Consider the following 56,257-nt stretch of genomic DNA (forward strand, 5'->3'; position numbering starts at 1 on the left):
CGCCCCACCGATGGCCGCTACGGCGAGAACCCCAACCGCCTGCAGCACTATTACCAGTACCAGGTGCTGATCAAACCCAGCCCGCCGGACCTGCAGGACCTTTACCTGGGCAGCCTTCAGGCCATCGGCATCGACATGGAGCTGCACGACATCCGTTTCGTCGAGGACGACTGGGAAAGCCCGACACTCGGCGCCTGGGGCCTGGGCTGGGAGGTCTGGTGCGACGGCATGGAAGTCAGCCAGTTCACCTATTTCCAGCAGGTCGGCGGCCACGACTGCCACCCCGTCTCGGGCGAGCTGACCTACGGGCTGGAGCGTCTGGCGATGTACGTCCTGGGCATCGATCACGTGATGGACATGCCCTACAACGATCCTCAGGCCCCGATCGCGCTGAAGTACGGCGATGTCTTCCGTCAGACGGAAGAGGAATACAGCCGCTGGAACTTCGACGTGGCCAACACCGAGGTGCTGCTGAAGCATTTCGAGGAGGCCGAGGCGGAATGCGAGGCGATCCTGTCGCAGGCGCATGACGACCCCAAGACCGGCAAGCGCATCGTCATGGCCCATCCCGCCTATGACCAGTGCATCAAGGCGTCCCATCTGTTCAACCTGCTGGACGCGCGCGGCGTGATCTCGGTCACGGAACGTCAGGCCTACATCGGCCGCGTGCGGGCGCTGGCGAAGAAATGCGCCGATGCCTTCGTGCAGACCGAAGCGGGCGGCTGGACCCCCGAGACCGCGGCCTGATCGCGTCATGATGGGCCGCATCCTCATTGTCGCGCTGCTGATCACCGCCGTGGTGGCCGGTGGCGCGATCTACTACCTGCAGGAATACGCCTATTACGAGGAGGTGCCAGCCACCGGTGCCGAGGACGTGCGGCTGACCACCCGCGAGGGTGAGGTCGTCGCACTGTCCCACACCGGGTTCCAGGCGATCGACGCCGACAGCTCTCCGATCCGCTACCGTGCCTGTTTCACGGTCGACGCGGATACGGACCTGTCAGGCTATGCGCCCTATGAGGCGGCCGAACCGCTGGTCGGCCCGCGCTGGTTCGACTGCTACGACGCCGACGGCATCGGCGCGGCCCTGGAAGAGGGCAGTGCCCGGGCGCTGCTGTCTGTGGAGAATATCTCCTACGGGATCGACCGCGTGGTGGCGGTCGCGGACGACGGGCGCGGCTGGGTCTGGCACCAGATCAATCGCTGCGGCGCCGAGGTCTTCGACGGCCATCCCGCTCCCGACGGCTGCCCGCCGGTTCCCGAGGGCGTCGCGCGCCAGTAGGCGCCGCTCAATCGGCTTCCCCCCCTCCGAATACATGACGACAGGCCGCGCTCCGCGCGGCCTTTTGCATTCCGGTCGCACGCGGCTCTGGCGGCGCCGTTTGCCCTGATCCGGGGGGCGGAAGGAACCTCGGCCGCTCGCTTCGCATTGGCCTAGTGACACAACACCGTGAGGAGCCGACCCATGTCCCAATCCCGTGCCCCCGCCTGGGTCGTCCCCCTGATGCGCATTGGATACGGCGCCCGCGGCATCACCTACATCCTGCTCGGAGGTCTTGTCCTCTCCGCTGCCCTGACCGGCGGGCAGGCCGGCAGCACCTCCACCGCGCTGGCCCAGTTGAAGGGGCAGCCCTTCGGCGACCTGATGCTGGGGGCGATGGCTCTGGGGCTGCTGGCCTATGCGCTTTGGCGCCTGATCTGCGCGGGCATGGATCTGGAGCGGCGCGGCGCGGATGCCGAAGGGATCGTTGCCCGGCTGGGGCAGGCGATTTCGGGCGCCGTCGCCGCCGGTCTTGCGGTAACGGCTGCACGCCTCGCCCTCGGCTCCGCCAGCGGCAGCGGCGAGCAGGGGACCACGACACTGGCCTCCTGGCTGCTGCAACAGCCCATGGGCAAGTGGCTGGTCATCGCCGTGGGCGTCGGGACCATCGGCGCCGGTGGCTATTACGCCGTCAAGGCGCTGAAGGAGAAGTACAAGGACCACATGCGCGCCACTGCCACCAGCGAGAAGCTGGACCCGGTGGTGAAGGCCGGGTTGATCGCCCATGGCGTGGTGATCGCGCTGATCGGCGGCTTCCTGGCCTATGCCGGCTGGACCTCTGACGCGTCGGAGGCGCAGGGCATGACCCAGGCCTTCGAGGCGGTCCGCGCCCAACCCTTCGGGCAGGTCCTTCTGGGGGTGCTGGCCCTGGGCCTGCTGGGCTTTGCCGTCTACTGCTTCGTCGAAGCGCGTTATCGCATCGTGCCGGCGCGGGCGGGGGATGACGTCACCACCCTGGCGCAGCGGGCCAAGCGCGAAGGTCGGCGCGCCGCTGCCCGTCTCGGCTAGCCGGCAGGCAGGCTGCGGGGCGGGGAATTTCCCCGCCCTCTCTGGACGCTCCCGGCCCCCTTCGCTATTCCCTGCGGCAACGCGCCCTTCGCGGCGCCCCACGCTGCCTGGATGGAACCGACATGCCCGATCTGCTGATCGAACTCTTTTCCGAGGAAATTCCCGCGCGCATGCAGGCGCGGGCCGCGGAAGACCTGAAGAAACGCATGACCGATGCGCTGGTCGAGGCCGGGCTGACCTACGCCGGCGCCGCCGCCTTCCACACGCCGCGCCGCCTGTGCCTGACGGTGCACGGCCTGCTGGCCGAAAGCCCGTTGGTGCGCGAGGAACGCAGGGGCCCCCGCGTGGACGCGCCCGAAAAGGCGATCGAGGGCTTCCTGCGCGGTGCGGGCCTGACCCGCGACCAGCTGGAGGAACGGGAGGAGAAGAAGGGGAAGGTCTTCTTCGCCGTGATCGAGAAGCCGGGCCGCCCGGCGGCCGAGATCGTGGCGGAAGAGCTGGAGAAGATCATCCGCAACTTCCCCTGGCCGAAATCCATGCGCTGGGGGGAAGGGTCCCTGCGCTGGGTCCGCCCGCTGCATTCCATCCTGTGCATCCTCACCGATGAGGAAGGCGCGCGCGTCGTGCCGATGGACATCGACGGCATCGCCGCCGGCGACACCACCGAGGGCCACCGTTTCATGGCGCCGGGCCGCTTCAAGGTGCGCAGCTTCGAGGACTATGACGCCCAGCTGAAACGCCGCTTCGTCGTGCTGGACGCCGCCGAGCGCGCCGATGCCATCTGGCAGGAGGCCACCAACCAGGCCTTCGCCGCCGGGCTTGAGGTGGTCGAGGACAAGGGCCTGCTGGCCGAGGTCGCGGGCCTCGTCGAATGGCCTGTCGTCCTGATGGGCGAGATCGGCGCCGACTTCCTGCACCTGCCGCCGGAGGTCCTGCAGACCTCGATGAAGGAACATCAGAAGTTCTTCTCGGTGAAGAACCCCAAGACGGGTCGCATCGAACGCTTCGTCACCGTTGCCAATCGCGAGACGGCGGACAATGGCGCCACGATCCTGGCGGGCAACCAGAAGGTTCTGTCGGCGCGCCTGTCGGATGCGAAATTCTTCTGGGACAATGACCTGCGCATCGCCAAGGACGCCAAGATGCAGCCCTGGCGCGACCACCTGGCCCATGTGACCTTCCACGCGAAACTGGGCAGCCAGGCCGAACGGATCGAGCGGATCGCCGCGCTGGCCGGGCAGCTGGCCCCCGCGCTCTCCGCCGACGCGGGCCTGGCGGAAGAGGCCGCGCGCATCGCCAAGGCCGATCTGTCGTCCGAGATGGTCTACGAATTCCCCGAGCTGCAGGGCCTGATGGGCCGCTACTACGCGGAGGCCGCGGGCTTCGCGCCGGAAGTCGCGGCTGCCTGCGAGGAACACTACTCTCCCTTGGGCCCGACCGACGACGTGCCGACCGCGCCGGTCTCGGCCACCGTGGCGCTGGCTGACAAGCTGGACACGTTGACCGGCTTCTGGGCCATCGACGAGAAGCCCACGGGGTCCAAGGACCCCTTCGCGCTGCGCCGTGCCGCGCTTGGCGTGATCCGGATCCTGCTGCAGCACGGTACGAAGCTGTCTCTGCTTTCGGTCTTCAGCAAGTTCGACATTCTGCATGCGGAGAACGAAGACGGGCTGGCTGGACCGGCCGTCCAGGTTTGGGGGCCCGACCTCCTCTCCTTCTTCCACGACCGCCTGAAGGTCCACCTGCGCGACGAAGGCATTCGCCACGACGTGATCGACGCCTGCCTCGCGATGGAAGGCAACGACGACCTGGTGGCCCTGGTGGCCCGCGCCCGGGCGTTGCAGGCCGTGCTGTCGACCGAGGACGGGGAGAACCTCGTCCAGGGCTTCAAGCGGGCCAACAACATCCTGACCAAGGAAGAGGAAAAGGACGGCGTGGCCTATGAGTTCGGCGCCGATCCGAAGTTCGCCGAAGCCGCTGAGGAAACCGCGCTCTTCAACGCGCTGGAAGCGGCCAAGCCCAAGCTGGACGCCGCCAATGCCGCCGAGGACTACGCCGCGGCGATGGAAACCCTCGCCACGCTGCGCGCGCCCATTGACGCCTTCTTCGAGGCGGTCCAGGTCAACACCGACAACGCCGTGGTGCGCCGCAACCGCCTGAACCTTCTGTCGACCATCCGCTCCACCGTGCTGAAGGTCGCCGACCTGACCCGCATCGAGGCCTGATCGTAGGGCCCCTTTCGCCCCCGGTGCTCGGGGGCGAAGCCTCCGGCGGGAGTATTTTCGGCCTGCGTATAGGGGGGCAGGGCGCGGGTGATCTCTGGTCCGCCCGGCAGGTTTGCCGCGTGCCCCCTGTCTTCTCCTTGCCGGAAGTATCCCGAGGGGCGGGGCCCGCGCGGGGCCTTGCTGCATCCGCGAAACCGCTTGCCCCGAATCCCGCCACCGTTATGCTTCGGCCACCTTGAGGGGGGAAAGAGCGGTGAAAGACACCGATCCGCATATCACGCGCATCACCGAAACCGCGCCGGTGGCCACCAACACCCACGGCGGCCGGGCGAAATGCCTGCAGCGCCTGGTGCGGCTGTCGCTGCCCGTGCCGCTGACCGTCGCGCTGTCCTTCCGGGCCGTCAACGACATCGCCGAAGGTCGGCTGCCGTCCATGGCCGCCCTGCTGGAGCCCTTCGGCGAACACCCCCTGTTGTGCGTGCGCCCCTCGTCGGAGGATCCCGACTGGGGCGGGCCGTCGGCGGTGCTGAACATCGGCATGAACGACGCCACCCACGCCCGCCTGTCGGCCCAGATCGGGGAGGAGGCGGCAACGGCGCTCTACCAGAGTTTCGTGCGGACCTACTCGGTGCATGTCGAACGGCTTGACCCGGATATGTTCGAGGATCTGCCCCCCTCGGGCCCGGAGGCGCTGGCCATGTCCCTGCGCGCCTACCGCGAGGAAACCGAGGAGGAATTTCCCCAGGATCCGGCGGTGCAGCTGGCGGCCGTGTTGAAAAGCATGGCGCGCGCCTGGCGCGGCACCACCGCGCGGCTCTTGCGCCAGGCCAAGGGGGCGCCGGCCGATGCGGGACTGGGGCTCGTGGTGCAGGAGATGGCGCTTGGCCTCGGCAAGGACGGAGAGTGCGGCTCGGGCGTGATGCAGCTGGTCTCCTCGACCTCCGGCAAGCCGCGCATCACCGGGCGCTATCTCAGCCAGTCGCAGCACCGCGAGGCGTTGCGCGAGGGCTCCCGCGCGCTGTACTTGGCGCGGGACGAACGCGGTCCGTCCCTGCAGGAGCTGGCGCCCGAGGCCTATGACCGGCTGGTCGAATACTGCGAGCTTATGCGTTTCCGCCTGCGCGAGGAGATGCAGGCCGAGTTCACCATCGAGAACGGCAACGTCCATGTCCTCGACGCGCTGCGGGTCAGCCGCAGCCCGCGCGCGGCGCTGCGCATCGCCGTGGCGCTGGCCCAGGACGGGGTGATCCCGCGCGACGAGGCGCTGTGCCGGGTCGAAAGCCGGGCGCTGAACGAGATGCTGCACCACCAGATCGACCCCGAGGCGCCGCGCGATGTGCTGGCCACGGGGATCGCGGCCTCTCCCGGCGCGGCCACGGGCAAGCTGGTCTTTTCGGCGGCCGCCGCCCAGGCGGGAAAGGCGCGGGGGGAGGCCACCATCCTGGTGCGCCGCGAGACCGGGCCGGAGGATATCCGCGGCATGCATGCGGCCGTTGCCGTGGTGACCGAGCGGGGCGGCATGACCTCCCACGCGGCGGTCATCGGGCGGGGCCTGGGTCTGCCCAGCGTGGTGGGCTGTTCGGACCTGTCCTTCGACGTGAAGAAGGAACGGCTGCGCGCCCGCGACGGGCGGATGCTGAAGGCCGGGGATATCGTGACGGTCGATGGCTCCTCGGGGGACATCCTGGCCGGTGCCGCGCCGCTGATCGAGGCGGCCCATGACGAGGCCTTTCAGGCGATGATGTCCTGGGCCTGGGAGTATTGCGACATCGGCATCCGCGCCAATGCCGACACCCCCGCCGACGCCGAGGTGGCGCGCCGGTTTGACGCCCAGGGCATCGGGCTGTGCCGGACCGAGCATATGTTCTTCGACGCGGGCCGCCTGACGGTGATGCGCGAGATGATCTTTGCAGATGCCGCCGCCGATCGCCGCGCGGTGCTGGACCGACTGCTGCCGATGCAGCGCGCCGATTTCATCGAGCTGTTCCGCATCATGCAGGGAAAGCCGGTGTGCATCCGCCTCTTCGATCCGCCCCTGCATGAATTCCTGCCCTCGGACCGGGCCGGCCTGCGCGAACTGGCCGAGGCGCTGTCGCTGCCGCTGTCGGACGTCACCCGTCGGGTCGAGGCGCTGTCGGAATACAACCCCATGCTGGGCATGCGCGGCGTTCGTCTGGGGATCACCATGCCCGAGATCTACGAGATGCAGGCCCGTGCCATCTTCGAGGCCACCGTCGAGGCCTCGCGCGAGGGCGATCCGGTGGTGCCGGAGATCATGATCCCGCTGGTCAGCGCCAAGCGCGAGGTCGAGATGGTGAAGACCCGGGTCGACGCCGTGGCAGCGGCGGTGCGAAACGAGACGGGCCGCGATTTCACCTATCGCCTGGGGGTCATGGTCGAGACCCCGCGCGCGGCCCTGAAGGCCGGCGATATCGCGCCCCACGCGGCCTTCCTGTCGTTCGGGACCAACGACCTGACCCAGATGACCTACGGGCTGTCGCGCGACGACGCCGGGAAGTTCATGTCCGACTATGTCAAGCAGGGCGTCTTCCCGGAGGATCCTTTTCATACGCTCGACACCGACGGGGTGGGCGAATTGCTCATGATCGGGGCAGAACGGGGGCGCGCGGCGCGGCCCGACCTGATCCTGTCGATCTGCGGCGAACACGGGGGCAACGCCGAATCAATCGCCTTCTGTCGCAGCGCGGGCTTCGATTACGTGTCTTGCTCTCCCTTCCGGGTGCCGGTGGCACGGCTGGCGGCGGCGCAGGCGCGCATTCGTCCCACCCTGCCGCCGCGGGCCTTCAAAACCTCCTGAACTCAGTCGCTTACCCCCGGTGCGATGCGCCGGGAGGTGTTAACGGACCGCTCACCTTTCGGTGGGGGCCGGGCCGCGGGGTGGACGGTCCCATAAGTTTTCGTTAGGGAACCGCCCTTGGTGCGCCCCATTAGGCGTGCAGCGACGAGGTTCGACGATGCGAATTCTGACTTTCCTGAGCGTGGCAGCCACCGCCGTGGCACTGGTGTCCGGTGCGCCCGCGCGCGCGGACAACCCTCTGTCCGAAGCCATGAAGGCCGAAGCTCAGGGTCTGAATTCCGTTCCCGGCACCCGCCTGACCGCCCTGTTGAAACGCCCCCGTGTCGCCGCCGAGACCGGCGTGGAATACTCCCGCGAATGGCTGGCCCGCCAGCCCTCCGGCAAGGGCGACGCCGAGTTCCAGTGCCTGGCCGAGGCGCTTTACTTCGAGGCGCGGGGCGAGAGCGTGAAAGGTCAGTTCGCCGTGGCCGAGGTGATCCTGAACCGGGTCGACAGCGCGACCTTCCCCAACACGGTCTGCGGCGTTGTCCATCAGGGCACGGGCCGCAAGTTCGCCTGCCAGTTCACCTATACCTGTGACGGCCGCGAGGAAGTGATCCACGAACCCGCCGCCTACGCCCAGGTGTCCAAGGTGGCCTCGATCATGCTGAAGGATGAGGACGCCCGCGGCCTGACTGACGGCGCCACCTTCTACCACACACTGCATGTCTCGCCGCGCTGGTCGCGGAAGTTCGACCGCACCGCCACCATCGGCGTGCATCATTTCTACCGCATGCCGACCCGACTGTCGCAGAACTGATCCCGCGCGGGCCCGGCCGATCCGGCCGCGCCACCTGATCCTGTCAAATCTCTGACTGAAGTGCGGGTTCCGTTCGGGACCCGTCCCGTGATGTCCTGTCGAAAGTTTGCGTGACAGACTGCCGGGGCAGGGGGCGCTGTCCCCCTTGCACTGACGCGCAATTCCCTCCGGGATATTTTCTGTAGTGAGAAGACCGGAGGTGAATCGGCCTGCGCGGGGGATTGATGTGCGATTATAGACCATTTGAAATTTATTAGTCCGAAACTCCGATTAAATTCTGGACCCCGACCGGCGTTCGCGCGACACTTCGTCCCGTGCGGGGCGGTCCTGCGGCTGCCCCGACGGACCTCGAAGTGGAAAGACCGTGCCGCAAACGCCTCCCGATACCGCCCCCCGAACGCCTGCCACCTGCATCGCGCAGCCCCTGACGCCGGAGGCCTTCGCGCCCCATGGCGACGTCGCCCGTCCGGGCATGGGCGCGGTCAAGATGATCCGCGCGGGCCAGGTGCGCCTGAGCAAGACCGAAGCGACCTTCCCCCATGATCCGGCTGCGCACGCGACGGCGCTGGATTTCTACGAGGTCGAGCCCAGTGTGGCGCCCATGCGGGCCACCATGGTCGAACGACATCCCTTCTCCACCCAGATGTTCTGCCCGATGGAGGCGGGCCGCTGGCTGGTCGCGGTTTGGCCCGACGGCCCCGAGGGCGCGCCGGAGGCCTTCGTGGCCGGTCCGGGCGACGTGGTGACCTATCGCCCCGGTCTGTGGCATCACGGGATCGTCGCGTTGGATCGTCCGGCCACCTTCGCCTCGCTGATGTGGAAGACCGCGGACGGGCAGGGCGACACCGAGTTCCTGGAGCTGCCCGCTCCGGTTCTGATCGACTGGCCCGCGGCATGAACGGGACACATCTGGCCGTGGATTTCGGCGCCCGCTTTGCCGATTTCGTCACCTGGGACGCCCGGGAACTTCGGATCTGCAAGGTGCCCAACAGGGGCGATGTGACCCAGGTGACCCGCGCCGGGCTGGCTGAGCTGGGCCTGACCGGGGCGGAGCTGGACAGCCTGCGTGTCGTCACCACCGCCCCGCTGAACGCCCTGCTGGATCGCGCGCCGGCGGACGTGGCCCTGCTGACCACCCGGGGCTTTGCCGATACCCTGCGGCTGGGACGGCAGAACCGCGTCGCCCTCTACGATCCCGTTGCGGCCTCTCCTGCGCCGGCCTTCCTGGTGCCCGAGGCCCGCATCCACGAGATCGGCGGGCGTCTGGACGCCACGGGGGCGGAGATGGAGGCTTTGTCGCAGGTCGACCTGGACCGGGCCATCGACGCCCTGCGGCGTGAGGGTGTGCAGGCGGTGGCGATCTGCTTCCTCTTCTCCCACCTGAACCCCGCGCATGAGGTGCAGGCGGCCGAGGCGCTGCGCGCGGCCCTGCCCGGGGTGGCGATCAGCATGTCCCATGTCATCGACCCCGCGCCGCGTGAATACGACCGCACTGTGTCGGCGGCGCTGGATGCCTGGATCGCGGCGCGCGCGGGCGATACCCTCGCGCAGCTGCGCGCGGCCTTGCCGGAGGGGTTTGCGGGCCAGATCCTGCTGGGCGACGGCCGGGGCGTGCTGGTGCCCGAGGGGGCTTTCGATCGGCAACGCGCCGTCCTGCTGACCGGCGCCCCGGCGGCGGCGGCCCGGGCCGGCGCTCGCGCATCGGTCGGGGCGGAGGCGCCGGAGGATACCCTGGTCCTCGACATCGGCTCGCAAAGCGCCGACATCGCCCTGATCCAGGGCGGAGAGCCGGTTAGCGTCGATTTCTCCCGCTTCGCCGGGGTCGATCTGCGCGCCACGATGGTCGACATGGCCAGTGTGCCCCTGGGTGGGGCCCGCGGGGTGCGGCAAAACGGGGCAGAGCTGACCTTCGACGGCAGCGCGCCCGACGCGCCGTGCCTCGACGATGCGCTGGCGGTGTTGGGGCGTCTGCCCGACCCTGAGAGCGCGGCGCGTGAGCGGATCGCGGGCTTTGCTCCCGGGCAGGGGGTGAAGGAGACCGCGCGGCAGATCGTCCGGACCGCTGCGCAGACGGCTGCGCTCGCCCTGATCCGCTATGCCACCCGGCGCAACGTGGATCCGTCCCGCGCGGGCCTGTGCATCATGGGCGGCACCGGCCCCCTGCTGGCGGCCGAGATCGCGGCCGAGATGGATGCGACCGCTGTCATGATCCCCCGCGCCCCTGCCGTGGCTGGCGCCATGGGCCTGGCCCAGGCACCCCGCCGGTGGGAAGCCATCCGTCGCGCCGACAGCGCCCTTGCCGATCTCGGCGATGCGACACTGACGGGGCTGCTGGAGGCGCTTGAGGCCGAGGTGACGGGAGAGGGCACGCCGGTCTGGACCCTGACCCTGGCCGCGCGGGCGCCCATGCACCCGCTGCAGCTGATCACGCGGACCCGCCCGGCCTCTGTCGCGGCGATCCGCGAGGACCTGGCGCGCGCCTATGACACGCAGTTTGGTGTGGCCCCGCCGGGACCGGGGCACCTTTTTTCTATCCGGCTGTCGCGCGACACGGTCACCGCGCTGCCGGCGATGCCCGGCACCGGCGCGCCGACACCTGACGCCGCCCGCCTTGTCACCACCGAGGCCGGGGCGATCTACCTGCCCGAGGGCTGGGATATCACGCAGGACGGCGCCGCCTACCGCCTGACGAGGAGCGCGCCATGAGCGATACGCTGAAGATCCTGCAGTTGCGCCTCGACGGGCTGGCCGAAACCATGCAGCAGACCCTGCTGCGCTGTGCCGTCTCGCCGGTGGTACGCGAAGGGGCCGATGCCTCCTGCGCGCTGTTTTCGCCGCGGGGCGAGGTTCTGGCCCTGGCCGAGGCGATCCCGCTTCTGCTGGGGGCGCTGCCCGGGTCGGTGCGCGCGATCCTCGATGCCTATCCGGCGGAAACGATGCAGCCCGGCGACATCTTCGTCACCAATGATCCCTTCTCCGGCGGGACGCATCTGCCCGACATCGCCGTGGTGCAGCCGGTCTTTGCCGAGGCGCGCCTGGTCGCCCTGTCGGCCAGCCTGCTGCATCACCAGGACATCGGCAGCACCCGCGCGGGATCGGTACCGCCTGATGCCACGGAAATCTTCCACGAGGGCCTGCGCCTGCCGCCCCTGCAGGCGGGGCGCGCGGGGCGGTTCGATCCGGCGTTCGAGCGGCTGATCCGCGCCGCCTCGCGCGTGCCGGACGTGGTGGTGGGGGATCTGGAAACCCAGCTGGCCGCCGGGTTCCGCGCCGCCGAAGGCGTGCGCCGCCTGGCGGGCGAGGCGGGGGCGGAGAGTTTCCTGGCGGCCTGCGACGCGATGCTGGACCGGGCAGAGGCCGCGACCGTCGCCCGCTTGTCGGAACTGCCCGCTGGCCCCTTCGCGGGCGAGGATGAGCTGGACCCGGTCGCCGGGCTTGGCCCCTGCGCCGCGCGGGTCTCCCTGCGCTTCGAGGCGGGGCGCATGATCGCGGATTTCCACGGCTCCTCGCCGCAGGTGGCCGCGCCGGTGAACTGTGTTCGCTCGGGTCCGCTGTCGGCGACCTTCTACGGGCTGCTGACCCTGCTGGACGACGGCGCCCTGCGCAACGGTGGCGTGCTGCGTTGCCTCGACCTGCGCCTGCCCGAGGCCAGCGTGGTCAACGCCGCGCCCCCGGCCGCGGTGAACGCGCGGATGAACATGGTGCGCTGCATCACATCGGCCCTGTTGCAGGCCCTGGCGCATGCGGACGGCGCGCGGATGCCCGCGGCCAATTCCGGCATGTCCTATGTCATCGCCTTTTCCGGCACGGACGATGCCGGTCAGCGGTTCCTGTCGACCGAGATCGTCGCGGGTGGTGCCGGTGGCGGGCCGCGTGCCGACGGCTGCTCGGCGATCTCGACGGACGTGGGCAACGCCATGAACATCTCCGCCGAGGCGCTGGAGTCGCTGGTGCCGATGCGCCTGCTGTCCGCCGAGATCCGGCGCGGGTCGGGCGGCCCAGGGCAGTTCCGGGGCGGCGACGGGGCAAAACGCGTCTATGAGGCGCTGACCGATGGCATCGCGGCCTCGATCCGGGGTGAACGGTTTTCCCGTGTGGCGCAGGGCGCCCATGGGGGCGTCGCGCCGAAAGGCTCGGCTGTGACGGTGCTTCGGGTGGATGGCGGGCGCGAAGAACTGACCGCGCGGTCGGCCATCACGCTGAACCGGGGCGACCGGGTGGTGATCGAAAGCTCCGGCGGAGCTGGATATGGCCCCCCGGCCTAGGGGCTGCATGCGCGCCTGAAAGACAAAGCGGCGGTCGGGATGTCCCGGCCGCCGCTTTCGTGTCGCGCGCTGAGCGCAGGTGTCAGTCGTCGTCCTCGTTCATCTCCACCGGCGCGCGGCGCAGCAGGCGCTGGCGCAGGCTGGGCAGGAAGACCGAGGCGAGGAAGATCAGGCTGAGGCCCATGAAGACCGCGCTGATCGGGCTGGTGAAGAAGACGCTGGCATCGCCCCGCGACAGCAGCATGGCGCGGCGGAAGTTCTCCTCCAGCAAGGGGCCGAGGATGAAGCCCAGCAGAACCGGCGTGGCCGGGAAACCGAAGCGCCGCATCAGGTAGCCCAGCACGCCGAAGCCCAGCACGACGAAAATGTCGAAGACATTGTTGTCAGCGGAAAAGACGCCGACGCAGATGAAGACCAGAATTCCCGGGTAAAGCAGGTTGTAGGGCACCGACAGCAGCTTCACCCACAGCCCGATCAGCGGGATGTTCAGCACCAGCAGCATCAGGTTGCCGACCCAGAAGCTCATGATCAGGCCCCAGAACATCTGCGGTTCGGAATTGATCAGGTTCGGCCCCGGGGTGATCCCGTGCAGAATCATCGCCCCCATCAGGACGGCGACGATGGCGTCCCCCGGAATGCCCAGCGACAGCATCGGGATGAAGGCCGACTGGACGGAGGCGTTGTTGGCCGCCTCGGGGGCGGAGATGCCTTCCAGCGCGCCCTTGCCGAAACGGTCGGGTGTCTTCGAGATGCGTTTCTCGGTGGCATAGGCCATCAGGGAGGCGATGCCCGGCCCGGTGCCCGGCAGGGCCCCCACGAAGGAGCCGATGGCCGAGCCGCGCAACGTCGGTCGCACGATCTGCCGCCACTCGCCACGCTTGGGCATCATGTCCTTCAGGCGGATGCGCCCGACCTTCTGTATCACCCCCTGCGGCTGGCGGATGTTCGAGATGATCTCGGCCACGCCAAAGAGCCCCATGGCGACGGCCACGATGGAGAACCCGTCGGCCAGTTCAAACAGCCCGAAGGTAAAGCGGAACTGGCCGGTGTTCACATCCGTCCCCACCATGCCCAGGAGCAGGCCGAAGACCACCATCGACAGCGCCTTCATCGGCGAGCCGATGGTCAGGGTGGAGGCCGCGACGAGACCCAGCAACATGACGGAGAAGTAGTCCTCGGCCCCGAACTCCAGCGCGAATTCGGCGATGGCGGGGGCGAAGCCCATGACCAGCACGATGGCAATGGAAGAGCCGACGAAGCTGTTGATCGCGGTGACGAAGATCGCCAGCGGCGCCTTGCCCTGCTGCGCCAGCGGATAGCCGTCAAGGCAGGTGATCGCCGCCGTGGCCGTGCCCGGCAGGTTCAGCAGGATCGAGGCGGTGGAGCCGCCGTATTGCGCGCCGTAGAAGATGCCCGCCAGCATGATCAGCGCGTCAGTGGGATCGAGGTAATAGGTCAGCGGCAGCGCAAGTGAGATCGCCGCCAGCGCCCCGATGCCCGGCAGCACGCCCACGAAGGTGCCGATGGTGACCCCGATGAAGCAATACATCAGCGCGTGCCAGGTCAGCGCCGTGGCCAGGCCGGTTTCAAATCCCTGCAGGATATCCATCACGCGCCTCCGAAGGCCGAAAGGGGCAGGCCCAGGCCCCAGAGGAAGACCGCCGTGCCCAGCCCGGCAATGAAGAGCGCGGCCAGCGCCAGCCGGCGCCAGTCCCGTCCGCCCTCGAAGGCGGCACAGATCGCGAAGAGCAGCAGCGTGGCGGGGATGAACCCGATGCGTTCGACGCTCAGGCCGAAGGCCAGGATACTGACCACGGTGCCGATCAGCGCGCCCCAGTGGAACGGCTCCTCGGGGGTGTCGGTGGGGGCGGCGCGGGCCGTGGCGCGCGCCTCGATCAGCACGCCCAGGCCCATCAGCATCAGCAGCACCGAAAGGCCCAGCGGGAAGAACCCGGGGCCGGGCCGCAGGACCGACCCCAGTGGATAGTTGAGGGCCCCTGCGGCGACGGCGGCGCCGGTCAGGATCACCACGACCCCCGGGAGGTAGGGGCCGGGACGGAAGGAGAATGCGGGGGAACTGGCCACGAGATGGCTCCGAAGCTGTCGGTGGGACGCGGATCGCCGGCGGGACGGGCCGCCGGCGATCGGGTTTCAGCCAGGATAGGCGTCGCTTACTGCTTCAGGCCAGCGGCATCGACGACCTCGGTCCATTTCTCGACCTCGGAGGCGATGAAGGCCTTGGACTCCGCCGGCGGCATGCCCTCGACCAGGAAGCCGCGCTCGCGGAACATGGCCTGCATCTCGTCGCTCTCCAGCGCGGTGGAGACGGCACCGTACAGCGTGTCCAGCGCTTCGGTCGGTGTGCCGGCGGGGGCGAACAGACCCTGCCAGGAGAAGGCGGCGTAGTCGGGCAGGCCGGCCTCGGCGATGGTCGGCACGCCTTCCAGCAGGAAGTGCTCCTGGGTGCCGGTGACGCCCAGGGCGGTCAGTCGGCCGTTGGCGATGTACTCCGACGTCACCAGGATATCGCCGAACATGGCGTCGATGCGCCCGCCCAGCAGGTCCTGCAGGGCGGCGGCGCTGCCCTTGTAGGGGACGTGGACCAGGCTGGTGCCGGATTCCAGCGCGAAGAGCTCGCCGGCCATGTGCATCGAGGTGCCGACGCCCGGGGTGCCGTGGGTGAACGTGTCGGGGTTTTCCTCGGCGAAGTCGAGCACGTCCTGGACGCTTTCGAAATCGCTGTCGGAGTTGACCACCAGCGCCAGAGGCGAGGAGATGACGATGCTGACCGGGTCGAAGTTCTCGGTCGGAGAGTAGGGCAGGTCGTCGCGCAGCGCGGCGGAGATCGCGTTGGACCCGGTGACGCCCATCAGAAGGGTGTAGCCGTCGGGATCGGACTGGGCGACGTAGTTGGCGCCAACGGTGCCGCCGGCACCGCCCCGGTTTTCCACCACCACCGGCTGGTCGAGCTGGGCGGAGATGCTTTCCCCCAGCTGGCGCGCCAGCAGGTCGGTGGAGCCGCCGGGCGGGAAGGGCACGACGATGGTGATCGGGCCTTCGGGATAGGTCTGGGCGGCCAGCGGGCCGGCGAGGGCGGTCATCAGGGCCGCCGCGGCGGCGCCCGTGGTCAGGAAAGTACGCTTGAGCATTGTCTTTATCCTCTACTCTGTTGGGGAAATGGCCCGTTTTTCGGACCTGTTCTGGTTGTTGATTTCTTCGTTTGTCGTGCCGCGGGGGCGGCGGGTCAGCCGCCCAGCAAGGTTCGGAACCGGTCGGGGCGGAAGGGGGTCAGGTCGATCTCCGGCGCGCGGCCCGAGATCAGGTTGGCCAGCTCGCGGCCCGTGGTGGCGCCGCCGCACATGCCCACATGCCCGTGGCCGAAGCCCAGCCAGGCGTTCTCGACCCGGGCCGGGGCGCCGATGACAGGCATGCTGTCGGGCATGCAGGGACGATGGCCCATCCACTCGGTGTACTTTTCGGTGCGCATCTTAGGGAACATGGTGCCGCCGACCTTCAGCAGGGACCGGGCGCGGTCGTAATTGGGCGGCGGGGTCAGCCCGGCCAGTTCGACCGTCCCCGCCAGGCGCAGGCCCATGGCCATGGGGTTCACCATGATGTTCTGTTCCACCGCCATCACGTTGCGGTTCAGCGTGACGCCCGGGTTCTCGACCGTGACGTGGTAGCCGCGTTGGCTTTCCAGCGGCACCCGCGTGCCCAGCTGGCGGGCCAGACGGGCGGACCAGGCGCCGGCGGCCACGACGACCCCGTCCACGGGCAGCGCCTCTCCGGTGGCGAGGCGGATCGCCTCGACCTGGCTGTCCTTCATGTCGAACCCCCAGGCTTCATGCCGCACATGCTCTGCGCCATCCTTGATCGCCTGGGCGTAGATCGCCTTCACCAGCGCCGACGGATCGGGGGTGGAGCCATTCTCGGGCGCGTACTGGCCGAAGCCGAAGCTGCCGCGCAGGTCGGGCTCCAGCTCGAACAGGGCATCGCCCTCCAGCTCCTGCATTTCGATGCCCAGGCCGCGGCGCAGGTTGGCACCCCATGCCCATTTTTTAGCCATTTCGCGGGAGGAATAGACGTAGAGACAGCCGTTGCGGCGCACCATGGACATGGCCCCGGCCCGTTGCAGCAGCGGGGTGTAGGCGTCGAAGACCGGCGCCAGCAGCCCGCGCATGGCGCCTGCGATCCGGGTCACTTCGGCCTCCGACGAATGGCGCAGGAAGCGCATCAGCCAGGGCAGGACCGTCGGCAGGTACTGGGTGCGGATGACCAGCGGCCCGTCGGGATCCAGCAGCCATTTGGGCACTTTCTTCCACATTCCGGGCATCGCCACGGGCAGAACGGCGGTGGGAGAAATCGAGCCCGCATTGCCGAAGGAACAGGCCTCACCCGCCTCGCGCGGGTCGACGAAGACCACCTCGTGCCCGTCCCGCTGCAGCCAGCCGGCGGTCGAAACCCCCACGATTCCCGTTCCTATAATTCCGATGCGCATCTGGTTGGCAGCCCTTGGTCGTCCGTTTCAGGGGATTGTTGAATGTGAGATGTCACAATACAAACAAAATGAATTTGCCAATCCATCAGGAAACCTTATGTCGCTGTCCCTTCGCCAGCTTCGCGCCTTCCTCGCCGTGGCTGAGGCCGAAAGCTTCACCGCCGCTGCCGAACAGCTGAACCTGACGCAATCAGCGGTCAGCATGCTGGTGCGTCAGCTGGAGGCGGACCTGAAGATCCCGCTGTTCACCCGGTCGGGGCGCGGGGCGGAGCTGACCGAGTTCGGTGCCAGCATCCGGCCCACGGCGTCACGGGTGCTGTCGGACGTGGGCAACATCGCGGATGCGGCGGCGGACCTGCGCTCGCTGCAGCGCGGGCACCTGCGGCTGGCGATCCCGCAGGTGCTGGGCTGCTGCTGGCTGCCCGAGGTTCTGGGCGCCTTTCGCGAAGCCTTCCCGGATGTGGAGGTCAGCGTCTACGAGGCCGCCGGCGACGGGGTGACCGAACTGGTCGAACAGGGCGATGTGGAGATCGGCATCGGCCCCGAACGGCCCCTGGGCGGCGGCGTGGAGGGCGACGTGCTGTGGCATGTGCCGATGCAACTGGTGGTGCCGGCGGGCGCGGAGCTGCCGGCGGACCGGGCGCCCTCGGCCCGCGATCTGCGGCGCATGCTGTGGATCAACTATTCCGATGAATTCAGCGGCATGATCAACCGCACCCTTCTGGGCGCGCCGGATACGCCGCGCCCGCAGGACATGCGGGTCCTGGGCTTGATGAGCGCCATGGCGATGATCGGGCGGGGCACCTACGTCACCGTGGCCCCGGCCTATGCGGGTCTTTTCGCTGGGGTCTTCGGGGTGCGTTTCCTGCCACTGGAAGGTCCGGCCAGCCTGCGGCGGTTCCTTTATTACGTGCGGGCCCGGCACGACCTGTCGCCAGCGGCGGAGATGTTCCTGGACATGGCCCGCCGCGCGGGACCGCAGGGCGCGCAGCGCGAGGCCTGACAGGGCAGGGGGGCCCTAGCGCAGGGCCTTGGCGATCTCGCCTGCGTGGCGGTGCAGGATCTCGGTCAGGCGGGGGTAGTCCGCTGCGGGGATCTCGCTCATCGGTTCGGAGAAGCCCAGGGCGGCCTCGGCCGCGCCCATGGCGCCTACGGGCACGGCGATTCCAACCGCGCCGGCCTCGAACTCGCCCTCGACCACCGCCGCGCCGCGCGTGCGGATCTCGGCCACCGCCTCGGCGATGCGATCACGGTCGGTCAGGGTCTCGGAGGTGAAACGCTCCAGCTCGGCGGTGGCGATCATCTCCCGTGCCCAGGCGTCCTCGCCCCAGGCCAGCAGCATCCGCCCGATGGCCGTCGGCAGAAGGGGCAGGCGACTGCCCACGGTGAAACCGAAGGTGAAGCGCGCGTTCTGCTGTGCCGACTGCGCCACGTAGACCGCCGAGGCCCCGTCCCGCATCGCCAGGCTGACGCTGTAGCCCAGTTCGCGGGCACAGAGCTCCATCAGCGGCTGCACCTGCCGGCCGAACTGGTTGCCGCGCAGGAAGCCCGATCCCAGCACCAGCACCCGCGGCGTCAGGGAATAGCGGTTCTCCTCCTTGCGCACGTAGCCCAGATGGACCAACGTCAGGACCAGACGGCGCACCGCCGCCCGTTCGATCCCGGTGAGCCGGGCAATATCGGCCAGGGACAGCTGGCTGTGTGCCTCGTCGAAGGCCCGCAGCACGGTCATGCCCTTCATGAAGGTTAGCGAGATGTCCTTGGTTGGAATATCCGACTGCACGTTCTCTCACCCTGTCCTTCAGCGCCCATTCGGCGGGCATAAAACTTCGTCCCACCGTATTGCCCACGGAAACCGGCCCCCGCAAGCTCTGTCTGTCTTGACAGGGCAATGGTATATCCACCATGTGGTATATTATCGAACAATCGGAACATGAACGATAGAGTCGAACGATAGACTGGCGCTCCCCAAAGCCAGCGATCAGCCAACACGGAGACCAGAATTCCATGATGAAGACACTTGCCGTTTCCGGCACCCTTGCCCTCGCCATGACCGCCGGCGCCCAGGCGGAAACCCTGCGCTACGCGCATTTCATGTCCGCCAACAGCTGGCAGAACCAGGTCATCTTCGAAGACTGGGCCGCCGCCGTCGAAGAGGCCGCCGGTGAAGACCTGGACGTCGAGGTCTACCCGGCCCAGACGCTGGGCAAGGCGCCCGCGGGCTACGACAACGCCATGATGGGCATCGCCGACATCGCCTGGACCGTGCAGGGCTACACCGCCGGCCGCTTCCCGCTGAGCCAGATCATGGAACTGCCGGGCCTGTTCGACACCGGCGCCGTCGGCTCCTGCGCCTTCCAGAAGCTCTACGACAGTGGCGCGCTGGATGCGGAATACGACGAGACCCACGTCCTCTTCCTGCACACCCATGATCCGGGGCACCTGCACACCGCCGACACGCCGGTCGAGAACCTGGACGACATGCGCGGCCTGAAGCTGCGCCGCCCGACCCAGGTTGTCGGCACCCTGCTGGAAAACCTCGGCGCGGAGCCCGTGGGCATGCCCGCCCCCAACACCTACGAGGCGCTGCAGCGCGGCGCCATCGACGGCTACATGCTGCCCTGGGAAAGCGTTGAAAGCTTCCGCCTGGATGAGCTGTCGGGCTACCACACCGAGTTCGGCTTCTACGCCCTGGCCTTCGTCGCCACGATGAACAAGGCCAAGTACGAGGGCCTGTCGCCCGAGGCCAAGGCCGCCATCGACGCCAACTCCGGCATGGAGTGGGCCGTGACCGCGGGCCGTGGCTACGACGAGGCCGGCGCCAAGGTCCTGGAAGGTCTGCGCGAAACCTCGACCGTGATCGAACTGTCCGAGGAAGAGCGCGCCAAGTGGGCCGAGGCCGCCCAGTCCGCCTCCGACGCTTATATCGCCGAGCTGGACGGCATGGGCCTGCCGGGCACCGAGACCTATGCCGCCGTGCAGGGCTACGTCAGCGAGTGCGAAGCCGAGCTGAACTGAGCCGCCCCGGCGTGACTATTCGGCGGGCCGCCCCGGGGCGGCCCGTCTGCGCTCAGACCGAAAATCGACGGAACAGCCAATGGTAATAGCGACGGTCCGGCGGGTTGCCCGCGTGATGGAGGGAGGCAGCCTGATCTTGGGTGCGATCTGCCTTTTCTACATGGTCTGCGTGGTGGGGGTGAACGTGTTGGCACGGATCATCTTCGACGCCACCGACACGGCGGTGAACCTGATGATCCCCGGCGCCATCGAACAGGTGTCCTACCTGCTGGGCATCGTGGCTCTGGCCGGTCTGACCGCCTCGATGGCCCATGGCATGATCGCCGTCGACTTCCTCGTCGCCCGCCTGCCCAGCCTCGGCCAGGCGCTGGTGGCGCGGTTCTGGTTCATCGGCATGGTGGCCCTCGCGCTGGTGCTGACCTGGCTCTTCTACGAGGACATGCTGGCGACCTATGCCCGCGGCGAGGACACCCAGGACCTGCGCCTGCCGATGTTCCTGATCTACGGCCTCTACGCGGCGCAAAGCCTGGCCCTGGCCATCGTCGCCCTGCGCGAGGTGCTGACCAGCCATGGCGACCACGGGGAGATGACCTGATGACACCCCTGATGATCGGCTACGCCTGCATCGGCGCCATGTTCGTGATCCTGATCCTCGGCGCGCCCATCGGGCTGGCGATGATCACCGTGGGCTTCGTCGGCTTTTCCGCCATCATCGGCATGACGCCGGCGCTGGCGGTGCTGAAGACCGCGACCTTCGAGACTATCACCAACTATTCCTTCACCCTGATCCCGCTGTTCCTGCTGATGGGCAACCTGATCTCGCGCTCGGGCGTGGCCGCCGACCTGTTCCGCGGCGCGCTGCTGCTGACGCGCGGCTGGTCCGGCGGGCTGGCGGCGGCGGGCATGACCGCCAGCGCCGTCTTTTCCACCGTGTCGGGCTCGTCCCTGGCCACCGCCTCGACCATGACCCGCGTCGCCTACCCGGAGATGAAGGCGCACGGCTACGACCCGCGCCTGGCCACTGGGTCGCTGGCCGCAGGGGGGACGCTGGGCATCCTGATCCCGCCCTCGATCGCGCTGATGCTCTACGCGCTGATCACCGAGCAATCGGTGGGCACGATGTTCCTGGCGGGCATCCTGCCGGGCATCCTGGCCTTCGTCCTCTATATTGTCACCATCCTGATCATGTCGCGGATCTGGTCCCCGGACCCGGAAATTGCCGCGCAGGCCATCGCGTCGGAGGCCGAGGCCGCGGGCCCCGCCCGCCGCTTCGAGACGCTGCGCCTCTTCGCGCCGGCCATCGTCCTCTTCGGGTTGGTGATGGGCGGGCTTTACGGCAACTTCTTCACCCCCACCGAGGCCGGCGGCGTCGGCGCCGCGCTGTCGCTGATCTTCGCCCTGTGGCGCCGGGTGCCGCGCGCCGAACTGGTGGCGGCCTTCGTCGAGACCATCGTTACCTGCGGCTCGATCTTCCTGATCCTGATCGGCGCCGAGGTCTTCGGCTTCGTCCTGTCCACCTCGCAGCTGTCGAACGAACTGGTGCGTTTCCTCGATGGCAGTGGCTTCGGCCCCTGGCAGGTGCTGCTCGTGATCCTGATCTTCTACGTGATCCTGGGCTGCTTCATGGAAAGCCTGGCGATGATCCTGCTGACCGTGCCGATCTTCTTCCCCGTCATCCTGGCCAACGGGTTCGACCCGATCTGGTTCGGCGTCATCGCCGTGGTGACGGTGGAGCTGGGGATGATCACGCCACCCGTGGGCATGAACCTCTTCATGGTCAAGAGCGCCTCGCGCGACACCAAACTGACCACGATCATGACCGGGGTCGTCCCCTTCGTGGTGACCGACGTGATCCGGCTGGGCATCCTCCTGGCCTTCCCGGCGATCTCTCTGCTGCTGACCGGGCGGCTGTGAACCCCGGCGGCGCGCGCTGTCCCCTCCGCGCGCGCCGCCCCCAATTCCCCGGCCCGTCGCCCCGGCGGGTCCGCATGTCAGGCAGGAAGGCTTACGCATGACATCTTCATCTCATCATGACCGGATCGCGGCGGGCCGCCTGGCCCGCGAGGGCCTGCTGGACGCGGAGGCCGTGACGGCGGCGGCCGAGTTGCTGGCCCGTGTCGAGGGCAGCGAGCTGGAGACGGTGCGCGTCGTCTTCGCTGATCAGCACGGGCTGCTGCGCGGCAAGACGGTGACGGCGGCCAGCCTCGGCTCTATCTTCCGCGCCGGGCTGAACCTGCCGGGGACCCTGCTGCTGAAGGATACCTCGAACCGTACCGTCTTCCCGGTCTGGGAAGGGGCGGCCGAGGGGGTGATGAAGACCATGGCAGGGGCGGGCGACATGCTTCTGGTGCCCGATCCGGCCACCTTCCGCATCCTGCCCTGGGCGCCGCATTCCGCCTGGCTGTTCTGCGATCCCTACACCCGCACCGGCGAGGCGCTGCCCTTCGCGCCGCGTCCCGTGCTGCGCCGTGCCGTGGGGGCGCTGGCCGAACGCGGCCTGTCGCTGACCGTGGGGCTGGAGGTGGAGTTTCACGTCTACACCCGCGAGGCCGCGAACCTCGGCCATCATCAGGCCGGCATGCCTGGCCAGCCGCCGGAGACGGCGCTGCTGGATCAGGGGTATCAGTTCCTGGCGGATGCCAACTACGACCGGCTGGAGCCGATCATGGACCTGCTGCGCCGCCACGCCCAGGCCCTGGGCCTGCCCGTCCGCTCGACCGAGGTGGAGATGGGGCCGAGCCAGTTCGAGTTCACCTTCGATCCGGCCAGCGCGCTGGAGCATGCGGACAACATGATCATGTTCCGCACCATGGTGAAGGAGGTCTGCGCCCGCGAAGGGCTGCACGCCACCTTCATGTGCCGCCCGAAGAAGGAGAACGGCGCCTCCAGCGGCTGGCACCTGCATCAGTCGCTGGTGGACGGCGAGGGGCGCAACGTGCTGATCCCCGAGACGGAGGGCGCCCTGACGCCCGAGGCCAGCGGCTGGATCGCGGGGCTGCTGACCCATGCCGAGGAAAGCTGCCTGCTGACCACGCCCACGGTGAACGGCTACAAGCGGTATCAGCCCTATCAGCTGGCCCCCGACCGGATCGAATGGGGCTACGACAACCGCGGCGCCATGGTGCGCGCGCTGATGGCGCCGGGCGACGGGGCCAGCCGGGTGGAAAACCGCGTGGCGGAACCGGCGGCCAACCCTTACTTCTACTTCGCCTCGCAGATCCTGTCGGGCCTGTCGGGTCTCGACCAGGGTCTCACCGCGCCCGAGCCGGTCGAAAGCCCCTATGACAACGACGCCACCGCCCTGCCGCCTAGCCTGATCGCCGCGATCGAGGCCTTCGAGGCGGGCGACCTGTACCGCCGTGCCCTGGGGCCGGAGTTCGTGGAATATATGTCGGTGCTGAAACGGGCCGAGTGGAAACGCTACCTCTCGGTCGTGACCGAATGGGAGCACACCGAGTATTTCGGGATCTTCTGACCATGCCCCACGTCGTCATCGAGTATTTCACCGAAGACCCGCTGGACCGCACCGCCGTCCTGCAAACCGCGCTGGACACGGCGGCGGGCAGCGGCGTGATGAACCGCGCCGACATCAAGGTGCGGCTGGTCCCGGCGGAGGCGATCCTGATGGGGGACGGGCGGTCGTCCTTCCTCCATGTCACGATCTCCATGCTGACGGGCCGCACCGATGAGGCGAAGCTGGCGGTGGCCCAGGCGATGACCGCGGCGCTGCGGGATCTCTGCCCGCAGATCGGCGCGATCAGCACCGACATCCGCGACATGAACCCAGCCTGCTACAAGAAATCCCTCGCGGAGTGATCCCGGCGCAGGAAACGTGAAAAAGGCGGGGCCATGGCTCCGCCTTTTCGTGTTTCGATCGGTCCGGGGCAGGCGCTGTCCGGGTCAGGCGCTGAAGGGGCGGAACCCGGCGGCGTCGCCCATCAGGCGTGGCAGGTCTGCCAGCACCTCCGCTGCGGCGAGGGGGCGGGCAATGGGACGCGACGACAGGCCGAAGCCGGTGAAATAGGCGGGCTCGCCCAGGCGGATGTCGGCGGGCAGGGCGGTGTCTGCGCGCGCATCCAACCAACGCCACTCCCCCGTGCCCAGCAGGGAGACATCTGCGGTCTCGCCCTCGGGGCAGGTCACCGTCAGGACCATGGTGTCGATCAGCCCGGCGTAGCCGTCGCGCAGGTGCAGCGGCACCGGCGCATCCGGGGCCAGGCCGTCGATTTCCATCACGGGGGCGTGGCACAGCAGCATCCAGGCCCAGCTGAGGTCATGGCGCGCCATCATCTGGCGCACCGACTCCTTCAGGGTGAAATAGCCGTCCAGGATGTCATGGAACGGCTGCGCATGATCCCCGTTTTCGGGCAGGATCATACCGTCGCGTCCCAGGGCGCGGCCTGGCGGCGCTCCATGTCGGTGGCCATGCTGGCGCCCAGCCAGTCGTCGCTGTCGGCGATGGCATCGTTGGACAGCGGGCCCATGATCTCGGGCGTGGTCTGCATGTCCTGCATCGGCAGCCGGTCCAGCTTGCCCGTCTGCACGGCCTTGATCGCCTTGCGCAACAGCAGGCGGTAACGGATGATCGCCGCATCGCCCCGGCCCAGGTGTTCGCGGGTGCGGTCCTGGATCGCGCCCATGCTTTCCACCGCCCACTGGTCATGCACGTTGATGTCCATGCCCATGCCCGTGTAGGTCAGCGATTTCTGCTCTTCCGGATCGTAGTGGTAGTTGTTGGAGGCGTTCTTCAGCGGCGCATAGTCGGGCAGGCTGTGTTCCTTCAGGCGCTGCTCGCGCATCAGCTCCTTGTTCACCGGTTTGTCGAAGCTGGTGAACATCGTGTACCAGTAGCAGTTCTCGTCATCGACGGGCACGTGCCACTGGGTGATGATCATCTCGCGCGACATCGGGATGCAGATGGCCGAGGGGAAGATCTGGTTGGTCACCCGCACATGGGTCAGGCCGCCCTTCATGTGCCGCAGCGAGGTGATCTTCAGTCCGAAGGGCGTCTCGTCCACCTCGATGTCCGGACGGGGATATTCACGCAGCACCTGGGTGATCGGCATGTCGGTGTTGGCGGCCTTGTCGCGGAACTGCTTGCCGTAGCCGTCGCTGGGGTCCTCGTCCTGCAGGAAGCGGTGCAGGAAGGAGGCATGGCTGGGGTCGATACCGATTTCCAGCGCCTGCAGCCAGTTGCATTCCCACAGGCCCTTGAAGGCGAAGACGTGGCTTTCGGGCGCGCGGAAACAGTCGAAGTTGGGGAAGGCCGGCGGTTCACCCTCGCCCATGAAGGCGAAGCAGATGCCGTTCTTCTCGACAACCGGGTAAACGGGGCCACCCTCGACCAGGCGGATGTCCTCGCGCGCGGGGTGATGGGTGGGGGCCTCGTCGGCGCTGGCCTCGCGGGTGGCCAGGATCAGGTCACCGGCCTCGTCCCTCATCATCACCAGGCGCTCGCCCAGCAGGTTCACGGGCAGCATGGGATCGTTGGCGCCGGCCAGCTCATCCGTCAGGGCGGCGGGTTGCCAGTACTGGCGATGCACGGCGCCGGCGGGGGTGTTCGGGCCGATGCGGGTGATCTGGTCGTTCAGCTTCTGGGTAATCATGCGGGGGCTCCTTTGCGGGAACGCTTGGGGAAGATGTGGGGCGCGCGGCGCGACAGGGAAGGGGGCTCAGGCGTCGAGGACGGGGGGCGTGCCCTCGCCGGACCAGGCGAAGATCTCTCCGTTCCGTTCGACCACGGTGAAGCTGGGCAGCTTGATCGCCTTGTACATGGTGGAATCCACCGGTTCTGCGGGCTGTTCGGTGCACTGACCTGAGCGGTCGAAATGCCAACCGTGGAAGGGACAGCGGATACCGTTGTTTTCGTGCCGGCCAAAGCAGAGGTCAGCGCCACGGTGCGGGCAGTAGCGGCCGATCAGGCCCAGCTCGCCCTCCTCGTCGCGGAACAGCACCAGTTTCTGGCCGAAGGCCGTCACCGGGGCCACCGGGCGCGGGCCGGCCAGGGCATCTGTGCTGGCGATCTTTACCCAGGTCGACGGCACGGTCTCGGGTTGGGTCGCTTGGCTCATGTCTCTACTATCCTCTGGGGCGCCCGGGCTGGCATCTGCCGCCTCTTCGGGCATCTAATCTGGGCGATAATCGACCACTTGGGCTTTATTCAAACTTCTCATTGATTTCGGACCCGGTCAATGCCAATGATCGAGCCAACGCAGCACGGCGACTGTCTGCCAGTGAAACGCCCCTGAAATCGCCCCATGCCGATCAAAAAGGCATCAGTGCCGGGCAGGCGGGGCGGCAAGGATGTAACGAGGATCGCATGAGCGCCAAGATCGCAATTGTCGGTGGCGGGCCTTCGGGCTGCTACACCGCCCAAGCCCTTCTGAAACGCGCCCCCGATCTGGAGGTGGACGTGATAGATGCCCTGCCCGTGCCCTACGGGCTGGTGCGCTATGGCGTGGCCGCCGACCATCAGGGGACCAAGGGCGTGGCGCGGCAGTTCGCGCGCCTCTTCACCCGGCAGAAGGCGCAGTTCTTCGGCAATCTGCGGGTGGGGGAGGACATCTCCCTCGACGAGCTGCGCGCGGCCTATGACGCGGTCGTCCTGGCCACGGGCCTGTCGGCGGACCGTCCGCTGGGCATCCCGGGCGAGGATCTGCCGGGCGTCATCGGCGCGGGCGCTCTGACCCGCGCGCTATACGAACATCCCGACGCCACCGACCTGCCGCATCTGGGCGCCACGCCGTTGGTCATCGGCACCGGCAACGTGGCCATCGACGTGCTGCGCCTGCTGGCCAAGACCCCGGCGGAGCTGCACGGCAGCGACCTCGGCGCCGGACCCAGCGACTGGCTGGCCGCCCAGGGGATCGAGCGGATCACGGTGATCGGCCGTTCGCCCGCTGCCGCCGCCCGCTTCTCGCCGGTGATGGTGAAGGAGCTGGGAGAGCTGTCGCGCGCCGATATCCAGGTGCGCCACCCGGCGCCCGAGGCCGAAGACGCGCTGAACCTGGCCGCCGCGGCCTCCTCCGGCCCGCTGCCGATCGAATTCCGCTTCGAGACCCGGCCCCTGGCGCTGGAGGCCATCGAGCGCGGGCTGCGCCTGACGGTCGAGACCCCTGAGGGCGAGGAGCGGATCGACGCCAGCTCCGTCATTTCGGCCATCGGGTTCACCTGCGACGGGCGGCTGGATCGCGCCGGGCTGCTGGCCGAGGCAGAAGACGGCACGGCTTCGCGTCTCTACGCCGCCGGCTGGTTCCGGGGTGGCCCCACGGGCGCCATCCCGCAGTGTCGCGAAGAGGGCCAGGCCCTGGCCGCGCGGATCCTGGAGGAGATCACCCCCGATCCTGCCCGCCCGGGTCGTACGCTCTTCGCCGGTCGCGAGGGCATCGTCGATTTCGATCACTGGCAGCAGATCGATGCGCAGGAACTGGCCGCTGCCCCCGATGACCGCTGCCGCCGCAAGTTCGCGCGCCGCGAAGACCTTCTGCGTCCCGCCCTTCCCCAGGACGCGTGATTTCAGGTCCCTCCCCGGGACCCCAGTTTCAGGACCCATGACCCCATGAAGATCGCCATCTACTACGGAACCGAAACCGGCAACGCCGAGATGCTGGCCGAAGATATCGCCACCGAGCTGGAGGACGCGCACGAGACCTCCGTCGCCGACCTGGCCGAGACCGCGCCCGAGGCGCTGAAGGCGGCGGAGCTGAACGTAATCGTCTGTTCCTCCTACGACGACGGTGATTTCCCCGCCTCCGCCAAGCCCTTCGTGGAAAAGCTGAATGCCGAGAGCCCCGACCTGTCGGGCGTCCGCTTCGCCATCTTCGGGCTGGGCGACAGCGAGTATGAGGCGACCTATGGTTTCGGCTCGATGAAGCTGGCGGATCTGCTGGTTGCGCGCGGGGCCACCACCCTGGGCGAACGGATCGTCCATGACGCCGCCGGGGACGACCTGCCCGAGGATCTGGCGTTGCCTTGGCTGGCCGGGATCCTCGAAACCGCCTGACCCTATGACTGGGGCGCTCGCGTGCGCCCCTATGCTGCCGCGCCCCCATGCCGCCCAGTGGCCGCGCGGCGCCGCTTTCGCGCGGCCCGCGCTTTGCCTTTCGGGGCAAGCTCTGACATGAAGGCGACAACTGCGAGGGGGCGTCATGTCAGATCAGATCACCCAGGCCTTCGGCCATCCGCTGGAACGGTCCAAGGCCATGTCGGGCGACACGCCCGCCGACCGCATCTCGCTGCGGGATTACCTGACCGAGGTGGAAATCGGCGCGTTCCAGCAGGAGCGCGGCCGGATGCAGCGTCTGCGTTTCAACATCGTGGTCGAGGTGCGCCAGCAGGCAGCCCCGGTCGATGATGATGTCGACCGCATCCTGTCCTACGATACGATCTCCGAGGCCATCGAGGCCGAGCTGGCGGCTGAACGTCTGAACCTGCTGGAAACGCTGGCCGAACGCATCACCGCCCGCATCCTCGCCGAACCCCAGGCGCAGCGCGTCTTCACCCGGATCGAGAAGTTGGACCGTGGCCCCGGTGCCCTGGGGGTGGAAATCATGCGCGCCGAAGGGGACGTGGCCCCGGTGGTCGATGCTGCTGCGGGTGAGGGCGCGCCGGTGCCGCTGGTCGTCTTCCTCTCGGAAGAGGCGACCCGATCAGATCGGCTGCCCGGCTGGCTGGATCAGCTGGAGGCCGACCCGCGCCCGGTCATCCTGGCCTGTGGCCCGGGCCGGTGGGAGCGGCCGCTGTCGACCTCGCCCCAGGCCCAGCGACGCATTGACCTGCTGGCCATCGAACAGGCCGCCTGGGTGCTGGCCGCGCGCGACCGGCGCTGCGTCGTGGTCAACTCGCGCACGGAACTCGACTGGGCGATGAAGCATGACCAGATCAGCCTCTGGGCGCCGTCGAAGATCGTTCTGGACGCCGCTGGTGACCGCCCTGATTCCGTGGGCGACGGCACCGGCCTGGCGCTGTGGTTCGCCGATCTGATGGGCGCCTCGGATGTGCTGTTCGTCGGCGCGCCCCAGCCCCAGCCCGGGGGCGCGGGGGAGGGGCCACGTCTGGCCGCCTGCGCCGCCGAAGGCCCGCTGACCCTGACCTGACCCACCGCAACCGCCGACCGGAGGTCCGCCATGACCCAGCTCTACTATCGCCCGCTCGTGCAATCCGGCCCCCGTCCCGAGGGGGCGCTGCCGCTGACCGGCGGGCCGCTGTGGTTCGACCGGGTCGAGGTGCTGTCGCGCGAGGGCGCGCGCTTTGCCCCTGTCACCGAACTGCCCGAGGACTGGCAGCGCCGCCTCTGCCGTCCGCGCCCGGCGCTGGCCGGGCTGTCGCTGGACGTTCCGCGCGTCATGGGGATCCTCAACGTGACGCCCGACAGCTTTTCCGACGGCGGGGCCCATGATGCGCCCGACGCCGCCCAGGCCCACGCCCGGGCGATGATCGCGGCGGGCGCTGACATGATCGACGTGGGGGGCGAGTCCACCCGGCCCGGCGCCGCCGAGGTGGCCGTGGCCGACGAGATCGCCCGCACCGCCCCGGTGATCGAGGCCATCGCCCCGCTGGGCTCTCCGGTCTCCATCGACACCCGCAAGGCGGAGGTGGGTCGCGCGGCGGCGCAGGCGGGCGCGGCGCTGATCAACGACGTTTCGGGCTTTGCCCATGATCCGGCTCTGGCGGACGTGGCTGCCACCTTCGGGCTGCCGGTCTGCGTCATGCACATGCGCGCCACACCCGCCGACATGCATGTCGATCCGCACTACGATAACGCCCTGCTGGAGGTCTACGACGAGCTGGCCGCGCGCATCGATGCGGTGGAGGCCGCGGGCATCCCGCGCGCCCGCATCCTGGCGGATCCCGGTATCGGCTTCGCCAAGACCGCCCAGCACAACATCGAGATCCTGAACCGGCTGTCGCTGTTCCACGGGCTGGGCTGTCCGATCCTGCTGGGGGTCTCGCGCAAGCGTTTCATCGGCACCATCGGCGGCGCGGCCGAGGCCCGCGACCGGGCGCCCGGGTCCATCGCCGTGGCACTGGCAGGGTTGGCCCAGGGGGTGCAGATGCTGCGTGTCCATGACGTGGCCGAGACCGTGCAGGCGGTGCGCCTGTGGCAGGCGGTGCAGACCGGGCGGATCGCGTCCCAAGGATAACCCGGCTGGCGCGGATCCCGTCCCACACCTCCCGCCCCACACCTCCCGGGCCGCGACGACGGTGCCGCGAGAACGGTAATCGGCCCCGAGCGCGGAACGCACGGGGCCGGGACGCCGGATTGCACCGGGTAGGATTGAAAAGGTCTAGGTCATGCAAAGCGCGACCGGCAAGGCCGGCCGGGTGTTCTGTAGCTGCGCGGCGGGGGAGGCCACGTGGCGCGGAATTTGCCGCAGCGGTGGGAACCGACGCTCGGTACGGGACAGTCCGAGCGCCGGCCAACCGAGGTCGGCACCAGTCCTTGCGGGCGGCGCCACCACTACGTTTGCCCGGCCATAATGGGGATAACGGCCGACAGGGGCATGTCGTCATCGACGACACCCAATGCCTACCGCGCCCGGCGGGGAAGGTGAAATGCGTATGGTTGCCTAGGCAGTATTGCCTATTCTCAAACAGGTCTGCCGGATGGCATGAGGAACACGCGCGCGCGCGGGGCCGCGCGCATCGCGGGCATCGGGCCAGCAATGGTGCGGCATGCGCCTCTCCCGGCGCAGCCGGATATGGCGGCGTCGCCGCGCCGTGGTACTCTGCGGGCGATCCGGCGGCGGCATACGCAGGCGGCAGGGCGGACGAGAACCGGAACTGGGGCGGGACGGACACGTGAAGAAGACATTGGGCGCACCTCTGTTCCTGGGGCTGGCGGGGCTTCAGCTCCTCGCGGTGCTGGCCATCGTGTTTTCCTCCTACATCACCTCCGAAGGGGTGCTGATGTTCCACGCCCGCAACTTGCTGCGCAACGTCGGGCTGAACACGATGGAGCATTCGCGCGGCTTCCTCAAACCGGCGCATGACGCGGCCGAGCTGGCGGTGCGCCTGGCGCAGAACCGCATCGTGGCCAGCGATGATGCTGACCGGCTGGAACAGCTGCTGTTCCAGCAGCTGCAACTGACCACCCAGGCCTCGGGCATGTATTTCGGCGCCGCCGACGGCAGCTTCGTCTTCGTCATGCGCGATCCGGGCACGGACCTCTTCCGGACGAAGTTCATCACCTACGACGACAGCGGCAACCGTGAAACCCGGCTGATCTGGCGGACAGAGGACTTCAGCCCCGTGCGCGAGGTGGAGGACCCGACCGATACCTATGATCCGCGCAATCGGGCCTGGTTCAAGGGCGCGTCCGAGACCGGCGGGATGACCTGGGCCGACCCCTATATCTTCTTTTCCTCCCGCCAGCCCGGCATCACCCTGGCCGCGCCCGTCTTCAACACGGCAGGCAACGTGGGCGGTGTCATCGGCGTGGACATCGAGATCGACGAGATCTCGGACTTCCTGATGCGGCTGAAGATCGGGCGGTCGGGCCGGGCGCTGATCATCAACCGCAACGGCGACGTGATCGCGGGGCAGGACCCCGACCTGCTGAAGACCACGGCGGCCGATGGTAGCCTGCGTTTCGTCAAGATCGACGAGTTTGGAGACCCGATCGCGCGGCAGGCCTTCGCGCCGCTCTTCGTCGAGGGCACGGGGGATGTGACCGAGGAGGTGACCACGACCTTTACCCACGACGGGGGGCGTTTCGTGGCGCTGGCCATGCCGATCCTTTCGGAGGCGCTGCCCTGGACCATCGGCGTCTATGCCCCCGAGGACGATTTCATCGCCGAGATCAAGCAGAACCGCCTGATCAACATCTGGATCGCCGTGGCGGTGGCGGCGGTGACCGGGGGAATCGGCCTGGCGCTGGCCAACTCGATCCACCGCCCCGTGCGTGCCTTCGCCGTGCGGTCCGCGCTGATCAACCAGGGCGAGGTCGACCCGGACGAGCCCGCGCCCCGCACCTACCGTGAGCTGGAGGCGGTCAACGACGCGCTGATGACCCAGATCGCTGCCCGGCGCCGTGCAGAACGGGAATACGGTCTGACCTTCGAGATGTCCTCGCGCGGGATGGCGCAGATCGAACCGGGCACCGGGCGCTTCATCCGGGTCAACAATCGTCTGTGCGACATCACGGGTTACGACGCCGGCCAGCTGACCTCGAAGACCCTGTCGGAGCTGGTCCTGCCCTCGGATCGCTGCGTGCTGCCGCAGGACGAGGCCATGGCGGAGAGCGATTTCTCCACCAACCAGGAGCTGCGCCTGCGCCGCGCCGACGGCACGGTGATCTGGGTGCGGCTGAACGCGATCATGATCCGCGACGGGTCCGGCGCCGCGCTGCATGCGGTGATGACGCTGGAGGACGTGACCCTGGCGCATGAGAAGGAAAGCGAGATCATCGAGCTGAACCGCGAGATGTCGCTGCTGGCACGGGACAACACCATGGGACAGCTGGCCGCCGGCCTGGCGCATGAGCTGAACCAGCCGCTGGCGGTCATCGCGCAGAACGCGGGCACCGCGCTTTACATGCTGCAGAAACAGCCGGGCGTGGCGCCGGAGCTGGTCGAGGCGATGTTCGAGGTTGAGGGCCAGGCCCTGCGCGCTGGCGAGATCATCAACGCCCTGCGCGGGTTGATCCACAATGACGGCAGCGCCTCGGCGCCCTTCGCCCTCGGCCCGCTTTTGGATCAGGTCCAGCGGCTGGTGCAGCATGAGGCGGGGGAGGCCGGGGTGCGCCTGATCGCGCAGGATGCCGCCGGCATCGAGGTGCGCGGGCACAGGGTGCAGATTGCCCAGGTGCTGGTGAACCTGCTGACCAACGCGATCGAGGCCTTCGCCCAGGCCGATCCCGCCACTCTGCCCCTGCCGAACGACCGCCAGGTACGTATCACCCTGTCGCGCGAGGCGGGGCAGCTGACCCTGGGCGTGGTCGACAACGGGCCGGGCGTGGGGCAGGGGGTGCAGCTGTTCACACAGTTCGAGACGACGAAACCCGACGGCCTTGGCCTGGGGCTGTCGATCTGCCGCTCCATCGTGCAGGCCAATGGCGGCAAGCTCTGGCACGAACCTGCGCCGGAGGGCGGCGCGGCCTTCTACCTGACGCTGCCGCTGGCAGAGGGCGATGGCACCGACGGCGACGACGCCGAGACCGCGAAGGAGAGCCCAGCATGATGCGGCGAACGCCAATCGGGGTACCGAACCCCCGCCTGCTCTCCCCGGCCGGGACGCGCCAGCCGGGCAACGGGCATTGTACCTCTGCAAGCGGAGGCGATGCGGCCTCCCCCGAGACCGGGGCGGAGGAGGCCGATTTCACCGTCTACCTCGTGGATGATGACCCGGACGTCCGCCGCGCGCTCTCGCGGGCGATCTCGACCCGCGGGCTGGCGGTCAGCACCTTTGACCGCGCCGAGGCCTTCCTGGAGGTCTACGATCCCGCGCGTCCCGGCTGCCTGATCCTGGATTACGGGCTGCCTGGCATGTCGGGCCTCGACCTGCAGGCACAGGTGATCGATCAGGGGCATCCCCTGCCGATCATCTTCATCACCGGCCATGGTGGCGTGGGCGAGGCGGTGCAGGCGATCCGCGGCGGAGCCATCGACTTTCTCGAAAAGCCCTTCCGTCAGGACCGGCTGATCGAACGGATCCAGGCCGCCCGCGGGGTCGCGGCCGAGATGGCGGCGGCCCGAACCCAGCAAAGCGAACTGGCCGCGCGCCTGCGCCGCCTGACCCCCCGCGAGGCGGAAATCGTGCGCCACATGCTCGACACGCCGGCCGAGATCTCCTCGAAGGAAGTGGGCCGGCATCTCGACATCTCGCCGCGCACCGTGGATCACCACCGCGCCCGGATCCTGGAAAAGCTGGAGGTCGCCTCGGTCATCGAAATCTTCGGCCTGGTGGCGGAACTGCCCCGCGACATGGTGGGCGACCTGTTGGGCAGCCTGATCGCGGAGTGAGTTGCCCGGGAGGGGCAGCCTGTCGCCTGGTGCCTCCGGCACATGCCAGGGCACCAAAGGAAAAGGCCCCGCATCTGCGGGGCCTTTCCGTTTCGTCTGATCGGGGCTGGACCCAGATCAGTTCTTTTCCTTGTCGACCATCTTGCCGGCAGAGATCCAGGGCATCATCTCGCGCAGCTTCTCACCGACCTGCTCGATCTGGTGCTCGTCGTTCAGGCGGCGGGTGCCCTTGAAGAACGGCTGGCCGACCGAGTTTTCCTGCATGAAGTCACGCACGAACTTGCCGGTCTGGATGTCGCGCAGCACGGCCTTCATGCGGGCCTTGGTCTCATCGTAGGGCAGGACGCGCGGGCCGGACACGTATTCGCCGTACTCGGCGGTGTTCGAGATCGAGTAGTTCATGTTGGCGATGCCGCCTTCGTAGATCAGGTCCACGATCAGCTTCACTTCGTGCAGGCACTCGAAGTAGGCCATTTCCGGGGCATAGCCCGCTTCGACCAGGGTTTCGAAGCCCGCGCGGATCAGCTCGACCAGGCCACCGCAGAGAACGGCCTGTTCGCCGAAGAGGTCGGTTTCGCACTCTTCACGGAAGTTGGTCTCGATGATGCCCGAGCGGCCGCCACCGATGGCGGAGCAATAGGACAGACCCAGTTCCAGGGCCTTGCCGGAGGCGTCGTTGTCGACCGCGACCAGGCAGGGCACGCCGCCGCCCTTGGTGTATTCGCCGCGCACGGTGTGACCCGGGCCCTTGGGGGCCATCATGATGACGTCGACGCCAGGCTTCGGCTCGATCAGGCCGAAGTGCACGTTCAGACCGTGGGCGAAGGCAATGGCGGCGCCTTCCTTCAGGTTGTCGTGGACGTACTTCTTGTAGGTTTCGGCCTGCAGTTCATCGGGCATTGTGAACATGATCAGGTCACACCAGGCGGCGGCCTCGGCGATGCCCATCACGGTCAGGCCCTCGGCTTCGGCTTTCTTGGCGGAGGCGGAGCCTTCGCGCAGGGCGACGACGAGGTTCTTGGCGCCCGAGTCGCGCAGGTTCAGCGCGTGGGCGTGACCCTGGGAGCCGTAGCCCAGGATGGCCACTTTCTTGTCCTTGATCAGGTTAATGTCGCAATCGCGGTCGTAGTAAACGCGCATGGGGATCTCCTTCCGGGATGGGCCGTTCGGCCCGTTATGGCGGCACTATAGGCGTGAGAGAGGGGCTGTGGCGTTGCAAAAATCTCATTTATATGGCAAAGGTCGATAAATTCATTCGTGAAATATCCTCAGGTGAAAAGGTCATGCTCGACGACACTGACAGGCGCATCCTGCGCCAGATGCAGGCTGATCCCGGCGCCTCCAGCGCGCAGATCGCCGAACGGGCGGGGCTGACCTCTGCCACCTGCTGGCGTCGGATCGAGAGGATGCAGGCGGCGGGTATCATCCGCGGTGTGCGTGCGGTGATCAATTGGCATGCTTTGGGCTACGAGGTGGAGGTGTCGCTGCGCATCATCCTCGACAAGACGCAGCCCCGTGCTTTCGAGGATTTCGCCGATGCCGCCCGCAAGATCCCCGAGGTATTGGAGATCCAGACCCTGCTGGGGCAGGTCGATGTGCGCATCGCCCTGATTGCCCGCGACCTGGCCCATTACCATGAGATCTATCGCACCCGCATCCTGACCCTGCCGCATGTCACCGACATCGACGCGCTGATGCATGTGGCGCGGGTGAAGTACAACAACACGGTGCCCCTGTGATCGCCCTGGACGAAACCGACCGCGCCCTGCTGCGCGCCCTGGCCGAAGATGCCACGCAGGGCTCCGGCGCCCTTGGCCGCCGCCTGGGCCTGTCGCAACCCGCCACCTGGCGCCGCATCAAGCGACTGGAAGAGGCCGGCATCCTCGCCGGGCGCCGCCTCGATCTCGACCTGGGCGCGCTCGGCTTCGGCGTCACGGTCTTCCTCGGCATCAAGCTGGGCACCAAGGGCCGCGTCTCGCTGGAGGATTTCGAGCGCGCGGTTTCGGCCATCCCCGAGGTGCAGACGGTGGAACATATCCTGGGCGTCTACGACTACCGCCTGCGCGTCACCGCCCGCGACATCCCCGATTTCGAACGGGTCTTGCGCCGCCGCATCATGACCCTGCCGGGCGTCGGCAGCGTGGATGCCAACGTCATGCTGTCCGAAGAACGCCTGCCCGGCCCGATCTAGGGCACAGCGGCACACTCCAGGTGCCGCCTCCCTTATTTCATACCATGGCCAAAAGTACTCCGGGGTGAATGGCGCCGCAGGCGGCAGAGGGGCAGCGCCCCTTAGCCCGCCCCTTATCCCTTCGCGCCCAGACCCATCTGCATCAGCACCTTGCGCACCGGCGCCGCGGAATAGAGCGCGTTCAGCCCCGCCGCGCGCAGGTCGCGCAGGGGCTGGGCCGAGATCTGGCTGGCGCGGTTCAGCGCGTCGATGCCGGCGGCACGGATCTGCACCTCGCGGTGGCGGGCGCGGTGATAGGCCTCCATCATCTGCGCATCGCCCAGCCGGTCGGGGGCGGCCAGGATCAGCTCGCGCAGGGCGCGCAGGTCGCCCAGCGACATGTTCAGCCCCTGCGCCCCGATGGGCGGCACCACATGGGCGGCCTCGGCCATCAGGGCCAGGCGTTCGCCCGCCATGTGATCGGCCACCTGGGTGATGATCGGCCAGACGGACCGGCGGGTCAGCAGGCGCAGCTCTCCCAGGATGCCGACGCTGCGGCGGTTCATCTCGGCCTCGAACTCGGCGACCTCCATCGCCGCCAGCTCCTGCACCCGGGGGCCGTCCTCCATCCAGACCACGGCGGACGACGGGCGGCCGTCGTAATCTGGCAGGGGCACCAGGGTGAAGGGCCCGCCCGAGCGGTGGATCTCGGTCGAGACGTTCTCATGCGGGATCGGGTGTGACACCGAAAACGCCAGGGCCTTCTGCCCGTAGCGGCGGGTGGTCACCTCGATGCCCGCGGCCTGGCGCATGGGGGAATTGCGCCCGTCGGCGGCCAGCACCAGCTTGCAGCGCACGCGGGTGCCGTCGCTCAGCCCGACACGGGCCTCGGCCTCGCGGGTGAAGAGGCTTCGGGTGCCGGTGCCGGGGCGGAACTCGACATTGGGCAGGTCTTCCAGCCGGGCCACCATCTCGCGGCGCAGCAGCCAGTTGGGCAGGTTCCAGCCAAAGGGCTTGTCGGAGATCTCGGTGCTGTCGAAGTCACGCACCACGCGCGGTTCCGGCTCCGGCCCGCCGGCATCGACGATGCGCATGATGCGCAGGGGCGCGGCATGGGCGTCGAGACGGGCCCAGAGACCTGCCTGCTCCAGCAGCTGCTGCGCCGGTTGCAGGAAGGCCGTGGTGCGCAGGTCGGCCCCTTCGGCCGCGCCGTCGGTGACCGGCGGCGTCGGGTCGAGGCAGAGCACGCGGAACCCGTCCGCCCCCAGAACGGCCGCCGCGGACAGCCCAGCGACGCCCCCGCCCGAGATCACGATGTCGTATTGCGCGTCCATGTCCGGCCTCCTTCTGCCGTGGTTCAACGGGCCCTCTACGCTATTCCTAGCCCCGCGTCAGCAGGATCAGGATCACGAACATCACCGGCACCGAGGCCAGGGCTGTCAGCCCGAGGGCCACAAGGCCCCAGGTTTTCACCGCCAGGATCAGGGCGGTCACGGCGATAAGGGCGGCATAGCCGATATTGCCACGGAAATCCCGCTCCAGATCGCGGATGATCCAGCCCAGTACGGGCACGAAATGATAGGGTCGCCGGGGACCGGCGGCGCTGATGTCAGTCATGGGTTTCCTCGCGTTTCCTGTGCCCTTCAGATGGGGGCAAAGGGCGCCGGAGGCAAAGCGACATCCTGCCGCTCATAGCAGGGACTTCAGGAATCCGCCCAGGTTGTCGGTATGGAAATGCACATGCTCGGCCTCATGGGCCTCGGGGGCGACATGGACACAGCGCAGCCCCATGGCGTGCGGCACGGCCAGGTTGCGCGGATCATCCTCGAACATGGCGCCGCGGGTGCGGTCGAAGCCGTCGGTGCCGAAGACCGTATCGAAGGCTGCGCGGTCGGGCTTCGGATGGAAGCCCGCGTGTTCCACCCCGTAGACCGCATCGAACAGCCCCGACAGCCCGCGCGCCGCCAACACCCGTTCCGCATAGGGCGCGGTGCCGTTGGTGAAGACGATCTTGCGGCCCGGCAAAGCGCGGATATGGGCGGCCAGATCCGGATCGCGTTCCAGGTGGTCCATGTTGATCTCGTGCACATGGGACAGGTAGGGGCCCGGGTCGACGTCATGCAGGCGCATCAGCCCGGCCAGCGTCGTGCCATGCTCGCGCCAGTAGAGGGCACGCAGCCGGTCGGCCTCGGCCCGGTCGACGCCAAGCGCCTCCATCACCCAGTTGGTCATCCGCACCTCGATCTGATCGAAGAGCCGCGCCTCGGGCGGGTAAAGGGTATTGTCCAGGTCGAAGACCCAGGTGGTGACGTGATCGAAGTGGGGCTTTGGCATGGCGCGACGCTACGCCCGGGCGCGGCGAAGCACAAGCGGCCCCGGGCGTGATGCTTGGCCTTTCGGGTGTCTCGCGGGGGACATTGGAAGGGCTGCCGCCGGGCGACCCCGGCACGAGCCCCGGTTGCTTTGTCGGGGCGCGATCCCTTGCACCTTCGCCCCGCCCTCGCCTAGGGTGTCGCGATGAGGAAAGGAGCCTGCCCCAATGGCCACGAAACCCCCGCAGGGCGATGCCTATTCACTGATCCTGGAAGCCATCGACGTGGGCGTCTATCGCCCCGGTGACCGGCTGGTGGAAAGTGAACTGGCCGAGCGGTTCGGCGTCTCGCGTACGCCCATTCGCGAGGCTCTGCAGCGGCTGGAGACGCAGCGCCTGCTGACCCGCGACGGGCGCTCGCTGATCGTGGCCTCGCTGGATCACAACCAGCTGGCCGAGCTCTACGTGGTGCGCGCCGAGCTGGAGGCGCTGGCCGCAGGCCTGGCCGCTCGCCATGCGACCGCCGAAGAGGTGCGCGTGCTGCAGGAAATGGTCGCCCAGGACCGCCGCCTTGCGGGCGATCCCACGGCGCTGGCCCGGGCCAACAAGCGGTTCCACCACCAGATCCACCTGGCCTCGCACAACCGGTTCCTGGTGCAGCAGCTGGACCTGGTGCATCGGTCCATGGCGCTTCTGGCCACCACATCGCTGGCGGCCGAGGGACGGACCGAGGATGCGCTGAAGGAACATGAGGCCATCGTGCGTGCCATCGCGGCACGGGACGAAGACGCGGCCGCAGAGGCGTTGCGCACCCATATTTCCAAGGCCTTCGTCACCCGGCTGAAGCTGGACGCGGAGCGTCACGAAGAAGGCATCTGACCGGCCGGGGGGCCTTGGTTCGCGTCTGGTGCCCGGGCACCCGATGCGGCCGCGCCTGCCAGGGAATGGCCGTGCTGGGTCTTGTCCCAGTAGAAGGGTCTCACCACCAGCTCGTATAGCGCCTTGTAGACCGCCAGGCAGCCCAGCGGATAATAGACGTGCATCGTCGGCACCCAGGGCCAGAGATGGCGATGCTCGGCGCGCCGGGTTGCGATCAGGCCGAGGGTGATGTTCTGCACCTCGGCGCAGAAGAACAGCACCGCGCAAGTCTTCAGCAGCACGGGCGGCACCAGCGTCAGCAGCGGATGCGGCAGCCCCGCCAGCATCAGCCAGAAGGACCACAGCAGCGGCGCCAGCATGAACTGCGACACCGCTGTGATGAAATGGGCGTGAAACCCGAAGCACCGCCAAGCCCCGAGGTCGCGGTACAGCCGCGCAGGCCGGCGCAGGTGCACAAGGTAGGTCACGATATACCCCTTCAGCCAGCGCGAGCGTTGCTTGACCCAGGGCAGGGGGTGGCAGGCGGCCTCTTCGCGGGTGGTGGTGTCCAGCAGTTCGGTCCGGAACCCATGCCGGGCGATGCGGATGCCGAGGTCCGCGTCCTCGGTCACGTTGTGGGCGTCCCAACCGCCGAGGATCTCCAGCGCCGTGCGGCGCATGAACAGGGTCGTGCCGCCCAGGGGGATGGCAAAGCCGAGGCCAGCCATGCCGGGTAGCACCAGGCGGAACCAGCTGTTGTATTCGATGGTGAAACAGCGGGCGAGCCAGTTCTGCCGTGGGTTGTAGTAGTCGAGCGCCCCCTGCAGGCAGACGACCTCCGCCGGCGCAGCGGCAAAGCGTGCGGCCACCCGGCGCAGCTGGTCGGGGTCCGGGGCATCCTCGGCGTCGTAGATGCCGATGATGTCGCCGCGGCAGAAATCCAGCGCGTAGTTCATCGCCCGGGGTTTGGTCTGTGGCGCCCCGGCAGGAACGACGACGCAGCGGATCCAGGGTGGCAGGGTCAGGTCGCGGATCGTGGCGCGGGTCACCTCGTCCGCCTCTTCGAGCACCAGCACCACGTCCAGCCGGTCGCGCGGGTAGTCCAGCCGGTCCAGCCGCTTCATCAGGGCGGCGGCGATGCGTCTTTCGCGAAAGAGTGGCACCAGGACCGATATCTCGGGCAGCTCTGGCTCTGTCGGTGGCGGGGGCAGGCCCGTGTGCGCCTCGCGCAGGGGCGCCTGGCGCAACAGGTGCCGGGTGGCCGCGCTGCCTTTCTGCACCATGGCCAGCGCCAGCGTCAGCACCGCCCAGCCGGTCAGGACCAGCAGCATCATGGCTGGCGCTGCGATCAGCAGAGCCAGGCCGAGCAGCAGCACGCCCACGGTCAGGCGCAACCGGCTGGCCGTGACGGACCAGGTCCGGCAGCTTTCGGAGGGAGGCACCCGGCTGGCCATCTTCCGCGTCAGCTCCGCCCGGCTGGCATGGGCGACGGTCTGCTGAACCTCCTCGCGCCGTACGACCACCGGGCGCAGGCCAAGGCGTAGGTCACGGCGCAGCCGGTAGGCGAGGCCGGCCAGAACGTCGGCGAAATGTTCGGGGCGGGCGGTGGCACAGACCAGTACGTCGTCATGCAGGCGCCAGGGCACGATCTGATGATGCAGGCAGAAAGCCGGATCCAGCAGTGCCTGCAACGCCGGATCGGGCGGAGCCTTTGCCAGGTTGACCCGGTCGAGGCCATGCCGTTCGGCAATCAGATCCAGCATGGCGCCTTCTTCGAGATGGCCCGAGGCCCAGGCCGCGCGCAGCGCCGCGTCGGGCGGCGCGGGGTCGGCGTCGGGGGCGGGCCACACAAAGCTTGCGCCGGCCTCCTGAAGGGCGCCGAAAGTCGGGTTGCCGGGCGCGGCCGGGCCGTTCGGCACGGGAGAGTGTGCCGTCACCTTCCCCGAGTTCGTCGCCATGGACCGTCGACCTTCTGTCTGCTCCGGCCCCTGTCTCGCAAGACATCGTTAATTGGTCGTTAAAGCGAGCTGAAGGTATCGTTAACCAGGGGAGGGGGCGCCGGCTGGCAGGCGGGCCTTTCCGGAAAGAGGCCGTGCGCCATGCCCGTCAAGAAAAGGGCGCCGCCGGTGATTCCGGGGCGCCCCTTGGCATCTGTCATATGGGATTACGTGGCTCAGCCGGCCTTTTCGACCTGTTCATCCATCGAGGCGACGAAGCGCTCGAAGAGGTAGAAGCTGTCCTGCGGACCCGGGCTGGCCTCGGGGTGGTACTGCACCGAGAAGACCGGGCGTTCGGTCATGCGGATGCCGCAGTTGGAGCCGTCGAAGAGGCTGACGTGAGTTTCCTTGACGCCTTCGGGCAGGGACTGGCTGTCGACGGCGAAGCCGTGGTTCATCGAGGTGATCTCGACCTTGCCGGTTTCCAGGTCCTTCACGGGATGGTTGGCGCCGTGGTGGCCGTGGTTCATCTTCACCGTCGTGCCGCCGAGGGCCAGGGCCAGCATCTGGTGACCAAGGCAGATGCCGAAGACCGGCAGGTCGGTCTTGTCCAGCACGTCACGGATCATCGGCACGGCATATTTGCCGGTGGCCGCCGGATCGCCCGGGCCGTTCGACAGGAAGACGCCGGCGGGCTCATGGGCCAGCACCTCTTCCGCGGTGGCGGTGGCGGGCAGCACGGTCACATCGCAGCCGGCGGAGGCCAGGCAACGCAGGATGTTGCGTTTCGCGCCGTAGTCGATGGCGACGACCTTGTGGCGGGCGTTCTCCTGCCGGGCGAAGCCGTCGGGCCAGGCCCATCTCATCTCGTCCCAGCGGTAGGACTGGGCACAGGTCACGTCCTTGGCCAGGTCGAGGCCGACGAGCCCGGCGAAGCTGCGGGCGCGGGCCACCAGGGCCTCGACGTCGAAGTTGCCGTCGGGATCATGGGCCAGGGCGGCATGCGGCGCGCCGCGGGCGCGGATGGCGCGGGTCAGACGGCGGGTGTCGATGCCGCCGATTGCGATGCGGCCGCGCGCAGCCAGCCAGTCGCCCAGCTCTCCGGCGGAGCGCCAGTTGGAGGGTTCGGTCGGGTCCCACTTCACCACCATGCCGGCGGCGACCGGATCGGCGGTTTCATCATCCTCGGGGTTCACGCCGACATTGCCGACATGGGGGAAGGTGAAGGTGACGATCTGGCCGGCATAGGAGGGATCGGTCATGATCTCCTGGTAGCCGGTCATGGCGGTGTTGAAGCACAGTTCCGCCTCGGTCACGCCGGTGGCACCGAAGCCTCGGCCGTAGAAGAGGGTCCCATCGGCCAAGGCGAGGCAGGCGGTCGGTTTCGATCCTTGGGACAGGGGCATGGGCGACTCTCACGACTGGGGACAAATTGGCGCATAGCTATGAGCGGCACGGTCAGAGGTCAAGACCCGTCGGGGCGCTGCGGGCCTTTGCGCCATGCCTATTTTGCAGGCCGGCCCTGCGGTCTGACCACGCGACGGGGCAGGGCGATTGACGCAGCGACGCCCCTGCGGTCCGGAACCTTGTGAGCGCAGGGCCGTTTCTATATGGTGGGCATCTGCAATCAACGCGAGGGTAGAAGCGAGATGCAAGTGAGGGAACGGGTCAATACCGCCCTGAAACAGGCGATGAAGGACCGGGCCGGCGACAGGCTGTGCACCCTGCGGCTGATCAGCGCCGCCATCAAGGACCGGGACATCGCGACGCGCGGCGAAGGCAGTGAAGAGGGGGTCGGCGAGGACGAAGTGCTGGCAATCCTTGGAAAGATGGTCAAGCAGCGTCAGGAAAGCGCCCGCGTCTACGAAGAGGGCGGCCGCATCGACCTGGCCCAGCAGGAGCTGGACGAGATCGAGGTGATCGAGGAGTTCCTGCCCCGACGCCTGTCCGAGGACGAGGTGGAAAACGCCGTCGACGAGGCCGTCTCGGCCACCGGCGCCAACTCGATTCGTGACATGGGCCGGATCATGGGCCACCTGAAGTCGCGCTACACCGGTCAGATGGATTTCGGCTCGGTCGGGGCGAAGGTGAAGGCCCGTCTGGCCAGCTGACCGCGCCCTTTCAGGCATGAGAGATAGAGCAAGGGCCCGTGCCGGGATACGGCGCGGGCCCTTTGCATGTCCGGCGGCCGGCCCGGACCAGGGCTGCGGCGAGGACGGCGGGGGCGGAACAGCCACGCCTGGCGGGGCGTTTCCATTGGAGACAGATCCGAAGGAGAGATCAGATGAAAGCCCAGTCGAAAAGCCAGCAGCGCGCCGCCGGCGCCGCCCTGTCCGCCAAGCGCGGCGAGAGCAAGGTGGAGGACCTGCAAGGCGCCTCGAAGGAGATGTACGACAGCATGACGGAGGCGGAGCTGGACGAGATGGCCTCGACCCCGTGCGAGGACCTGCCCGAGGAGAAGGACTAGGGGCGCGGCGTCGCGCCGTTCATTCAGCCCTCGGGTCCGCCGGCGGCGCGCATCTCGCTCAGGGCGGCCTGCAGCTCGGGGTAGAGGCGCTTGCGTTCCTCCTCTGACAGGAAGGCGCCGATCTCCACCTCGCGGCCGTTCCCCGACAGGGTGACGTAGTGCTTCACCGGGCCCGCGTCATCGTGGGAGGTGACGCGCACCCAGTAGGGGTTGCAGGCCCATTCCGCATGGGCGCCGCGCGGCCCATGGCGGGTCAGGTGGCAGCTGTTGGGGGTCAGCACCAGGTGTTCGGTGATCGCGCCATCGGCGTAAGACCGACGCAGCCCCCACCACAACCCCCAGAGCGCCAGCATGGCAAAGGGCAGCAGGCCCCAGAGGGCCAGCGTTCCCAGGAAAGCCAGGATCGGCACCAGCACGAGAGTGAAGAACAGCAGGATCACCCCGGCGAAGCCGCGCGGTGACAGCGAGCGGTGCGGGCTGAGTTCCAGTTCGGTTTCCGTGGTCCAGCGGTAGGGCATCGGCGGCTCCGCGCACAGGGTCGTGACATCATTGGCAGGCTGAAAGCAGAAGGGGCGCCCCGCCGGGCGCCCCTTGTCGTTTCGGTCTCGCCCGCGGCTCAGTGCGCGTGGGCCTTGTCCCAGTCTTCCTGCTTCGGCAGCTGCTCGAACGTGTGTTCGGGCGGCGGCGAGGGCAGGGTCCATTCCAGGGTGTCCGCGTATTCGTTCCAGTAGTTGTTCTGGGTCACCTTCGCGCCGCGGAACAGCGAGTAGAAGACGACACCGAAGAAGAACACGAAGGACGCGAAGGAGATGAAGGCGCCGATGGACGACCAGTAGTTCCAGACGGCGAAGCCTTCCGGGTAGTCGATGTAGCGGCGCGGCATGCCCTGACGGCCCAGGAAGTGCTGCGGGAAGAAGGTCAGGTTGGCCCCGATGAACATCATCCAGAAGTGCAGCTTGCCGGCCCATTCGGGGTACTGACGGCCGGTCATCTTGCCGAAGTAGAAGTAGATCCCGGCGAAGATGGCGAAGACGGCGCCCAGCGACATCACGTAGTGGAAGTGGGCCACGACGTAATAGGTGTCGTGGAAGGCCCGGTCGACCGCCGCCTGCGACAGGACCACGCCGGTCACGCCGCCCACGGTGAACAGGAACAGGAAGCCGAAGGCCCAGAGCATCGGAGTCTTGAACTCGATCGAGCCCTGCCACATCGTCGCGATCCAGCTGAAGACCTTCACCCCCGTTGGCACCGCGATGACCATTGTCGCCAGCATGAAGTAGCTCTGCTGGGTCAGCGACAGGCCGACGGTGTACATGTGGTGCGCCCAGACGACGAAGCCCAGAACGCCGATGGCGATGATGGCCAGAACCATCGGCAGGTAGCCGAAGATCGGCTTGCGCGCGAAGGTCGAGATCACGTGGCTGATGATGCCGAAGCCGGGCAGCACGATGATGTAGACTTCCGGATGGCCGAAGAACCACAGGATGTGCTGGTAGAGGATCGGGTCACCACCGCCGGAGGGCTGGAAGAAGGTCGTGCCGAAGTTCCGGTCGGTCAGCAGCATGGTGATGGCGCCGGCCAGAACGGGCAGGGACAGGAGGATCAGCCAGGCGGTGACGAAGACCGACCAGGCGAACAGCGGCACCTTGAACAGGGTCATGCCGGGGGCACGCATGTTCAGGAAGGTGGTGATGATGTTGATCGCGCCGAGGATCGAGGAGGCCCCCGAGACGTGGACGGCGAAGATCGCCAGGTCCATCGAATAGCCGCCCTCGTTGGTCGACAGCGGCGGATACAGCACCCAGCCCACGCCGGAGCCGGCCTGGTCGTTGCCGCCCGGGGCCAGCAGCGAGGCGACGCCCAGGGCAACACCGGCGACGTACATCCAGAAGCTGAGGTTGTTCAGCCGCGGGAAGGCCATGTCCGGCGCGCCGATCTGCAGCGGCATGAAGTAGTTGCCGAAGCCGCCGAACAGCGCGGGGATGACGACGAAGAACATCATCAGCACGCCGTGGTAGGTGATCATCACGTTCCACAGGTGGCCGTTCGGGGTACATTCCGCGGCCGACGGCCAGAAACGCGCGCCCTCCAGACACATGAACTGCACGCCGGGGTGCATCAGCTCCATGCGCATGTAGACGGTGAACAGAACCGAGATCAGGCCGGCCACGGCGGCGACGACCAGGTAGAGAATCCCGATATCCTTGTGATTGGTGGACATGAACCAGCGAGTGAAGAACCCGCGGGTATCCTCATGCCCGTGGTCCTGGACGGCTGCGTCGGCCATATCTTGCCTCCTCATCAGATTGGTCGCTACCGAGGAAGACGGACTCTCCCCTGGCTCGCAAATTAGAGGCTTTTTAGTCGCGCGCGCGTGATCGGACAATGGGCCTGTTTGATACAGATCAAATTTTTCGGCGTGGTGACGCGGGATGGCGTCGGATTCGGGCGCCTTTTCAGGGGGCTGGCAGAGGGGGCACGGTGCGCGGGCCGGTCGGGGCGCGGCGAGATGACGCGGGGCAGGGCGCATATGCAAAGGCCCGCCTGACGGCGGGCCTTTGGGGTCTTGCGTCGCGGCGGTGGAGGATCAGTCCTCGGCCGTCTCGCCTTCTTCTTCGCCGCTGTCGTCCGAGAAGGTGGCCAGGTAGGCGGCCATGTCTTCCTGGCCGCGCGTCAGCTTGAAGGTCATCTTCGTGCGGGCGCCGCCATCGTCCAGCTGCTCCTGCAGGAAGGCGCGCGGGTCGGTCATGTAGGTCTGGATGTTCTCCACGTCCCAGACGAGACCCTGCTCGCCCAGTTCGACGATCGAGTCGCCATAGCGGAAATCCTCGTAGGTGCCGGCGGTGCGGCCGATCACCCCATAGAGGTTCGGGCCGGTCTTGCCGCCCCTGACGAAAACCTCGTCGTCAGATGCGATGGTGTGGCAGGCCTTGCACTTCCTGAACTCCTTTTCGCCGGCTGCCGCGTCGCCGACATCGGCGAGGGCGGGGCTGGCGGTGACAAGAATGGCGGCTGCCGTCATCAAAAATCGGGTCATGCTCTGTCCTCCGATCCGGGGTTGCTGCGTTCCCATCCTCCCTCTCTATGGCATCCGTCCCGGGGGCCACAGGGGAAAAAGATCGACGTATTGTCGCAGAAGGATTTTTCCAGTCACTTGGCCCGCTTGCGCCGGGATCTGCCGCAGGTTTCGGCAGCGGCCCCCGGCGCGAAGCGCCGTCGGTCAGCCCGGTGGCGGCGGAAAGGACTGGTCAAAGGTGGCCATCAGGGCGGCGTCCAGGTCCTCCATCGTCACCGGTAGCCCGAGGTCGACCAGGCTGGTCACCCCGTGGGTGGCGATGCCGCAGGGAACGATGCCGGTGAAATGCTCCAGCTCCGGCTCGACGTTGATCGAGATGCCGTGGAAGCTGATCCAGCGGCGCAGACGGATGCCGATGGCCGCGATCTTGTCCTCGCACACCGATCCGTCGGCCTGGGGGGGCTTCTCCGGGCGGGGCACCCAGACGCCAACGCGCCCCTCGCGGATCTCGCCGCGCACGCCGAACTCCGCCAGGGTGGCGATCACCCAGTTCTCCAGCGCCTTGACGAAGGCCCGGATGTCGCGGCCGCGCCGGTTCAGATCCAGCATGACGTAAACCACCCGTTGCCCGGGCCCGTGGTAGGTGTATTGCCCGCCGCGCCGCGCGTCGAAGACCGGGAACCTGTCCGGGTCCACCAGGTCCTCGCGCCGGGCCGAGGTGCCGGCGGTGTAGAGCGGCGGGTGTTCCAGCAGCCAGATCGCCTCGGGCGCGCGCCCGTCGGCGATGGCGGCGGCGCGGGTTTCCATCTCGGTCAGGGCCGTTTCGTAATCCACGAGGCCGGGCGAGATGATCCATTCGATCGGCTGTGCGCCCGGCCGTTGGTTCGGCGGATCGCTCGGATTGTCATGAATACTGTCGTTATTCGGCGTCAAAACGCTTCTCCAAACGGACGGGTCTGGTCTAACATGGAGTCAAGTTCTCGTGATTTGATTGCCATCTGGGGAGATTATTCCATGTATTCCAAACTTATTCGCAGCACCATCGCTGCATCGCTTCTGGCGACCGCACCTGTGGCGGCCATGGCCGACAACCTTGGCGCGGCCATCGTCGGCGGCATCATCGGGGGCGCCATCATGAACGGCGCCTCGCAGCAGCGCAAGAAGACGACGACCACCTATTACGCGCCCTCGGCCACCCGCACCGCTAACCGCGAAACGCAGACGGCGCTGAACTACTTCGGGTTCAACGCCGGTACGCCGGACGGTGTGCTGGGTTCGCGCTCGCGCAGCGCGATCAGCCAGTACCAGGTCTACATGGGCTATCCCGCCACCGGCCGCCTGCAGCCGCATGAGCGGGATGCGCTGGTGGCCTCCTACAATCGCGCCCTGATCGGCGGCCCGGACGTGACCCGGGCGCTGAACCGTTCGAAGGATGGCGTGCGCGGCCTGCTGGTGCTGTGGCGCGGCGGGGCCGGCAGCTCCGGCCATGGCGGCATGGGCTATGCCGGCCTGCCGATCGAGGTCTCCGACGCGGTGGACGAGATCGCCGAAAGCACCGAACCCTCGCCCGAACAGCTGCTGCAGCGCGCGGGCTTCATCCAGACGGCAGACCTGAACGGCGACGGGCAGAACGACTACATCGTCGATACCGCCGTCACCGGCTCGACCTTCTGGTGTGGCGCCAGCCAGTGCACGACGATGCTCTTCGTCTCCACCTCCGACGGCTATCAGCGGCGGCAATTCCAGTACCTGATGAACCCGCAGCGCACCAACACCGTGCAGGTCAGCTATTTTCAGTGCGACCACACAGGCTGCCGGATGAACGATCCGCTGGCCGGTGGTGGTGCGACGCAGCAATATGCCGCCGCGCCGGCCCCCGCACCGGTTGCCCCCGCGCCGCAGACGCAGATGGCCGTGGCCCCCGCACCGGCCCCTGCACCCGCGGCTCCGGCGACCCTGCCGACCTTCGCCATCCCCGCGCCGGCCCCTGCGCCCGCGCCCTCGCTGGCCAGCTACTGCGAGAAGGTCAGCCTGATGACCAGCTCCAACGGCGGCTACGTCACCGCAGCGACCATGACCGACCCCAAGGTCGCCCTGGGAGAGCAGTTCTGCTACTCGCGCACCTACGCCAAGACCGCGGGTGAACAGCTGATGCAGAAGGTGCCTGGCCTGACGCCCGCCGCCGCCGCCCAGCAATGCGCGGGCTTCGAGCCGGTGCTGGCCCCCTACGTGGGCAGCCTGGCCACCACCCCGGCCGAGCAGGTCGTGGCGAATGTCGCGCAATACGCGGCCAATTCGGGCATGACGGCGGATCAACTGGCGGCCACCGCCCGCATCTGCCTCTACTCCGGCTACAACGGCGACACGATGGGCGTGGCCCTGGGGTCGGCGCTGTTGCTGACCGCGCTTGGCCAGGACGCCTACGCGGAACTGGTGGGCCATCACCTGAACGAGGGCTTCGGCACCACCGCGTCGCCCGTCGCGGCGGCCAACTGGTACCGCATGGCGATCGAGGCGCAGGAAGCCGGCGCGCCCTCGGCCTTCGGCGACAGCCTGCCGGGCCGCGTCGAACTGCTGCGGGCCGCAGCCCTGGGTGCTGCCAACCCGGCGCAGACGACCACCGCACCGACCGTGGTTCCGACCGCGCTGCCCAGCTTCACCATATCCGAATAATGCGGGGCGGGCCGACGGGGCCGGCCATCCAGCAAGATCAGAAGGGCCGTCCGCACCGGGCGGCCCTTTGCCTTGGGCGCGCCGGAGAACTGCAGCGCCCCGGTCGGGCAGGGCGCCTGCGAAGGCTCTGCAAGCGCCCATGCAAAAACCTCTTCAGCGCCCGAATTTTCCGCTTCACATCGCCGTCGCCGCTCGGTATACGCCCGCTACCTACCGGATCACGTGCGGTCGTGGCGGAATTGGTAGACGCGCAGCGTTGAGGTCGCTGTGGGGTAACTCCCGTGGAAGTTCGAGTCTTCTCGACCGCACCATCCGGAAGCTGACCTGACGGTCACCCGGTCCCGATCAGGGCCATTTTCCCGACATGCAGATCCCCGAGAGCTTCGCCGAAAGGCGGAAGCGGGTATGGCTTATCTGCGGCGACTGTCTGAGCGCCTACATCCCCTGACTACTGCCCAAGACCTGCTTCGGACACGGCTATGTGCGCCCGTGCATATCCGGAATGCATCTTTGCGGCGCGCCGGGGGCTTGCGTCGCGGCAGGGGGCGGGACAGAAGGTTAGCGGTAGCAGTCCTCCCCGGCTGCCTCTTCAGAAAAGATCCGCGGGTCATGCTGCTGCCCTCCGACCCGCGACGGCGCGACCCGGAGGCGGCAACAGGGCCTGCCCCTGCTGCGAAAGGCCCCGCCATGATCCGACAGGAGACGGCCGCCCATCCCATGCTGGTCACGCTGGCCCTTGCCCTTGGCGGTTTCGCCATCGGCGTGGCCGAGTTCGCCACCATGTCTATCCTGCCCTATTTCTCGGCCGAGTTCGGCGTCTCCGAAGCGGTGGCAGGCCATTCCATCGCCGCCTATGCCATCGGTGTCTGTGTCGGCGCCCCGCTGATCGCCCTGGGGGCGGCACGCATGGCACGGCGGTCGCTGCTGGTGCTTCTGATGGGGCTTTATGCCCTGGCCAACGGGTTGTCGGCCATCGCCCCCGACTGGACGCTGTTCATCGCCTCGCGCTTTGTCGCCGGGCTGCCGCACGGCGCCTTCTTCGGGGTCGCGGGTTTGATGGCCGCGTCGCTGGCGCCGCCCGAACGGCGGGCGCGGGCCGTGGCCTCGGTGCTGACCGGCCTGACGGTGGCCAACGTGATCGGCGTGCCGCTGGCCAATGTCTTCGGCGCGCAACTGGGCTGGCGCTGGACCTTCGCCTTCGTGGTGCCGCTGGCGGCGGGTTGCGCGATCTTCGTCCGGTTGCTGGCGCCCCGGATCGAGGCCCTGGCCGATGCCAGCCCCCTGCGCGAGCTGTCGACGCTGAAGAGCCGCCAAGTCTGGCTGACCCTTTCGGTGGGGGCCATCGGCACGGGCGGCATGTTCTGCATCTACACCTACCTCGCCTCCATCGTCATCGAATATGCGGGCGAGCCGGAAACCGTGGTGCCGGTGCTGCTGATGATCTTCGGCATCGGGATGACCTGTGGCCAGTTCATCTTCGGCTGGGCGGCGGACAAGTCGCAACTGGGCGCCGCGGCCGCGGCGCTGGCGCTGGCCTCGGTGATGATGATCGTCTTCTGGGCGGTGGCCGGCAACGTCTGGCTGATCGCCCCGGTGCTGTTGATCCTGGGCTGTTCAGGCGGCCTCAGCTCCGTCCTGCAGGCGCGGCTGATGACGCTGGCCTCGGATGCGCCGACCCTGTCGGCGGCACTGAACCACTCGGCCTTCAACCTGGCCAATGCCATCGGTCCGGTGCTGGGCGGCATGGCGCTGGCGGCGGGCTACGGCTGGCCGTCGGTCGGCCTGGTAGGCGCCAGCCTGTCGGGTGCGGGCCTGCTGGTCCTTGGCATCACCGCCTGGGACGCGGCGCCCCGCCGGCGCGGCCTGGCGGCGGGCTGAGGGCACTTCGGCTTGCAATCCGCGCCGGTTTCGCGATGGTCTGGCCCAAACCGGACAGACCCAGGAAAGCGGATTGCACGCCGAATGACCCAGACGCCCTCTCAGCCCGACCGCCTCTCCGACGGCCCCGAAGCCGACATCCTGACCCCGATCCTCGACGTCGAACGGATCGAGGAGGACTATTATCGCGGCATCGCCACGCCCGGTGGACGCGGCCGCAGTTTCGGCGGGCAGGTGATTGCCCAGGCGCTGATGTCGGCCACCCGCACGGTGGAGGCGGGGCGCGCCAACCACTCGCTTCACGCCTATTTCCTGCGCCCCGGCAAGGCGGATGAACCCGTGCTTTACCGCGTGGCGCGCGACATGGACGGGCGCAGCTTCTCCAACCGCCGGGTGGTGGCGGTGCAGAACGGCAAGCCGATCCTGAACCTCACCGCCTCCTTCCAGGTCGAGAGCGACGGGCTGGCGCATGAGGATGCCTTCCCCCACGATATCCCCGATCCCGAGGAGCTGGAGAACGAGCTGCAGCTGGCCGAGCGCCATCCCGGCGCCGTGGCCCCCGAGGTGATGGAGTTCCTGCGCCTCAACCGCCCCATCGAGGTGCGCCCGGTCGGCCCCACGCCGCCCTTTGACATGACGCCCCGCCGGGGCGTGCAGTACCGCTGGATGCGGACCCGTTTCCCGCTCTGCGATGATCCGATCATCCATCGCGCAGCGCTGGCCTATACCTCGGATCTGGGCCTGATCCAGGGCGCGCTGACGGCCCATGGCCGGGCCTGGCTGGACGAGGGGGCCAAGGTGGCCTCGCTGGATCACGCACTTTGGATCCATGGGGATTTCCGCATGGATGACTGGCTGCTCTACTGCATCCAGAGCCCCTGGACCGGCAGCGCCCGGGGCATGGCGCTTGGCCAGGTCTATACCCGCGACCGGCGGCTGGTGGCCTCGGTCGCGCAGGAAGGCATGATGCGCTTCCCTGACTGACGCAGGCCGCTGCGATGTGCTGCGGAGCCTGCGGACCTTTGGGGCGTCAGCCCAGCAGGGGGAGGCGCCGCACCAGGTGGAAACGGCCTTCGTCATCCTCGCCGCAGAGGCTCAGGCTTTCGATGCGGAAGGGGGCGGGCAGGACCGGCGCTAGCGCCGGGCGCAGCGCCTCCTCGACCCGGCCCGCATCGACGCCCGACAACTTGCCCGTCAGCGTCAGGTGAAAGCGGAATTCCTCCATTACGTATGGATAGCCCCATTGCTGCAACAGTGCCTCCTGCCGGGGGCTGAGGCCCGCCTTGCGGCGCTTGTCCAACTCGCTTTGCGGGGCTGGGGCGCGGAAGGCATCCAGCCCCTGCACGGTTTCCGAGGCCAGCGCGGTCAGGGCCGCGATCTGGCCCTTGTCGCCCTGCGGGGTCAGCGCCAGGAAGCTGCCCAGCCGGGTCAGCGCCAGGCCGTCCAGCGTCACCGGCTCCAGCCGGGTGGCGAGATGTTCGGCCGCGTGCTCCAGGCCTTCGGCGTCATGGCCCTTGGCCAGGCGGAAGGGCGGTTTCACGGTGCCGTGAAAGCCGTACTTGCGCGGCGTCGCCGTCAGGTCCGCCACCGGGCGGGGCAGGCCGGGCAGGTCGGGGTGGCCAACCTCCGTGCCGGTGGCAATGTCCCAGCCCAGCCAGGCGGCACCGAAATCGGCCAGGGGCCCGGGTTCGGGGGCATAGTAGACGGCATATCGGGCGAAACGGGGCATCTGTCCTCTCCGGCTGTTCGGCCCGTGATAGCGCAGGTCGGGTGACGAGGAAATGACGCTTGCGCAGGGGGCTTAACACGAGCCAATCGGGACCTGCCCGCAGGGCGGCAGGCCGTTAAGGCTGAGCATGCATTTTCGGCCCCCGCCCTTGCAGCCGATCCGGACGATCACTAAGACTCTGTTAGGGTTCGGTCGATAGGGATCGAAACGACCGCAGAAGTGACTACAGGGCAGGGCACAGATGAAAGATCCGGTTGAGTTTTACATGAACAATCTCGTGCCGATGGTGGTCGAACAGACCAGCCGCGGGGAACGGGCCTACGACATCTTCTCGCGCCTGCTGAAGGAGCGGATCATCTTCCTCTCCGGCCCGGTGCATGACGGCATGTCCTCGCTGATCGTGGCGCAGCTGCTGCACCTCGAAGCCGAGAACCCGTCGAAGGAAATCTCGATGTACATCAACAGCCCGGGTGGCGTCGTCACCTCCGGCCTGTCGATCTACGACACGATGCAGTACATCAAGCCGAAGGTCTCGACCCTGGTCGTGGGCCAGGCGGCCTCCATGGGCTCGCTGCTGCTGGCCGGCGGTGAAGCCGGCATGCGCTTCGCGCTGCCCAACTCGGAAGTGATGGTGCACCAGCCCTCCGGTGGCTACCAGGGCCAGGCGACGGACATCCTGATCCACGCCCGCCACACCGAGCGGCTGAAGGAACGTCTGAACCGGATCTACGTGAAGCACACCGGCCAGGACTACGAAACGGTTGTCGACGCGCTGGAGCGTGACAACTTCATGAGCGCGCAGGAGGCCAAGGACTGGGGCCTCATCGACGAGATCGTCGAAAGCCGCGCGGGCAAAGAAGAGACTGCCGAGTAAATCGGCCTCGGCCCCGGCCTGCAACGCGGGACGGGGCGCGCGTTCAATTTCCGTGTTGTCGCTCCGCAGGTGACGTCCTAGTCTGGTTCAATCAGGAGGGGCAGATCCGGCTGGAGGAGCAGTTCCGGTGAACGCATCAGGGCCCGAACGGGCGAAAGGTAAAGAGCATGGCCACGAATTCAGGCGGAGACAGCAAGAACACGCTTTATTGCAGCTTCTGCGGCAAAAGCCAGCATGAGGTGCGCAAGCTGATTGCGGGTCCGACCGTGTTCATCTGTGACGAATGCGTCGAACTCTGCATGGACATCATCCGCGAGGAAACCAAGTCCACCGGGCTGAAATCCTCCGAAGGCGTGCCCACTCCGAAAGAGATCTGCGGCGTCCTGGACGACTACGTGATCGGCCAGATGACGGCCAAGCGCGTGCTCTCCGTGGCCGTGCACAACCACTACAAGCGCCTCAACCACGCCGCGAAAAGCGGCGGGGACATCGAATTGGCGAAGTCGAACATCCTGCTGATCGGCCCGACGGGCTGCGGCAAGACCCTGCTGGCGCAGACGCTGGCGCGGATCCTCGATGTGCCCTTCACCATGGCCGATGCGACCACACTGACCGAAGCCGGTTACGTGGGCGAGGACGTGGAAAACATCATCCTGAAGCTGCTTCAGGCGTCGGAATACAACGTCGAGAAGGCGCAGCGCGGCATCGTCTACATCGACGAGGTCGACAAGATCACCCGCAAGTCGGAGAACCCCTCGATCACCCGCGACGTCTCGGGCGAGGGCGTGCAGCAGGCCCTGCTGAAGCTGATGGAAGGCACCGTTGCCTCCGTGCCGCCACAGGGTGGGCGCAAGCATCCGCAGCAGGAATTCCTGCAGGTCGACACCACGAACATCCTGTTCATCTGCGGCGGCGCCTTCGCCGGCCTCGACAAGATCATCGCGGCGCGCGGCAAGGGTTCTGCCATGGGTTTTGGCGCCGATGTGCGGGACAACGATGAACGCGGCGTGGGCGAGATCTTCCAGGATCTGGAACCCGAGGATCTGCTGAAGTTCGGCCTGATCCCGGAATTCGTCGGTCGTCTGCCGGTCCTGGCGACGCTGGAAGATCTGGACGCCGAGGCGCTGGTCACCATCCTGACCGAGCCGAAGAACGCTCTGGTGAAGCAATACCAGCGCCTGTTCGAGTTGGAAGACGCAGAGCTGACCTTCACCGACGACGCGCTGACCGCGATCGCCAAGAAGGCCATCGAACGCAAGACCGGCGCCCGGGGCCTGCGCTCGATCCTCGAAGACATCCTGCTCGACACGATGTTCGATCTGCCCGGCATGGAAGACGTGACCGAGGTCGTGGTGAACGAAGAGGCCGTCACGGCCGATGCCGCGCCGCTGATGATCTACGCCGAGAACAAGAAGGAAGAGGCGACCGCGGGCTGATCCCGCCGCCCTTTTGTGAAGATCAGGCCGGTCCCCCTGGGGCTGGCCTTTCTCTTTTCGCGCAATCGCCCCAGGCGACCTCCGCCCCCTCGCACAGGGGAGGGGCTTGAGCGCGCCCTCTCCTGGCTCGAATGTCGCCGCGTTTCAACCAGGAGGTGGCGATGACCATCAAGCGTATTTTCTCCGGCGGCCCGTTCGAGGCCAAGATCGGCTATTGCCGCGCCACCGTGGGCGGTGGCTTCGTCCATGTGTCGGGCACCGTGGGAGCGGGCGACACCGTCGTCGACCAGTGCCGCGCAGCGCTGGAGGTGATCGGCGGCGCCCTGGCCGAGGCCGGGGCCAGCTTCGCCGACGTGATGCGGGTGCACTACTACCTGCCCGACGCGGCGGAGTTCGAGGCCTGCTGGCCGGTCCTGACCGAAGTCTTCGGGGCGAATCCCCCGGCGGCGACGATGATCGAATGCAACCTGATCGACCCGAAATACCGCATCGAGATCGAAGTGACGGCCCTGTTGCCTGGCTGAACCAATCACGGCAAAGCGAACAATTTCAGGCGTTCCGTACCCGCCCGGGCTGCGGGACGCACTGGACCTTGGCCGCGGAATGCGCCATATCGGTAGCAACACTGACCGGAGGCTTCGATGGGCATTCTGAATTCGCTTCTGCGCGCCGTGACCTGGTGGAACGGTTCCACCCTGAACACGTCGCTCTACACCAGCCGCAAGGGCAAGAAGGTCGGCGAAGACGATCAGGGCAATGTCTTCTACCAGACCGCTGACGGCAAACGCCGCTGGGTGATCTTCAACGGCGAGGCCGAGGCCAGCCGCATTTCCCCCGACTGGCATGGCTGGCTGCATCACACCTTTGACGAGATGCCCGCGTCGAAGCCGCTGGCGCACAAGTCCTGGGAAAAACCCCACCACGAGAACCTGACCGGCACCATGCTGGCCTATGCCCCCGCAGGCTCGATCCGTCGCCCGGAACCCGCCGCCCGC

The 56,257-nt window shown here is 67.8% G+C and carries 52 protein-coding genes and 1 tRNA gene (2 of these 53 cut by a window edge); 34 read left to right on the top strand and 19 right to left on the bottom strand.

The window, feature by feature from the left end; genetic code table 11:
* The 9 genes from LC066_RS13625 to LC066_RS13665 form a co-directional block, all read left to right on the top strand.
* Nucleotides 1-747: the 3' portion of a glycine--tRNA ligase subunit alpha gene (locus LC066_RS13625; RefSeq protein WP_224899964.1), read on the top strand. 198 nt of this gene lie to the left of the window's left edge; the window shows 747 of its 945 coding nt (coding positions 199-945); its start codon lies beyond the left edge, outside the window; it ends in the stop codon at nt 745-747.
* 7 nt (nt 748-754) lie between these two features.
* The gene (locus LC066_RS13630; RefSeq protein WP_412103241.1) at nt 755-1,282 is read left to right on the top strand and encodes a DUF6446 family protein; all 528 of its coding nucleotides are present in this window, start codon (nt 755-757) and stop codon (nt 1,280-1,282) included.
* Nucleotides 1,283-1,465: 183 nt separating this feature from the next.
* Nucleotides 1,466-2,329 (top strand): DUF1206 domain-containing protein, encoded by an 864-nt coding sequence (locus tag LC066_RS13635; protein WP_224899967.1) that lies wholly within the window; start codon nt 1,466-1,468, stop codon nt 2,327-2,329.
* A 122-nt stretch (nt 2,330-2,451) separates the two neighbouring features.
* A complete protein-coding gene (gene glyS / locus LC066_RS13640; RefSeq protein ID WP_224899971.1) occupies nt 2,452-4,554 on the top strand; it encodes a glycine--tRNA ligase subunit beta in 2,103 nt (700 codons plus the stop codon).
* Between the two features lie 253 nt (nt 4,555-4,807).
* On the top strand, nt 4,808-7,372 hold the full coding sequence (locus LC066_RS13645) for a putative PEP-binding protein (RefSeq protein ID WP_224899974.1): 2,565 nt from the start codon (nt 4,808-4,810) through the stop codon (nt 7,370-7,372).
* A 157-nt stretch (nt 7,373-7,529) separates the two neighbouring features.
* Nucleotides 7,530-8,171, top strand: coding sequence for a cell wall hydrolase (locus LC066_RS13650; protein WP_224899977.1), 642 nt, complete (start codon nt 7,530-7,532; stop codon nt 8,169-8,171).
* A 364-nt stretch (nt 8,172-8,535) separates the two neighbouring features.
* Entirely contained in the window at nt 8,536-9,069 is a 534-nt protein-coding gene (locus LC066_RS13655; RefSeq protein ID WP_224899980.1) for an ureidoglycolate lyase, read from the top strand.
* The gene (locus LC066_RS13660; protein WP_224899983.1) at nt 9,066-10,877 is read left to right on the top strand and encodes a hydantoinase/oxoprolinase N-terminal domain-containing protein; all 1,812 of its coding nucleotides are present in this window, start codon (nt 9,066-9,068) and stop codon (nt 10,875-10,877) included. The genes LC066_RS13655 and LC066_RS13660 overlap by 4 nt, the downstream gene beginning before the upstream one ends.
* Nucleotides 10,874-12,436: a hydantoinase B/oxoprolinase family protein gene (locus tag LC066_RS13665; protein ID WP_224899986.1), complete on the top strand. Its 1,563-nt coding sequence runs from the start codon at nt 10,874-10,876 to the stop codon at nt 12,434-12,436. The genes LC066_RS13660 and LC066_RS13665 overlap by 4 nt, the downstream gene beginning before the upstream one ends.
* 82 nt (nt 12,437-12,518) lie before the next feature.
* Here LC066_RS13665 and LC066_RS13670 read toward each other — a convergent pair whose 3' ends face one another.
* The 4 genes from LC066_RS13670 to LC066_RS13685 form a co-directional block, all read right to left on the bottom strand.
* Nucleotides 12,519-14,045 carry a tripartite tricarboxylate transporter permease gene (locus LC066_RS13670; RefSeq protein WP_224899990.1) on the bottom strand — a complete coding sequence of 509 codons (1,527 nt, stop codon included), beginning with the start codon at nt 14,043-14,045 and terminating at the stop codon, nt 12,519-12,521.
* On the bottom strand, nt 14,045-14,521 hold the full coding sequence (locus LC066_RS13675) for a tripartite tricarboxylate transporter TctB family protein (RefSeq protein WP_222478068.1): 477 nt from the start codon (nt 14,519-14,521) through the stop codon (nt 14,045-14,047). The genes LC066_RS13670 and LC066_RS13675 overlap by 1 nt, the downstream gene beginning before the upstream one ends.
* 86 nt (nt 14,522-14,607) lie before the next feature.
* Nucleotides 14,608-15,585, bottom strand: coding sequence for a Bug family tripartite tricarboxylate transporter substrate binding protein (locus LC066_RS13680; RefSeq protein WP_222478070.1), 978 nt, complete (start codon nt 15,583-15,585; stop codon nt 14,608-14,610).
* A 95-nt stretch (nt 15,586-15,680) separates the two neighbouring features.
* The gene (locus LC066_RS13685) at nt 15,681-16,934 is read right to left on the bottom strand and encodes an NAD(P)/FAD-dependent oxidoreductase (RefSeq protein ID WP_224899993.1); all 1,254 of its coding nucleotides are present in this window, start codon (nt 16,932-16,934) and stop codon (nt 15,681-15,683) included.
* Nucleotides 16,935-17,031: 97 nt separating this feature from the next.
* Here LC066_RS13685 and LC066_RS13690 point away from each other — a divergent pair, with 97 nt between their 5' ends.
* Nucleotides 17,032-17,937 carry a LysR family transcriptional regulator gene (locus LC066_RS13690; protein WP_224899996.1) on the top strand — a complete coding sequence of 302 codons (906 nt, stop codon included), beginning with the start codon at nt 17,032-17,034 and terminating at the stop codon, nt 17,935-17,937.
* Between the two features lie 15 nt (nt 17,938-17,952).
* On the opposite strand, the gene LC066_RS13695 is transcribed toward LC066_RS13690, so the two are convergent.
* Nucleotides 17,953-18,717: an IclR family transcriptional regulator gene (locus tag LC066_RS13695; protein WP_224899999.1), complete on the bottom strand. Its 765-nt coding sequence runs from the start codon at nt 18,715-18,717 to the stop codon at nt 17,953-17,955.
* Nucleotides 18,718-18,941: 224 nt separating this feature from the next.
* Between LC066_RS13695 and LC066_RS13700 the strand changes: the two genes are divergently transcribed.
* The 5 genes from LC066_RS13700 to LC066_RS13720 all read left to right on the top strand — a co-directional run bounded on the left by LC066_RS13700 (nt 18,942) and on the right by LC066_RS13720 (nt 23,768).
* The gene (locus LC066_RS13700) at nt 18,942-19,952 is read left to right on the top strand and encodes a TRAP transporter substrate-binding protein (protein WP_224900002.1); all 1,011 of its coding nucleotides are present in this window, start codon (nt 18,942-18,944) and stop codon (nt 19,950-19,952) included.
* A 79-nt stretch (nt 19,953-20,031) separates the two neighbouring features.
* Nucleotides 20,032-20,547, top strand: a complete 516-nt coding sequence (locus LC066_RS13705; protein ID WP_085887386.1) for a TRAP transporter small permease — start codon at nt 20,032-20,034, stop codon at nt 20,545-20,547.
* Nucleotides 20,547-21,866, top strand: a complete 1,320-nt coding sequence (locus tag LC066_RS13710; protein ID WP_224900004.1) for a TRAP transporter large permease — start codon at nt 20,547-20,549, stop codon at nt 21,864-21,866. The genes LC066_RS13705 and LC066_RS13710 overlap by 1 nt, the downstream gene beginning before the upstream one ends.
* A gap of 97 nt (nt 21,867-21,963) precedes the next feature.
* Nucleotides 21,964-23,427 (top strand): glutamine synthetase family protein, encoded by a 1,464-nt coding sequence (locus tag LC066_RS13715; RefSeq protein WP_224900007.1) that lies wholly within the window; start codon nt 21,964-21,966, stop codon nt 23,425-23,427.
* 2 nt (nt 23,428-23,429) lie between these two features.
* Nucleotides 23,430-23,768 carry a 5-carboxymethyl-2-hydroxymuconate Delta-isomerase gene (locus LC066_RS13720; RefSeq protein WP_224900010.1) on the top strand — a complete coding sequence of 113 codons (339 nt, stop codon included), beginning with the start codon at nt 23,430-23,432 and terminating at the stop codon, nt 23,766-23,768.
* A gap of 84 nt (nt 23,769-23,852) precedes the next feature.
* Here the strand turns inward: LC066_RS13720 and LC066_RS13725 are convergent, their stop codons facing one another.
* The 3 genes from LC066_RS13725 to LC066_RS13735 form a co-directional block, all read right to left on the bottom strand.
* Nucleotides 23,853-24,329, bottom strand: a complete 477-nt coding sequence (locus LC066_RS13725) for a hypothetical protein (RefSeq protein WP_224900013.1) — start codon at nt 24,327-24,329, stop codon at nt 23,853-23,855.
* Nucleotides 24,326-25,558 carry an aromatic ring-hydroxylating dioxygenase subunit alpha gene (locus tag LC066_RS13730; RefSeq protein WP_224900015.1) on the bottom strand — a complete coding sequence of 411 codons (1,233 nt, stop codon included), beginning with the start codon at nt 25,556-25,558 and terminating at the stop codon, nt 24,326-24,328. The genes LC066_RS13725 and LC066_RS13730 overlap by 4 nt, the downstream gene beginning before the upstream one ends.
* A gap of 66 nt (nt 25,559-25,624) precedes the next feature.
* Nucleotides 25,625-26,023: a Rieske 2Fe-2S domain-containing protein gene (locus tag LC066_RS13735; protein WP_224900018.1), complete on the bottom strand. Its 399-nt coding sequence runs from the start codon at nt 26,021-26,023 to the stop codon at nt 25,625-25,627.
* A gap of 248 nt (nt 26,024-26,271) precedes the next feature.
* Here LC066_RS13735 and LC066_RS13740 point away from each other — a divergent pair, with 248 nt between their 5' ends.
* The 6 genes from LC066_RS13740 to LC066_RS13765 all read left to right on the top strand — a co-directional run bounded on the left by LC066_RS13740 (nt 26,272) and on the right by LC066_RS13765 (nt 33,913).
* Nucleotides 26,272-27,465 (top strand): FAD-dependent oxidoreductase, encoded by a 1,194-nt coding sequence (locus LC066_RS13740; protein WP_224900022.1) that lies wholly within the window; start codon nt 26,272-26,274, stop codon nt 27,463-27,465.
* 45 nt (nt 27,466-27,510) lie between these two features.
* Entirely contained in the window at nt 27,511-27,954 is a 444-nt protein-coding gene (locus LC066_RS13745; protein ID WP_224900024.1) for a flavodoxin domain-containing protein, read from the top strand.
* 145 nt (nt 27,955-28,099) lie between these two features.
* Nucleotides 28,100-29,047, top strand: coding sequence for a dihydroneopterin aldolase (locus tag LC066_RS13750; RefSeq protein ID WP_224900026.1), 948 nt, complete (start codon nt 28,100-28,102; stop codon nt 29,045-29,047).
* Nucleotides 29,048-29,077: 30 nt separating this feature from the next.
* Entirely contained in the window at nt 29,078-30,094 is a 1,017-nt protein-coding gene (gene folP, locus LC066_RS13755) for a dihydropteroate synthase (RefSeq protein WP_224900028.1), read from the top strand.
* Between the two features lie 658 nt (nt 30,095-30,752).
* Nucleotides 30,753-33,131, top strand: coding sequence for an ATP-binding protein (locus LC066_RS13760; protein ID WP_224900030.1), 2,379 nt, complete (start codon nt 30,753-30,755; stop codon nt 33,129-33,131).
* Complete coding sequence (locus LC066_RS13765; protein WP_224900032.1) at nt 33,128-33,913, top strand: response regulator transcription factor; 786 nt, start codon at nt 33,128-33,130, stop codon at nt 33,911-33,913. Before LC066_RS13760 ends, LC066_RS13765 begins: the two co-directional genes overlap by 4 nt.
* Before the next feature lie 117 nt (nt 33,914-34,030).
* Here the strand turns inward: LC066_RS13765 and ilvC are convergent, their stop codons facing one another.
* On the bottom strand, nt 34,031-35,053 hold the full coding sequence (gene ilvC, locus LC066_RS13770) for a ketol-acid reductoisomerase (protein WP_222478104.1): 1,023 nt from the start codon (nt 35,051-35,053) through the stop codon (nt 34,031-34,033).
* Nucleotides 35,054-35,196: 143 nt separating this feature from the next.
* Here ilvC and LC066_RS13775 point away from each other — a divergent pair, with 143 nt between their 5' ends.
* Together LC066_RS13775 and LC066_RS13780 are read left to right on the top strand one after the other, a co-directional pair.
* Nucleotides 35,197-35,652: an Lrp/AsnC family transcriptional regulator gene (locus LC066_RS13775; RefSeq protein ID WP_224900033.1), complete on the top strand. Its 456-nt coding sequence runs from the start codon at nt 35,197-35,199 to the stop codon at nt 35,650-35,652.
* Nucleotides 35,649-36,104, top strand: a complete 456-nt coding sequence (locus LC066_RS13780) for an Lrp/AsnC family transcriptional regulator (protein ID WP_222478108.1) — start codon at nt 35,649-35,651, stop codon at nt 36,102-36,104. Before LC066_RS13775 ends, LC066_RS13780 begins: the two co-directional genes overlap by 4 nt.
* Nucleotides 36,105-36,217: 113 nt before the next feature.
* On the opposite strand, the gene LC066_RS13785 is transcribed toward LC066_RS13780, so the two are convergent.
* From LC066_RS13785 to LC066_RS13795, 3 genes are all read right to left on the bottom strand, one after another.
* Nucleotides 36,218-37,417 (bottom strand): UbiH/UbiF family hydroxylase, encoded by a 1,200-nt coding sequence (locus LC066_RS13785; protein ID WP_224900035.1) that lies wholly within the window; start codon nt 37,415-37,417, stop codon nt 36,218-36,220.
* A 46-nt stretch (nt 37,418-37,463) separates the two neighbouring features.
* The gene (locus LC066_RS13790; RefSeq protein ID WP_085887370.1) at nt 37,464-37,700 is read right to left on the bottom strand and encodes a hypothetical protein; all 237 of its coding nucleotides are present in this window, start codon (nt 37,698-37,700) and stop codon (nt 37,464-37,466) included.
* A gap of 72 nt (nt 37,701-37,772) precedes the next feature.
* Nucleotides 37,773-38,417 (bottom strand): pyrimidine 5'-nucleotidase, encoded by a 645-nt coding sequence (locus LC066_RS13795; RefSeq protein WP_224900037.1) that lies wholly within the window; start codon nt 38,415-38,417, stop codon nt 37,773-37,775.
* 205 nt (nt 38,418-38,622) lie between these two features.
* Between LC066_RS13795 and LC066_RS13800 the strand changes: the two genes are divergently transcribed.
* On the top strand, nt 38,623-39,273 hold the full coding sequence (locus LC066_RS13800; protein ID WP_224900040.1) for a GntR family transcriptional regulator: 651 nt from the start codon (nt 38,623-38,625) through the stop codon (nt 39,271-39,273).
* On the opposite strand, the gene LC066_RS13805 is transcribed toward LC066_RS13800, so the two are convergent.
* Nucleotides 39,255-41,210: a glycosyltransferase family 2 protein gene (locus LC066_RS13805; RefSeq protein WP_224900042.1), complete on the bottom strand. Its 1,956-nt coding sequence runs from the start codon at nt 41,208-41,210 to the stop codon at nt 39,255-39,257. The genes LC066_RS13800 and LC066_RS13805 overlap by 19 nt on opposite strands.
* A 215-nt stretch (nt 41,211-41,425) precedes the next feature.
* The gene (gene carA / locus LC066_RS13810; RefSeq protein ID WP_222478117.1) at nt 41,426-42,595 is read right to left on the bottom strand and encodes a glutamine-hydrolyzing carbamoyl-phosphate synthase small subunit; all 1,170 of its coding nucleotides are present in this window, start codon (nt 42,593-42,595) and stop codon (nt 41,426-41,428) included.
* 243 nt (nt 42,596-42,838) lie between these two features.
* Between carA and LC066_RS13815 the strand changes: the two genes are divergently transcribed.
* Both LC066_RS13815 and LC066_RS13820 read left to right on the top strand, forming a co-directional pair.
* Nucleotides 42,839-43,300, top strand: a complete 462-nt coding sequence (locus LC066_RS13815) for a GatB/YqeY domain-containing protein (protein WP_222478118.1) — start codon at nt 42,839-42,841, stop codon at nt 43,298-43,300.
* 173 nt (nt 43,301-43,473) lie between these two features.
* On the top strand, nt 43,474-43,656 hold the full coding sequence (locus LC066_RS13820) for a DUF3008 family protein (protein WP_224900045.1): 183 nt from the start codon (nt 43,474-43,476) through the stop codon (nt 43,654-43,656).
* 23 nt (nt 43,657-43,679) lie between these two features.
* Here the strand turns inward: LC066_RS13820 and LC066_RS13825 are convergent, their stop codons facing one another.
* The 4 genes from LC066_RS13825 to lipB all read right to left on the bottom strand — a co-directional run bounded on the left by LC066_RS13825 (nt 43,680) and on the right by lipB (nt 47,584).
* Nucleotides 43,680-44,174 carry a DUF2244 domain-containing protein gene (locus LC066_RS13825; RefSeq protein WP_224900048.1) on the bottom strand — a complete coding sequence of 165 codons (495 nt, stop codon included), beginning with the start codon at nt 44,172-44,174 and terminating at the stop codon, nt 43,680-43,682.
* Nucleotides 44,175-44,272: 98 nt separating this feature from the next.
* Nucleotides 44,273-45,943, bottom strand: a complete 1,671-nt coding sequence (gene ctaD / locus LC066_RS13830) for a cytochrome c oxidase subunit I (protein ID WP_224900051.1) — start codon at nt 45,941-45,943, stop codon at nt 44,273-44,275.
* 300 nt (nt 45,944-46,243) lie between these two features.
* On the bottom strand, nt 46,244-46,693 hold the full coding sequence (locus LC066_RS13835; RefSeq protein ID WP_222478124.1) for a c-type cytochrome: 450 nt from the start codon (nt 46,691-46,693) through the stop codon (nt 46,244-46,246).
* A gap of 183 nt (nt 46,694-46,876) precedes the next feature.
* Nucleotides 46,877-47,584 (bottom strand): lipoyl(octanoyl) transferase LipB, encoded by a 708-nt coding sequence (gene lipB / locus LC066_RS13840; RefSeq protein ID WP_224900231.1) that lies wholly within the window; start codon nt 47,582-47,584, stop codon nt 46,877-46,879.
* A gap of 102 nt (nt 47,585-47,686) precedes the next feature.
* Here lipB and LC066_RS13845 point away from each other — a divergent pair, with 102 nt between their 5' ends.
* The 4 genes from LC066_RS13845 to LC066_RS13860 all read left to right on the top strand — a co-directional run bounded on the left by LC066_RS13845 (nt 47,687) and on the right by LC066_RS13860 (nt 52,207).
* Nucleotides 47,687-49,345: a peptidoglycan-binding domain-containing protein gene (locus LC066_RS13845; RefSeq protein ID WP_224900054.1), complete on the top strand. Its 1,659-nt coding sequence runs from the start codon at nt 47,687-47,689 to the stop codon at nt 49,343-49,345.
* A gap of 224 nt (nt 49,346-49,569) precedes the next feature.
* A tRNA-Leu gene (locus LC066_RS13850) sits at nt 49,570-49,656 on the top strand.
* Nucleotides 49,657-50,032: 376 nt separating this feature from the next.
* Nucleotides 50,033-51,223 (top strand): MFS transporter, encoded by a 1,191-nt coding sequence (locus LC066_RS13855; protein WP_224900057.1) that lies wholly within the window; start codon nt 50,033-50,035, stop codon nt 51,221-51,223.
* Nucleotides 51,224-51,307: 84 nt separating this feature from the next.
* Nucleotides 51,308-52,207, top strand: coding sequence for an acyl-CoA thioesterase (locus LC066_RS13860; protein WP_224900060.1), 900 nt, complete (start codon nt 51,308-51,310; stop codon nt 52,205-52,207).
* A gap of 46 nt (nt 52,208-52,253) precedes the next feature.
* Here the strand turns inward: LC066_RS13860 and LC066_RS13865 are convergent, their stop codons facing one another.
* On the bottom strand, nt 52,254-52,952 hold the full coding sequence (locus LC066_RS13865; protein WP_224900063.1) for a DUF1045 domain-containing protein: 699 nt from the start codon (nt 52,950-52,952) through the stop codon (nt 52,254-52,256).
* Between the two features lie 241 nt (nt 52,953-53,193).
* Here LC066_RS13865 and LC066_RS13870 point away from each other — a divergent pair, with 241 nt between their 5' ends.
* The 4 genes from LC066_RS13870 to LC066_RS13885 form a co-directional block, all read left to right on the top strand.
* Nucleotides 53,194-53,826 (top strand): ATP-dependent Clp protease proteolytic subunit, encoded by a 633-nt coding sequence (locus LC066_RS13870; RefSeq protein ID WP_085887357.1) that lies wholly within the window; start codon nt 53,194-53,196, stop codon nt 53,824-53,826.
* A 167-nt stretch (nt 53,827-53,993) separates the two neighbouring features.
* Nucleotides 53,994-55,262 (top strand): ATP-dependent Clp protease ATP-binding subunit ClpX, encoded by a 1,269-nt coding sequence (gene clpX, locus LC066_RS13875; protein WP_222478136.1) that lies wholly within the window; start codon nt 53,994-53,996, stop codon nt 55,260-55,262.
* Nucleotides 55,263-55,423: 161 nt separating this feature from the next.
* A complete protein-coding gene (locus LC066_RS13880; protein ID WP_224900079.1) occupies nt 55,424-55,786 on the top strand; it encodes a RidA family protein in 363 nt (120 codons plus the stop codon).
* Between the two features lie 117 nt (nt 55,787-55,903).
* Nucleotides 55,904-56,257 carry the 5' portion of an NADH:ubiquinone oxidoreductase subunit NDUFA12 gene (locus tag LC066_RS13885; RefSeq protein ID WP_224900081.1) on the top strand. Its footprint extends 30 nt past the window's final position, so the window shows 354 of its 384 coding nt (coding positions 1-354); its start codon is at nt 55,904-55,906; its stop codon lies off the right edge, out of view.

This window comes from Pseudooceanicola marinus (assembly GCF_020177265.1).
Lineage (GTDB): Bacteria > Pseudomonadota > Alphaproteobacteria > Rhodobacterales > Rhodobacteraceae > Pseudooceanicola > Pseudooceanicola marinus_A.

Coding starts and splice junctions, on each gene's coding strand:
- LC066_RS13805 (WP_224900042.1), bottom strand. CDS start 41,210: ATGGCGACGAACTCGGGGAAGGTGACGGCACACTCTCCCGTGCCGAAC.
- LC066_RS13745 (WP_224900024.1), top strand. CDS start 27,511: ATGAAGATCGCCATCTACTACGGAACCGAAACCGGCAACGCCGAGATG.
- LC066_RS13845 (WP_224900054.1), top strand. CDS start 47,687: ATGTATTCCAAACTTATTCGCAGCACCATCGCTGCATCGCTTCTGGCG.
- LC066_RS13660 (WP_224899983.1), top strand. CDS start 9,066: ATGAACGGGACACATCTGGCCGTGGATTTCGGCGCCCGCTTTGCCGAT.
- LC066_RS13860 (WP_224900060.1), top strand. CDS start 51,308: ATGACCCAGACGCCCTCTCAGCCCGACCGCCTCTCCGACGGCCCCGAA.
- LC066_RS13835 (WP_222478124.1), bottom strand. CDS start 46,693: ATGACCCGATTTTTGATGACGGCAGCCGCCATTCTTGTCACCGCCAGC.
- LC066_RS13750 (WP_224900026.1), top strand. CDS start 28,100: ATGTCAGATCAGATCACCCAGGCCTTCGGCCATCCGCTGGAACGGTCC.
- LC066_RS13680 (WP_222478070.1), bottom strand. CDS start 15,585: ATGCTCAAGCGTACTTTCCTGACCACGGGCGCCGCCGCGGCGGCCCTG.
- ilvC (WP_222478104.1), bottom strand. CDS start 35,053: ATGCGCGTTTACTACGACCGCGATTGCGACATTAACCTGATCAAGGAC.
- LC066_RS13635 (WP_224899967.1), top strand. CDS start 1,466: ATGTCCCAATCCCGTGCCCCCGCCTGGGTCGTCCCCCTGATGCGCATT.
- LC066_RS13735 (WP_224900018.1), bottom strand. CDS start 26,023: ATGAGCCAAGCGACCCAACCCGAGACCGTGCCGTCGACCTGGGTAAAG.
- LC066_RS13715 (WP_224900007.1), top strand. CDS start 21,964: ATGACATCTTCATCTCATCATGACCGGATCGCGGCGGGCCGCCTGGCC.
- carA (WP_222478117.1), bottom strand. CDS start 42,595: ATGCCCCTGTCCCAAGGATCGAAACCGACCGCCTGCCTCGCCTTGGCC.
- LC066_RS13765 (WP_224900032.1), top strand. CDS start 33,128: ATGATGCGGCGAACGCCAATCGGGGTACCGAACCCCCGCCTGCTCTCC.
- LC066_RS13870 (WP_085887357.1), top strand. CDS start 53,194: ATGAAAGATCCGGTTGAGTTTTACATGAACAATCTCGTGCCGATGGTG.
- LC066_RS13820 (WP_224900045.1), top strand. CDS start 43,474: ATGAAAGCCCAGTCGAAAAGCCAGCAGCGCGCCGCCGGCGCCGCCCTG.
- LC066_RS13855 (WP_224900057.1), top strand. CDS start 50,033: ATGATCCGACAGGAGACGGCCGCCCATCCCATGCTGGTCACGCTGGCC.
- LC066_RS13670 (WP_224899990.1), bottom strand. CDS start 14,045: ATGGATATCCTGCAGGGATTTGAAACCGGCCTGGCCACGGCGCTGACC.
- LC066_RS13665 (WP_224899986.1), top strand. CDS start 10,874: ATGAGCGATACGCTGAAGATCCTGCAGTTGCGCCTCGACGGGCTGGCC.
- LC066_RS13725 (WP_224900013.1), bottom strand. CDS start 24,329: ATGATCCTGCCCGAAAACGGGGATCATGCGCAGCCGTTCCATGACATC.
- LC066_RS13650 (WP_224899977.1), top strand. CDS start 7,530: ATGCGAATTCTGACTTTCCTGAGCGTGGCAGCCACCGCCGTGGCACTG.
- LC066_RS13690 (WP_224899996.1), top strand. CDS start 17,032: ATGTCGCTGTCCCTTCGCCAGCTTCGCGCCTTCCTCGCCGTGGCTGAG.
- LC066_RS13800 (WP_224900040.1), top strand. CDS start 38,623: ATGGCCACGAAACCCCCGCAGGGCGATGCCTATTCACTGATCCTGGAA.
- LC066_RS13700 (WP_224900002.1), top strand. CDS start 18,942: ATGATGAAGACACTTGCCGTTTCCGGCACCCTTGCCCTCGCCATGACC.
- glyS (WP_224899971.1), top strand. CDS start 2,452: ATGCCCGATCTGCTGATCGAACTCTTTTCCGAGGAAATTCCCGCGCGC.
- LC066_RS13705 (WP_085887386.1), top strand. CDS start 20,032: ATGGTAATAGCGACGGTCCGGCGGGTTGCCCGCGTGATGGAGGGAGGC.
- LC066_RS13785 (WP_224900035.1), bottom strand. CDS start 37,417: ATGGACGCGCAATACGACATCGTGATCTCGGGCGGGGGCGTCGCTGGG.
- folP (WP_224900028.1), top strand. CDS start 29,078: ATGACCCAGCTCTACTATCGCCCGCTCGTGCAATCCGGCCCCCGTCCC.
- ctaD (WP_224900051.1), bottom strand. CDS start 45,943: ATGGCCGACGCAGCCGTCCAGGACCACGGGCATGAGGATACCCGCGGG.
- LC066_RS13740 (WP_224900022.1), top strand. CDS start 26,272: ATGAGCGCCAAGATCGCAATTGTCGGTGGCGGGCCTTCGGGCTGCTAC.
- LC066_RS13720 (WP_224900010.1), top strand. CDS start 23,430: ATGCCCCACGTCGTCATCGAGTATTTCACCGAAGACCCGCTGGACCGC.
- LC066_RS13790 (WP_085887370.1), bottom strand. CDS start 37,700: ATGACTGACATCAGCGCCGCCGGTCCCCGGCGACCCTATCATTTCGTG.
- LC066_RS13775 (WP_224900033.1), top strand. CDS start 35,197: ATGCTCGACGACACTGACAGGCGCATCCTGCGCCAGATGCAGGCTGAT.
- LC066_RS13730 (WP_224900015.1), bottom strand. CDS start 25,558: ATGATTACCCAGAAGCTGAACGACCAGATCACCCGCATCGGCCCGAAC.
- LC066_RS13630 (WP_412103241.1), top strand. CDS start 755: ATGATGGGCCGCATCCTCATTGTCGCGCTGCTGATCACCGCCGTGGTG.
- LC066_RS13825 (WP_224900048.1), bottom strand. CDS start 44,174: ATGCCCTACCGCTGGACCACGGAAACCGAACTGGAACTCAGCCCGCAC.
- clpX (WP_222478136.1), top strand. CDS start 53,994: ATGGCCACGAATTCAGGCGGAGACAGCAAGAACACGCTTTATTGCAGC.
- LC066_RS13710 (WP_224900004.1), top strand. CDS start 20,547: ATGACACCCCTGATGATCGGCTACGCCTGCATCGGCGCCATGTTCGTG.
- LC066_RS13865 (WP_224900063.1), bottom strand. CDS start 52,952: ATGCCCCGTTTCGCCCGATATGCCGTCTACTATGCCCCCGAACCCGGG.
- LC066_RS13685 (WP_224899993.1), bottom strand. CDS start 16,934: ATGCGCATCGGAATTATAGGAACGGGAATCGTGGGGGTTTCGACCGCC.
- LC066_RS13795 (WP_224900037.1), bottom strand. CDS start 38,417: ATGCCAAAGCCCCACTTCGATCACGTCACCACCTGGGTCTTCGACCTG.
- LC066_RS13880 (WP_224900079.1), top strand. CDS start 55,424: ATGACCATCAAGCGTATTTTCTCCGGCGGCCCGTTCGAGGCCAAGATC.
- LC066_RS13815 (WP_222478118.1), top strand. CDS start 42,839: ATGCAAGTGAGGGAACGGGTCAATACCGCCCTGAAACAGGCGATGAAG.